47 protein-coding genes (1 of these 47 running past the window's edge) are annotated in these 57,671 nt (G+C 70.7%); 29 read left to right on the top strand and 18 right to left on the bottom strand.

Annotated features, from left to right (window positions below):
* Positions 1–525 carry the 3' portion of an agmatinase gene (gene speB / locus AB0L65_RS27560; RefSeq protein WP_364250592.1) on the top strand. 408 nt of this gene lie to the left of the window's left edge, so the window shows 525 of its 933 coding nt (coding positions 409–933); its start codon lies off the left edge, out of view; it ends in the stop codon at positions 523–525.
* The gene (locus AB0L65_RS27555; RefSeq protein ID WP_364250589.1) at positions 522–2,018 is read left to right on the top strand and encodes a cytosine permease; all 1,497 of its coding nucleotides are present in this window, start codon (positions 522–524) and stop codon (positions 2,016–2,018) included. Before speB ends, AB0L65_RS27555 begins: the two co-directional genes overlap by 4 nt.
* On the opposite strand, the gene AB0L65_RS27550 is transcribed toward AB0L65_RS27555, so the two are convergent.
* A complete protein-coding gene (locus tag AB0L65_RS27550) occupies positions 2,015–2,506 on the bottom strand; it encodes an Lrp/AsnC family transcriptional regulator (RefSeq protein ID WP_350738965.1) in 492 nt (163 codons plus the stop codon). The two genes, AB0L65_RS27555 and AB0L65_RS27550, sit on opposite strands and share 4 nt — an antisense overlap.
* A 196-nt stretch (positions 2,507–2,702) precedes the next feature.
* Here AB0L65_RS27550 and AB0L65_RS27545 point away from each other — a divergent pair, with 196 nt between their 5' ends.
* From AB0L65_RS27545 to AB0L65_RS27505, 9 genes are all read left to right on the top strand, one after another.
* Positions 2,703–4,133: a gamma-aminobutyraldehyde dehydrogenase gene (locus tag AB0L65_RS27545; protein ID WP_364250586.1), complete on the top strand. Its 1,431-nt coding sequence runs from the start codon at positions 2,703–2,705 to the stop codon at positions 4,131–4,133.
* 13 nt (positions 4,134–4,146) lie between these two features.
* Positions 4,147–5,217: an ABC transporter ATP-binding protein gene (locus tag AB0L65_RS27540; RefSeq protein ID WP_364250583.1), complete on the top strand. Its 1,071-nt coding sequence runs from the start codon at positions 4,147–4,149 to the stop codon at positions 5,215–5,217.
* Positions 5,218–5,235: 18 nt separating this feature from the next.
* Entirely contained in the window at positions 5,236–6,423 is a 1,188-nt protein-coding gene (locus AB0L65_RS27535) for a spermidine/putrescine ABC transporter substrate-binding protein (RefSeq protein ID WP_364250580.1), read from the top strand.
* A 3-nt stretch (positions 6,424–6,426) separates the two neighbouring features.
* Positions 6,427–7,278, top strand: coding sequence for an ABC transporter permease (locus AB0L65_RS27530; protein WP_355209999.1), 852 nt, complete (start codon positions 6,427–6,429; stop codon positions 7,276–7,278).
* A complete protein-coding gene (locus tag AB0L65_RS27525; protein ID WP_364250576.1) occupies positions 7,275–8,048 on the top strand; it encodes an ABC transporter permease in 774 nt (257 codons plus the stop codon). Before AB0L65_RS27530 ends, AB0L65_RS27525 begins: the two co-directional genes overlap by 4 nt.
* 35 nt (positions 8,049–8,083) lie before the next feature.
* Entirely contained in the window at positions 8,084–9,478 is a 1,395-nt protein-coding gene (locus AB0L65_RS27520; RefSeq protein ID WP_364250573.1) for an FAD-dependent oxidoreductase, read from the top strand.
* Complete coding sequence (locus AB0L65_RS27515) at positions 9,475–10,371, top strand: alpha/beta hydrolase (protein WP_364250570.1); 897 nt, start codon at positions 9,475–9,477, stop codon at positions 10,369–10,371. Before AB0L65_RS27520 ends, AB0L65_RS27515 begins: the two co-directional genes overlap by 4 nt.
* A 130-nt stretch (positions 10,372–10,501) precedes the next feature.
* Positions 10,502–11,425 (top strand): serine hydrolase, encoded by a 924-nt coding sequence (locus AB0L65_RS27510; RefSeq protein WP_364250567.1) that lies wholly within the window; start codon positions 10,502–10,504, stop codon positions 11,423–11,425.
* Positions 11,426–12,365: 940 nt separating this feature from the next.
* Complete coding sequence (locus AB0L65_RS27505) at positions 12,366–12,776, top strand: VOC family protein (protein WP_364250564.1); 411 nt, start codon at positions 12,366–12,368, stop codon at positions 12,774–12,776.
* 354 nt (positions 12,777–13,130) lie between these two features.
* Here AB0L65_RS27505 and AB0L65_RS27500 read toward each other — a convergent pair whose 3' ends face one another.
* The 8 genes from AB0L65_RS27500 to AB0L65_RS27465 all read right to left on the bottom strand — a co-directional run bounded on the left by AB0L65_RS27500 (position 13,131) and on the right by AB0L65_RS27465 (position 22,568).
* Positions 13,131–14,639 (bottom strand): DHA2 family efflux MFS transporter permease subunit, encoded by a 1,509-nt coding sequence (locus AB0L65_RS27500; protein ID WP_364250561.1) that lies wholly within the window; start codon positions 14,637–14,639, stop codon positions 13,131–13,133.
* A gap of 125 nt (positions 14,640–14,764) precedes the next feature.
* Positions 14,765–17,620, bottom strand: a complete 2,856-nt coding sequence (locus AB0L65_RS27495) for a BTAD domain-containing putative transcriptional regulator (protein WP_364250558.1) — start codon at positions 17,618–17,620, stop codon at positions 14,765–14,767.
* A 7-nt stretch (positions 17,621–17,627) separates the two neighbouring features.
* A complete protein-coding gene (locus tag AB0L65_RS27490) occupies positions 17,628–18,374 on the bottom strand; it encodes an isocitrate lyase/phosphoenolpyruvate mutase family protein (protein WP_364250555.1) in 747 nt (248 codons plus the stop codon).
* Positions 18,371–19,126 (bottom strand): cytochrome P450, encoded by a 756-nt coding sequence (locus tag AB0L65_RS27485; RefSeq protein ID WP_364250552.1) that lies wholly within the window; start codon positions 19,124–19,126, stop codon positions 18,371–18,373. Before AB0L65_RS27485 ends, AB0L65_RS27490 begins: the two co-directional genes overlap by 4 nt.
* 51 nt (positions 19,127–19,177) lie before the next feature.
* Positions 19,178–19,849, bottom strand: coding sequence for a DUF998 domain-containing protein (locus tag AB0L65_RS27480; RefSeq protein WP_350738927.1), 672 nt, complete (start codon positions 19,847–19,849; stop codon positions 19,178–19,180).
* Positions 19,846–21,063 carry a glycosyltransferase gene (locus AB0L65_RS27475; protein WP_364250549.1) on the bottom strand — a complete coding sequence of 406 codons (1,218 nt, stop codon included), beginning with the start codon at positions 21,061–21,063 and terminating at the stop codon, positions 19,846–19,848. The genes AB0L65_RS27480 and AB0L65_RS27475 overlap by 4 nt, the downstream gene beginning before the upstream one ends.
* Positions 21,064–21,079: 16 nt before the next feature.
* Positions 21,080–21,913 carry a DMT family transporter gene (locus AB0L65_RS27470; protein ID WP_355210037.1) on the bottom strand — a complete coding sequence of 278 codons (834 nt, stop codon included), beginning with the start codon at positions 21,911–21,913 and terminating at the stop codon, positions 21,080–21,082.
* Between the two features lie 37 nt (positions 21,914–21,950).
* A complete protein-coding gene (locus AB0L65_RS27465) occupies positions 21,951–22,568 on the bottom strand; it encodes a DedA family protein (RefSeq protein WP_350738918.1) in 618 nt (205 codons plus the stop codon).
* 390 nt (positions 22,569–22,958) lie between these two features.
* Here AB0L65_RS27465 and AB0L65_RS27460 point away from each other — a divergent pair, with 390 nt between their 5' ends.
* Together AB0L65_RS27460 and AB0L65_RS27455 are read left to right on the top strand one after the other, a co-directional pair.
* Positions 22,959–24,158: a histidine kinase gene (locus AB0L65_RS27460; RefSeq protein ID WP_364250546.1), complete on the top strand. Its 1,200-nt coding sequence runs from the start codon at positions 22,959–22,961 to the stop codon at positions 24,156–24,158.
* Positions 24,151–25,092, top strand: coding sequence for a hypothetical protein (locus tag AB0L65_RS27455; RefSeq protein ID WP_364250543.1), 942 nt, complete (start codon positions 24,151–24,153; stop codon positions 25,090–25,092). The genes AB0L65_RS27460 and AB0L65_RS27455 overlap by 8 nt, the downstream gene beginning before the upstream one ends.
* Here the strand turns inward: AB0L65_RS27455 and AB0L65_RS27450 are convergent.
* The 3 genes from AB0L65_RS27450 to AB0L65_RS27440 all read right to left on the bottom strand — a co-directional run bounded on the left by AB0L65_RS27450 (position 25,000) and on the right by AB0L65_RS27440 (position 27,745).
* Positions 25,000–25,641 carry a VC0807 family protein gene (locus AB0L65_RS27450; RefSeq protein WP_350738909.1) on the bottom strand — a complete coding sequence of 214 codons (642 nt, stop codon included), beginning with the start codon at positions 25,639–25,641 and terminating at the stop codon, positions 25,000–25,002. The two genes, AB0L65_RS27455 and AB0L65_RS27450, sit on opposite strands and share 93 nt — an antisense overlap.
* Positions 25,642–25,854: 213 nt before the next feature.
* Complete coding sequence (gene leuE, locus AB0L65_RS27445) at positions 25,855–26,502, bottom strand: leucine efflux protein LeuE (protein ID WP_364250540.1); 648 nt, start codon at positions 26,500–26,502, stop codon at positions 25,855–25,857.
* 34 nt (positions 26,503–26,536) lie between these two features.
* Positions 26,537–27,745, bottom strand: a complete 1,209-nt coding sequence (locus AB0L65_RS27440) for a serine hydrolase domain-containing protein (protein ID WP_364250537.1) — start codon at positions 27,743–27,745, stop codon at positions 26,537–26,539.
* 153 nt (positions 27,746–27,898) lie between these two features.
* Between AB0L65_RS27440 and AB0L65_RS27435 the strand changes: the two genes are divergently transcribed.
* The 3 genes from AB0L65_RS27435 to AB0L65_RS27425 all read left to right on the top strand — a co-directional run bounded on the left by AB0L65_RS27435 (position 27,899) and on the right by AB0L65_RS27425 (position 34,268).
* A complete protein-coding gene (locus AB0L65_RS27435; RefSeq protein ID WP_364250534.1) occupies positions 27,899–29,149 on the top strand; it encodes an RNA-guided endonuclease TnpB family protein in 1,251 nt (416 codons plus the stop codon).
* Positions 29,150–29,678: 529 nt separating this feature from the next.
* Entirely contained in the window at positions 29,679–31,070 is a 1,392-nt protein-coding gene (locus AB0L65_RS27430) for a cellulase family glycosylhydrolase (protein ID WP_364250531.1), read from the top strand.
* Positions 31,071–31,172: 102 nt separating this feature from the next.
* Positions 31,173–34,268 carry a BTAD domain-containing putative transcriptional regulator gene (locus AB0L65_RS27425; RefSeq protein WP_364250528.1) on the top strand — a complete coding sequence of 1,032 codons (3,096 nt, stop codon included), beginning with the start codon at positions 31,173–31,175 and terminating at the stop codon, positions 34,266–34,268.
* On the opposite strand, the gene AB0L65_RS27420 is transcribed toward AB0L65_RS27425, so the two are convergent.
* The 3 genes from AB0L65_RS27420 to AB0L65_RS27410 are packed head-to-tail and all read right to left on the bottom strand — an operon-like array spanning position 34,241 to position 37,493.
* On the bottom strand, positions 34,241–35,827 hold the full coding sequence (locus tag AB0L65_RS27420) for a CocE/NonD family hydrolase (protein WP_364250525.1): 1,587 nt from the start codon (positions 35,825–35,827) through the stop codon (positions 34,241–34,243). The two genes, AB0L65_RS27425 and AB0L65_RS27420, sit on opposite strands and share 28 nt — an antisense overlap.
* Complete coding sequence (locus AB0L65_RS27415; RefSeq protein ID WP_364250522.1) at positions 35,824–36,585, bottom strand: ABC transporter permease; 762 nt, start codon at positions 36,583–36,585, stop codon at positions 35,824–35,826. Before AB0L65_RS27415 ends, AB0L65_RS27420 begins: the two co-directional genes overlap by 4 nt.
* Positions 36,582–37,493, bottom strand: coding sequence for an ATP-binding cassette domain-containing protein (locus AB0L65_RS27410; RefSeq protein ID WP_364250519.1), 912 nt, complete (start codon positions 37,491–37,493; stop codon positions 36,582–36,584). The genes AB0L65_RS27415 and AB0L65_RS27410 overlap by 4 nt, the downstream gene beginning before the upstream one ends.
* A 161-nt stretch (positions 37,494–37,654) precedes the next feature.
* Between AB0L65_RS27410 and AB0L65_RS27405 the strand changes: the two genes are divergently transcribed.
* The 4 genes from AB0L65_RS27405 (at position 37,655) to AB0L65_RS27390 (ending at position 44,571) form a co-directional block, all read left to right on the top strand.
* Positions 37,655–39,484: a M14 family metallopeptidase gene (locus tag AB0L65_RS27405; protein WP_364250516.1), complete on the top strand. Its 1,830-nt coding sequence runs from the start codon at positions 37,655–37,657 to the stop codon at positions 39,482–39,484.
* A gap of 258 nt (positions 39,485–39,742) precedes the next feature.
* Complete coding sequence (locus AB0L65_RS27400; protein ID WP_364250513.1) at positions 39,743–41,308, top strand: cellulose binding domain-containing protein; 1,566 nt, start codon at positions 39,743–39,745, stop codon at positions 41,306–41,308.
* Entirely contained in the window at positions 41,305–42,717 is a 1,413-nt protein-coding gene (locus tag AB0L65_RS27395; RefSeq protein ID WP_364250510.1) for a carbohydrate-binding protein, read from the top strand. Before AB0L65_RS27400 ends, AB0L65_RS27395 begins: the two co-directional genes overlap by 4 nt.
* Before the next feature lie 54 nt (positions 42,718–42,771).
* Positions 42,772–44,571: a glycoside hydrolase family 18 protein gene (locus AB0L65_RS27390; protein WP_364250507.1), complete on the top strand. Its 1,800-nt coding sequence runs from the start codon at positions 42,772–42,774 to the stop codon at positions 44,569–44,571.
* Here the strand turns inward: AB0L65_RS27390 and AB0L65_RS27385 are convergent.
* Positions 44,564–46,135 (bottom strand): molybdopterin-dependent oxidoreductase, encoded by a 1,572-nt coding sequence (locus AB0L65_RS27385; protein ID WP_350738876.1) that lies wholly within the window; start codon positions 46,133–46,135, stop codon positions 44,564–44,566. The genes AB0L65_RS27390 and AB0L65_RS27385 overlap by 8 nt on opposite strands.
* Before the next feature lie 118 nt (positions 46,136–46,253).
* Between AB0L65_RS27385 and AB0L65_RS27380 the strand changes: the two genes are divergently transcribed.
* Positions 46,254–47,648, top strand: a complete 1,395-nt coding sequence (locus tag AB0L65_RS27380) for a hypothetical protein (RefSeq protein WP_364250504.1) — start codon at positions 46,254–46,256, stop codon at positions 47,646–47,648.
* Here the strand turns inward: AB0L65_RS27380 and AB0L65_RS27375 are convergent.
* A complete protein-coding gene (locus AB0L65_RS27375) occupies positions 47,637–48,434 on the bottom strand; it encodes an rRNA adenine N(6)-methyltransferase family protein (protein WP_364250501.1) in 798 nt (265 codons plus the stop codon). The genes AB0L65_RS27380 and AB0L65_RS27375 overlap by 12 nt on opposite strands.
* Before the next feature lie 484 nt (positions 48,435–48,918).
* Here AB0L65_RS27375 and AB0L65_RS27370 point away from each other — a divergent pair, with 484 nt between their 5' ends.
* Genes AB0L65_RS27370 through AB0L65_RS27335 form a run of 8 tightly spaced genes read left to right on the top strand, consistent with a single transcriptional unit; the run spans position 48,919 to position 56,385 of the window.
* Positions 48,919–49,596, top strand: a complete 678-nt coding sequence (locus AB0L65_RS27370; RefSeq protein ID WP_364250498.1) for a response regulator transcription factor — start codon at positions 48,919–48,921, stop codon at positions 49,594–49,596.
* Positions 49,593–51,026, top strand: a complete 1,434-nt coding sequence (locus AB0L65_RS27365) for a HAMP domain-containing sensor histidine kinase (RefSeq protein ID WP_364250495.1) — start codon at positions 49,593–49,595, stop codon at positions 51,024–51,026. The genes AB0L65_RS27370 and AB0L65_RS27365 overlap by 4 nt, the downstream gene beginning before the upstream one ends.
* A 24-nt stretch (positions 51,027–51,050) precedes the next feature.
* On the top strand, positions 51,051–51,587 hold the full coding sequence (locus AB0L65_RS27360) for a hypothetical protein (protein ID WP_364250492.1): 537 nt from the start codon (positions 51,051–51,053) through the stop codon (positions 51,585–51,587).
* On the top strand, positions 51,584–52,672 hold the full coding sequence (locus AB0L65_RS27355) for a peptidoglycan-binding protein (protein WP_364250489.1): 1,089 nt from the start codon (positions 51,584–51,586) through the stop codon (positions 52,670–52,672). The genes AB0L65_RS27360 and AB0L65_RS27355 overlap by 4 nt, the downstream gene beginning before the upstream one ends.
* Complete coding sequence (locus AB0L65_RS27350; RefSeq protein ID WP_364251055.1) at positions 52,672–53,334, top strand: ABC transporter ATP-binding protein; 663 nt, start codon at positions 52,672–52,674, stop codon at positions 53,332–53,334. Before AB0L65_RS27355 ends, AB0L65_RS27350 begins: the two co-directional genes overlap by 1 nt.
* Positions 53,331–54,527 (top strand): ABC transporter permease, encoded by a 1,197-nt coding sequence (locus tag AB0L65_RS27345; protein WP_364250486.1) that lies wholly within the window; start codon positions 53,331–53,333, stop codon positions 54,525–54,527. Before AB0L65_RS27350 ends, AB0L65_RS27345 begins: the two co-directional genes overlap by 4 nt.
* 54 nt (positions 54,528–54,581) lie before the next feature.
* A complete protein-coding gene (locus AB0L65_RS27340) occupies positions 54,582–55,445 on the top strand; it encodes a hypothetical protein (protein ID WP_364250483.1) in 864 nt (287 codons plus the stop codon).
* A gap of 19 nt (positions 55,446–55,464) precedes the next feature.
* The gene (locus AB0L65_RS27335) at positions 55,465–56,385 is read left to right on the top strand and encodes a DUF6597 domain-containing transcriptional factor (protein ID WP_364250480.1); all 921 of its coding nucleotides are present in this window, start codon (positions 55,465–55,467) and stop codon (positions 56,383–56,385) included.
* Here AB0L65_RS27335 and AB0L65_RS27330 read toward each other — a convergent pair.
* Positions 56,371–57,474 (bottom strand): AI-2E family transporter, encoded by a 1,104-nt coding sequence (locus AB0L65_RS27330; RefSeq protein WP_364250477.1) that lies wholly within the window; start codon positions 57,472–57,474, stop codon positions 56,371–56,373. The two genes, AB0L65_RS27335 and AB0L65_RS27330, sit on opposite strands and share 15 nt — an antisense overlap.
* Positions 57,475–57,671 lie beyond the last annotated feature (197 nt).

The following is a 57,671-nucleotide window of genomic DNA, read 5'->3' as shown; positions in this document are numbered from 1 at the left end:
GTGGCGCTGCTGCACTTCGACGCCCATCTCGACACCTGGGACACCTATTTCGGCGCCGAGTACACGCACGGCACCCCGTTCCGGCGGGCGGTGGAGGAGGGCCTGCTGGACACCGAGGCCGTCAGCCACGTCGGGATCAGGGGCCCGCTGTACGGCAAGAAGGACCTCGAGGACGACCGGCGGCTCGGGTTCGGCATCCTGACGGCGGCCGACGTGCTGCGGCGCGGTCTCGACGAGGTGATCGACGTGCTGCGGCAGCGCATCGGCGACCGGCCCCTGTACGTGTCCGTCGACATCGACGTGCTGGACCCGGCCCACGCCCCGGGCACGGGGACGCCGGAGGCGGGCGGGCTCACCAGCCGGGAGCTGCTGGAGATCCTGCGCGGCCTGGCCGGTCGCAACCTGGTCGGGGCCGACGTCGTCGAGGTGGCCCCGGCGTACGACCATGCGGAGATCACCTCGGTCGCCGCCTCACACGTGGCCTACGACCTCGTCAGCCTGCTGGCGTTGCAGGAGCAAGCATGAGCCTCACCGAGATCGAGACGTACGGGGTCGAGCGCATCCCCGACGCGGACCGCAACGCGCGCCCGATCGACCTGTTCCGGCTGGCGTTCGGAGGCGCGAACACCTTCGCCACCTGCGTGCTCGGCGCCTTCCCCATCCTGTTCGGCCTGTCGTTCTGGCAGGGGCTGGCCGCGACCGTGCTCGGGCTCGTGGTCGGCGCGCTGATCCTGGCGCCGCTGTCGCTGTTCGGGCCGCTCAACGGCACCAACAACGCCGTCTCCTCCTCCGCCCACCTGGGCGTGCACGGCCGGGTCGTGGGCTCGTTCCTGTCGCTGCTGACCGCGATCGCGTTCTTCTCGATCTCGGTGTGGTCGTCGGGGGACGCGCTGGTCGGCGGCGCGCACCTGCTGGCCGGGCTGCCCGACACCGACCTGTCGTACGGCGTCGCGTACGCGCTCTTCGCCGTCCTCGTGCTGATCGTCTGCGTGTACGGCTTCCGCTTCATGCTGTTCGTCAACAAGATCGCGGTCGCGGCGGCGTCGCTGCTGTTCGTCCTGGGGGCGTTCGCCTTCGCCGGGGACTTCGACCCGTCCTATCCCGGTACGCTCCCGGCCGGCGACCCGCTGTTCTGGCCGTCGTTCATCGGCGCGGCGCTGATCGTGCTGTCGAACCCCGTGTCGTTCGGCGCCTTCCTGGGCGACTGGTCCAGGTACATCCCGGCCACGACGCCGAAGTCCCGGGTGATGGCCGCCGCCTTCCTGGCGCAGCTCGCCACCATCCTGCCGTTCCTGTTCGGCCTGACCACCGCCTCGATCATCGCGACCAAGGCCGCCGACTACATGGACCCGGCCGCCCCCAACTACGTCGGCGGGCTGCTGGCCGTCTCGCCCGGCTGGTACTTCGTACCGGTCTGCCTGATCGCCCTGATCGGCGGCATGTCCACCGGCACGACCTCCCTCTACGGCACCGGGCTCGACTTCTCCAGCGTCTTCACCCGCTTCTCCCGGGTGCAGGCGACGGTGTTCATCGGCACGCTGTCGATCGTGTTCATCTTCGTCGGCCGCTTCGCCGCGAACCTCACCCAGAGCATCTCCACGTTCGCCACGCTGATCATCACGTGCACGGCGCCGTGGATGGTGATCATGATGCTCGGCTATGTGACCCGCAGGGGCTGGTACGACCCCGAGGCGCTCCAGGTCTTCAACCGGCGCCAGCGCGGCGGCCGCTACTGGTTCGCGCACGGCTGGAACTGGCGCGGGCTGTCCGCCTGGCTCGTCTCCGCGGGCCTCGCGCTGCTGTTCGTGAACCTGCCGGGCCAGTTCGTCGGCCCGCTGGGTAACCTGGCCGGGGGAGTGGACATCTCGCTGCCGGTGGGCCTGGCCGTCGCGGGCGTGCTCTATCTGGCGCTGCTGACGGCGTTCCCGGAGCCCCGCGAGGTGTACGGTCCCGAGGGCCCGCGCCTGGTGCGCACGGCCGACACGCCGATCCTGCCCATCGTGGAGACGGTGGGCTAGCGAGTGCCCCAGGAGTAGGTCTGCTTACGCAGCTTGAGATAGACGAACGACTCCGTGGCCCGCACGGCGGGGATGGCGCGGATCTTGCTGAGGATCTCCAGCAGGTGCCCGTCGCCCTCGCAGACCACCTCGACGATCACGTCGAAGGAGCCTGCCGTGAGGACCACGTAGTCGATCTCGTCGATGGCCGCGAGCTCGTCGGCCACGGCCTCCAGGTCGCCCTCGCAGTTGATGCCGATCATGGCCTGCCGCGGGAATCCGAGCGTCAGCGGGTCGGTGACCGCGACGATCTGCATGACGCCCGCGTCCTGCAGCCGCTGGACGCGCTGACGCACGGCGGCCTCCGACAGGCCCACCGCCTTCCCGATCGCCGCGTACGGCATGCGCCCGTCGGACTGGAGCTGCTCGATGATCTGCTTGGACAGATCGTCGAGCACCACCGGCCCGGCATTGGCGTTGTTGCGGCGTACGCGGGGCGGCGTCGTCATCGACGGAATCCTCCTACTGGTCCGGCGTTACGGGTGCGTTCCCGCTGAGTTGCCGTCCTGGTGCGACATGTTGTCAGTTCCTGGCGGCCTGTCAAGCGAATTCGTAGCAATTTGGTATCTTCACCACGAAATCCCTTGTCGAGATGCACCTGCTCTGTAAGAGTCGCGGCATCTCAGCCACCCACTTGGAGGGCGCATGATCCGTCTGCAGAACTTCATCAATGGTGAGTTCGTGGACGCCAAGAGCGGCAAGTTCTCCGACATCATCGACCCGTGCACAGGCGAGGCCTACCTTCAGGCCCCTGTCTCCGGCCCGGAGGACGTCGATGCCGCCTTCGCCGCCGCTGCCGCCGCGTTCGAGTCGTGGGGCAGGAGCACGCCGGGTGAGCGGGCCAACCTCCTGCTCAAGGTCGCCGACGCGATCGACGCGCGGGCCGACGAGATCAACGAGGCGGAGTGCCTCAACACCGGCAAGCCGCGGGCCCGGATGGCCGAGGACGAGACCCCGGTGGCCGCCGACCACTTCCGCTTCTTCGCAGGCGCGGCGCGCACCCTGGAGGGCCCCACGGCCGGCGAGTTCCTCGCCGAGCACACCAGCGTCATCCGGCACGAGCCGATCGGCGTGATCGGCCAGGTCACGCCGTGGAACTACCCGATGATGATGGCGGTCTGGAAGATCGCCCCGGCCCTGGCGGCCGGCAACACGGTCGTGCTCAAGCCGTCCGACACCACCCCGGCCTCCACGCTCAAGCTGGCCGAGATCCTCGGCTCGGTGCTGCCCGCGGGCGTCTTCAACGTCGTCACCGGCGACCGCGAGACCGGCGCCCTCGTGGTGAGCCACCCCACCGCCTCCATGGTCGCCATCACCGGCTCGGTCGGCGCGGGCATGTCGGTGGCCAAGAGCGCCGCCGAAGACCTCAAGCGCGTGCACCTGGAGCTCGGCGGCAAGGCCCCGGTCGTGGTGTTCGAGGACGTCAAGGACCTGCGCAAGGCCGCCTCCGACATCGCCGTCGCCGGCCTCTACAACGCCGGCCAGGACTGCACCGCCGCCTGCCGGGTGCTCGTGCACGAGAGCGTGCACGACGAGTTCGTGGCCGCGCTCGCCGAGGCCGCCGCCGGCACCGTGACCGGCGACCTGGGCAACGAGGACGCGCTCTACGGGCCGCTCAACAACGAGAACCAGCTCTCCAGGGTCCAGGGCTTCATCGACCGGGTCCCGGCGCACGCCAAGGTCCTCACCGGCGGTCACCGGGTCGGCGAGAAGGGCTACTTCTTCGCGCCGACGATCGTCGACGGTCTCAAGCAGGACGACGAGATGGTGCAGAACGAGGTCTTCGGCCCCGTGATCACCGTCCAGACGTTCGCCGACGAGGCCGACGCGCTGGCCAAGGCCAACGACGTGAAGTACGGCCTGAGCGGCTCGGTCTGGACCTCCGACCACGGCCGGGCCATGCGGATGTCCAACCGGCTCGACTTCGGCGTGGTCTGGGTCAACACGCACATCCCGTTCGTCTCGGAGATGCCGCACGGCGGCTTCAAGCACTCCGGGTACGGCAAGGACCTGTCGGTGTTCGGCCTGCACGACTACACCCGGGTCAAGCACGTCATGCACTACATCGGCGAATAGGACAGCGGCTGGGATGACTGAGCTGAATGCGATAGAGCTTGAGGACGTCGTCAAGGAGTACCTCTCGCATGGCGAGGTCGTCCAGGCGGTCAAAGGCATCACCCTGGGCATCGCCGAGGGGGAGTTCTTCTCCCTCCTCGGCCCGTCCGGGTGCGGCAAGACCACGACCATGAGGATGATCGCGGGGTTCGAACCGCCCTCGAAGGGGCTGGTGCGGCTGCACGGCAAGGACGTCACGGACGTCCCGCCCAACAAACGCGACGTCAACATGGTCTTCCAGTCCTATGCCCTCTTCCCGCACATGAGCGTCTGGGACAACGTGGCCTTCGGGCTGAAGCAGCGCAAGACGCCGCAGGAGGAGATCAAGCGGCGGGTCGGCGAGATGCTGGAGATCGTCGATCTCACCGGCAGGGAGAAGCGCCGCCCGCGCGAGATGTCCGGCGGCCAGCAGCAGCGCGTGGCGCTGGCCCGCGCGCTGGTCAACCGGCCGCGGGCGCTCCTGCTCGACGAGCCGCTCGGCGCGCTCGACCTCAAGCTGCGCCAGGCCATGCAGATCGAGCTCAAGCGCATCCAGCGCGAGGTCGGCATCACGTTCGTGTACGTGACCCATGACCAGAACGAGGCGCTGACCATGAGCGACCGGATCGCCGTCATGAACGACGGCCTGGTCGAGCAGCTCGCCGGGCCGCGGGAGATCTACGAGCGGCCCGCGACCGCGTTCGTGGCCGGCTTCATCGGCACCTCCAACCTGCTCACGGGCGCCGCGAGCGGCGGCGAGCTGAAGATCGGCGGCGGCCGGGTGCTGGTGCCCGGGCACGACGGTGACGTGACGGTGACCGTGCGGCCCGAGAAGATCACCATCGACACGGTGGAGCCCGGCCAGGGCCTGAGCGCCGTGCGCGGCACCGTCGCCGAGGTGGTCTACCTGGGGACCTACAACAGCTACGCCGTGAGCCTCGCTGACGGGGCCGAGATCACGGTGTTCCAGCAGAACGCGCTTGACGCTTCGGCCACGGCGGAGCGGGGGGACTCCGTGTGGCTGTCGTGGCAGGCGCAGCACTCATATGTGATTGGAAGTCGATAGCAGCTCATGAACCACCCCATGCTCCGTTCCCGTCGCGATTTCTTCCGGGTCGCCGGGTTCTCCGCCGCAGGGCTCGCGCTGGCCGCGTGCGGCGTCCAAGGACAGAAGGCCGCTCCGCCGAAGGCCGACGCGGTCAAGGATTTCTGGGCCAAGCAGACCAAGCACGGCAAGGTCGTCTTCGCCAACTGGCCCGAGTACATGCCCGCGGACAAGGCCCCGCTGGAGAAGTTCAAGCAGGCCACCGGCATCTCGTACGAGTACAAAGAGGTCATCCAGGAGAACGCCGAGTTCTTCGGCAAGGCCGACCCCGTGCTGCGCGCGGGGCAGTCGCTGGGCTACGACATCGTCGTCATGACCAACGGCGTCCAGCTCCAGCACATGATCGAGCTGGGCTACGTGACGCCGCTCGACCACTCCCAGCTCCCGAACTTCGAGGCCAACGCCGGCCAGAAGTACAAGGAGCGGGCCTACGACCCCGGCAACAAGTACACGGTGCCGTACACGTCGGGGGTGACCGGGATCGCGTACAACACCAAGTTCGTCAACGAGGACATCACCAGCATCGAGTCGCTGTTCGACCCCAAGTACAAGGGTCATGTCGGCATGATGGCCGACGCCCAGGAGATCGCGAACTTCGGCATGTTCGCGCTGGGCATCGCGCCGGAGAAGTCGACCGAGGCGGACTGGAAGAAGGCCGGGGAGAAGCTCAAGGCGCAGCGCGACGCCGGAATTGTCCGGAAATATTACGATCAAAACTACATCGACGCTGTGTCCAAGGGCGACGTCTGGCTCACCATGGCCTGGTCGGGCGACGTCTTCCAGCGCCAGCTCGCCGGCGAGCCCGTCAAGTTCGTGGTGCCCGAGGAGGGCGGCACGATCTGGACCGACAACATGCTGATCCCCAAGAACGCGGCCAACCCGGTGGACGCGCTCATGCTCATGGACTACCTCTACCAGCCGGCCGTGGCCGCCGAACTGGACGAGTTCATCCAGTACGTCACGCCGGTCCCGGCCGTGCAGGACCTGCTGAGGGAGAAGGCCAAGGCGGCCAAGGGCAAGGACAAGAAGGCCCTCGAAGAGATGATCGACAGCCCGCTCATGTTCCCCACCGAGGCCGACTACGCCAAGCTGCACAACTACACCCAGCTGACCACCCAGCAGGAGCAGGTCTTCAACCCGATCTTCCAGTCCATCACCCAGGCGTAGCGCATGAGGCGGCTCACCCCCTACCTGCTGGCGCTGCCGAGCTGGATGTGGCTGGCGATCTTCCTGGTCGTCCCCATGGCCGCGATGGCCTCGGTCTCCCTGCAGACCGGCAACGCCATCGACGGCTTCGCCATGACGTTCAGCTTCTCCAACTACAGCGACGCGCTCGGCCGGTACAGCACCCAGCTGGTGCGCTCGCTGCTCTACGGCGGCCTGGCCACCGTGGCCATGCTGGTGATCGGGTACCCGGTGGCGTACTGGATCGCGTTCAAGGGCGGCACGCGCAAGTCCGTGTACCTGTTCCTGCTGCTGCTGCCGTTCTTCGTGTCGTTCGTGCTGCGCACGATCTCGTGGAACTTCCTGCTGTCGGACAACGGCATCCTGTTCGGCACGCTGAAGGGCTGGGGGCTGCTGCCCGAGGACTTCCACGTGCTGGCCACGACGGTCGCGGTGGTGGGCGGGCTGACGTACAACTTCCTGCCGTTCATGATCCTGCCGATCTACGTGTCGCTGGAGCGGGTGGACCCGCGGGTGATCGAGGCGGCCCAGGACCTGTACGCCACGCGGACGGCGGCCTTCCGGCGGGTGGTGCTGCCGCTGTCGCTGCCGGGGGTGTTCGCGGGGGTGCTGATGACCTTCGTGCCCGCCACGGCCGACCCGATCAACGCGCAGATCCTCGGCGGCACGGCCAACACGATGATCGGCAACATCATCCAGACCGAGTACCTGACGAACCTCAACTACCCGACCGCCTCGGCCCTGTCGTTCACGCTGATGGCGGTGCTGCTGGTGGGCATCTTCATCTACGCCAGGGCGCTCGGGACGGAGAACGTGCTCGAGGCGGCGGCCCGATGAGGGGCACCCGGCTCCTCCACATCTACACCTGGATCATCATCCTCTGGCTGTCCTCGCCGATCGCCGTGATGATCCTCTTCGGCTTCAACGACAAGAAGAGCAAGTCGAACACCTCCTGGCAGGGCTTCACGCTCCGCTGGTACGCCGAGCTGTTCGACATCTCCGACCTGACCGTGGCGCTGCGCAACTCGCTGGTGATCGCCGCGGTCAGCACGATCATCACGGTCGTGATCGGCACCATGCTGGGGCTGGCGATCGGACGGCACCGATTCCGCGGCAAGGGAGTCACGAACTTCCTGGTCTTCGCCGCCATCTCCACACCCGAGCTGGTCATGGGCGCGTCGCTGCTGTCGCTGTTCGTCTCGGGGAACGTGCCGCGCGACGCGAACACGATCATCGTCTCCCACGTGCTGTTCTCGCTGTCCTTCGTGGTGGTGACGGTACGCGCGCGGATCGTCACGCTGGACCCGTCGCTGGAGGAAGCGGCCAGGGATCTGGGGGCGACGGCCTGGGGGACGTTCAGGCAGGTCACGCTGCCGTCGATCATGCCGGGCGTGATGGCGGGCGCGATGTTGTCGTTCGCTCTGTCCATCGACGACTACGTGGTCACCAGCTTCGTCAACGGCTCGACCGTCACCTTCCCCCTGTGGATCGTCGGTGCGGTCAAGACCGGGATCCCACCGCAGGTCAACGTCATGGGTACGCTGATCTTCGGCATCGGGGTGCTGATCGCGATCGGAAACGCGGTGGCGGCACGGCGCCGTACCTAAATATCCTCCACGAACTTCGTAGGGAAGTGGGATTTGTGGATCCGCTGAAGGCGCTTGCTGACGCGGAGCGCAAGCCGTACTGGCTGGACAGCCCGGCCAGACCCGAGCCGCGACCGCGGCTCGACCAGACAACGAGCGCCGACCTGGTCGTCGTCGGCGGAGGCTTCTCAGGGCTGTGGACGGCCCTGATGGCCAAGGAACGCGATCCGTCCCTGGACGTCGTCCTGCTCGAAGGACGCAGGATCGGCTGGGCCGCCACCGGCCGCAACGGCGGGTTCTGCATGGCGACGCTCACCCATGGCCTGGCCAACGGCCTGGAACGGTGGCCGGACGAGATCGGGCGCCTGGAGCGCATGGGTGTGGCCAACCTCGACGAGATCGAGCAGACCCTGGAGCGCTACGGCGTCGACTGCTCCTTCGAGCGCACCGGGGAGCTGCACGTGGCCACCGAGCCGTGGCAGCTCGACGGGCTGCGCGAGCATCTGGAGCTGATCTCCGAGCTGGGGCTCGACTACGTGCCGCTCGATCAGGAGCAGGTGCGCGCCGAGGTGAACTCGCCGACCTACCTGGGCGGGCTCTGGGAGCGCAGCGGCTGCGCCATGCTCGACCCGGCCAGGCTGGCATGGGGGCTGCGGGAGGCGTGCCTGCGGCTGGGGGTGCGCGTCCACGAACGCACCCCGGTCCGCTCGCTGGGCGACGACGGCACGACGATCACGCTGCGCACGCCGTACGGCGCGGTCGCGGCGCGGCAGGTGGCGCTGGGGACCGGGGTGTTCCCGCCGCTGCTGCGGCGGCTCAAGCACTTCGTGGTCCCCGTGTACGACTACGCGCTGATGACCGAGCCCCTGACGGACGACCAGCTCGCCGAGGTCGGCTGGCGCAACCGGCAGGGCGTGGGCGATTCGGGCAACCAGTTCCACTACTACCGGCTGACCGACGACAACCGGATCCTGTGGGGCGGCTACGACGCCGTCTACTACAACGGGGGTCTGGTCAAACCCGAGTACGAGCAGCGCGACGAGACGTTCGTCAAGCTCGCCGAGCACTTCTACGACACCTTCCCCCAGCTCGACGGGGTACGGTTCACCCACCAGTGGGGCGGGGTGATCGACACCTGCAGCCGGTTCAGCGCCTTCTACGGCCAGGCGCACGGCGGGCGGCTGGCCTACGCCACCGGCTACACCGGGATGGGCGTGGGCGCCACCCGCTTCGGCGCGAACGTCATGCTCGACCTGCTGTCGGGCGAGTCCACCGAGCGGACCGAGCTGCGGATGGTCAAGGAGAAGCCGATGCCGTTCCCGCCGGAGCCGGTGCGGTCCGGGGTCATCCAGTTCACCCGGTGGTCGATCGCGCAGGCCGACCAGCACCAGGGCAAGCGCAACCTGTGGCTGCGCGCGCTCGACCGGATGGGGCTGGGGTTCGACTCGTGATCCTGACCACGCGAATCGAGTTCGTGGTCGACGGCCTCACGCTCGCCGGGGACCTGCGGGTCCCCGGCGGCGCGGGGCCGTGGCCCGCTCTGGTGTTCACGGGGCCGTTCACCGGGGTGCGCTCCCAGGTCACAGGCCTGTACGCGGAGCGGCTGGCCGAGCGGGGGTACGTGACGCTGTCCTTCGACCACCGGAACTGGGGGGAGTCCGAAGGGCTTCCGCGCCTGGACGAGGATCCGCAGGGCAAGCTGCGCGACCTGCGGGGGGCGGTGTCGTTCCTGCGGTCGCGGGCCGAGGTGGACCGGGATCGGATCGGGGCGGTGGGGGTGTGCCTGGGTGGTGGTTACGCGCTCAAGTTCGCCGCCTTCGACCCCCGAGTCCGGACATTTGTCGGTATCGCGGGCGCGTACAACAACCCGTACAGCATGCGCTCCGGCATGGACTACCAGGCGGCGCTGGCAGGCTTCACGGACGTCCTCGAACGCCAGGACCAGGGCGGCGCCGTGGAGTACATGCCGGTCGTCTCCTCCTCGCCCCCGGAGGAGGGGGAGGCCGCCATGCCGGGCGACGAGCCGTACGCGTACTACGGCACCTCACGGGGCGCCTCGCCGCACTGGTCCAACTCGGTGACCAGGGCGAGCGTTCGGGAGCTGGTCACGATGGACAACATGATGGGAGCGGACTTCCTGTCGCCCAAGCCGGCGCTGATCGTGCACGGGGTCGTCGACCGGTTCTGCTCCCCGGAGGGGGCCGAGGAGGCGTTCCGGCGCCTCGACCAGCCGAAACAGCTCGTCTGGGTGGACGCCAAGCAGCACATCGACCTGTACGACCGCGAACCGTACGTCACGCAGGCCGTGGACGCCACCGCCGCCTTCCTCACCGACCACCTCTGACCGCCACCCGGCACTCGGATCGGCAAGATCATGTGAAGACTTGACCAGAGAGCCACCGAGCACAACAGCCTGATCCGCACCGCATGACATCCTCGCTTGCGACCCCCGACGATCTTTCGGAGGTGGGCGCGTGCGTACGAGGTGGATGCTTGCCTGGCCGATGCTGCTCCTGACCGCGGGATGCGGCGCCGACCAGGCAGCCGTCATCCCCGCAGCGGCCAAGCCGCCGCCGAAGGTGGCCCGCTGCATGCTGAGGATCGCGGCCCCGCGCGCCGGGGTCGCGGCCCGCATCCAGCTCGTACGCGACATCTCCGCCTACATCGGCACACGCCCGGGCCGCATCGTCTACGGCGCCCTGGACCTGGTCACCGGGATCCATTTCGGGCAGGGAGAGCACGAGAACGACATCATCACCGCCAGCGGCGCCAAGGTGGACATCCTGACCGCACTCCTGCACCAGCGCACCCGCGACCTGGACGAGGAGGAACGCGACCTCGCCGTCCTCATGATCACGGAGAGCGACAACCTCGCCGCGGACGCCCTGTGGTCCCGCGTCGGCGCCTCCTCCGCGATGAGCGCCTTCTACCAGAGCGTGGGCCTGACGGAGACCACACCGGGACCCGCCATCTTCTGGGGCGGCACCCTCACCAGCCCCGCCGACCGCATCCGCCTCCTGAAACTCCTGGTCAAAGGCAGGAAGGGTCGAGAGGGCGACCTGACCGCGGCCGACCGCCGGCTGGTGCTCGGCCTGATGTCCCGCGTCCAGAAGGACCAGTCATGGGGCGTCAGCGCCGCCGCCCGCCCGGGAGACCGGGTGGCCCTGAAGAACGGCTGGACACCACGCCCGTTCATCTCCGGCACGTGGGCCGTGACGAGCTACGGCCGCATCTCGGGCCCGGGCCGCGACCTGCTGCTGTCGATCCAGACCGACTACCAGCCGGGCCCGGACGCGGGCATCCAGACCATCGAGGGCGTGGCCCGCCTCATCCGCAACCGCTTCGACTCCCTCGCCCCGACCATCACCCGCCCCTGCCCCGTCAACGCCGGCGCCTGACCATCCACGCCCTACCGCCGCCACCCTCCCCGAGCAAAAAGGTCTTCTCGGGGAGGCGCTTCGCGCCGAGGGGCTCAGGCGTTTCTCATCCGGGCGCCTGGCGGCGCAACCCCCCGCGCCTTCGGCGCCATCGCCCACCCGTGACCCGGTTACCGGTCTGGCCTGCTGGAGCCCACCCCGACCCCCGCTCGCTCCGCTCGCCAGACGCCCCCACCCGTTGACCGGCTATGCGGTGGGCCGACTGATGCCCACCCCGGACCGGCGTGCCGCAGGGCTGTCGTTGCCCGACGGGACAACGCCGAACTTGCGCCCGATCACCAGGTGGGCCTGCTGGATCGGGCCCCGTTGACACCGTGGTCGGGACGCGCAATGGGGCAACTTTCGGGTGCGGTGGAAGAGCGGCTGTGGGATGCGATGGACCACAGGGTGCGGCACGGCGATGGGACGGTTGATATCCGGAGCGATCCCATCCGCCGTGCCCGTCTACCGGGCTCGGCCTGACAGCAGTGCCGCCCAGGTCGCGCGAGCTTCAACGATCGAGCACTGGTGGGTCTCGTGAACCACGTCCCCAGCTTCGGCCTGCAGAGTGCGGCGGATGAGGGTCTGGCCGCCGCCCTCGCACAGCTCGTAGAACACGGCCCTGCATGTACACGTCCACGCCACGGTGCGGACGCGATCCAAGGCACCGCATGGTTCCAGCCATGCGAGCCGGACATGCCCACGTTGGGTCATGGGTACGTGCGGACTCAGGCAGCCTTTGCCGGGCGTCACGACACACCTGCGGCCATGATGCTCGGCGCTTCACGGAGTTCGGCGTATCGAGCAGCGATCCTGCGCCAGCGACCTGGGAGGCCTGTTCGAGGCTAACTGAGTCCGAAGGAACGGCGGTCGAATAGGCGCAGGTTTGGCTGGAGGGGCCGGGAACTGCCAGAGTGACGGGATGTCTCGACTTGTTCCTGAATTGATCTGCTCCGACATTCAGGCCAGCTTGGCCTTCTATCGGCTGCTGGGCTTCGAGATTCGCTACGAGCGGCCCCAGGAGCGATTTGCCTACCTGGAACGTGACGGGGCGGACCTGATGTTGGAGCAGCCGTTGAGCCGGGACCGTCTCTACCCGCGCGCGGAGCTGGACCACCCCTACGGGCGCGGGATCAACCTCACTGTTGAAGTGGACGACGTAGATCGGATTCACGACACGCTGCTCGCCGCTGGCTATGAGATGTGGCTGCCGTTGGAGGAGCGCTGGTACGAGCGCAGCGTCGACGCCGTGGGCGTGCGCCAGTTCGCGGTGCAGGACCCGGACGGCTACCTGCTGCGGGTCTCTCAGCAAGTGGGAACCCGCTCTCGATAGCCGCTCACGTCATGTCGCGGCTTTGGACCTTCCGGTACTAGTCCGCCTGGCGAGCCCTACCGCGTCCAGCCGGATCCCGAGCGAGCCGAAATCGTCGCTGATCGTTTCTGCCGGAGCGCCAGCAGGTCAACGACGAAGAAGCGGTAACCAGGATCGCGTCCGAGGGGTGTGGGGACCGGCAGGGCCCCGCCTGGGGGTGTGGGGGCCTGCCCCCACAGGGCGCTGCCCGAGCGCTCCATCGCGCGTAGCGCGCCCCCATCGCGAGGACCGAGCAGTTGGGGGGTCGAAGGGAGGCGCTGCCCGAGCCAATATCGGGCGTAGCGCCCCCCGTTGTGAGGACCATGCTGGTTTCCATTAGGAGTGGGTCAGGACTTCTTCCGGGATGACCTTCGGTACGCCGCGCAGCCCGATCAGGGCCAACAAGGCCACAACGGCCAGGAGGGCGGCAGTGACCAGGGCGGTCACGTGCAGGCCCTCGATGAAGGCCGTCTGTGCTGCTCGCATGAGCTGATCCGCCTGCTCCGGCGGCAAGGTCGTGGCCGTGCTTACCGCGCCTGCGATCGACTCTCGTGCGGCCTCGGCGGAGGGGAGGCCGGTGGGGAGGTGCAGGTTGGTTTGGTAGGCGGTGTTCAGGACTGTGCCGAGGATGGCGATGCCCAGTGCGCCGCCCAGTTCGAAGGCCGTCTCCGAGACGGCGGCGGCCGCTCCCGCTCGCTCCCTGGGGGCCGTGGCGAGGACGTTGTCGTTGTTGACGGTGAAGGTGAAGCCGACTCCGAGGCCACCGATGATCATGACGGGGAGCAGGGCGAGGTAGTTCAGGGAGGGGCCGAGCGTGCTGTAGTAGAGGAACGCGCCGGCGTTCATGGCCAGGCCCAGGGCGACCACGCCGTTCCTGCCGATGCGGTGGATCAGCTTGGCGGCCATGATGCCGCCCACCGCGCCGCTCAGGCCGCCCGGCAGTTGTGCGAGGCCCGCCTGGAGCGGTGACCAGCCCAGGACGAGCTGGAGGTACCAGCCGAACATCAGCATCATGGCCGACATCGTGAAGATCGCCAGCAGGTTCGTGACGATGGACGCGCTGAACGCCCGCCGCCTGAAGAGCCGGACGTCGATCAGCGGCTCGGGCAGCCGCGTCTGGCGCCACACGAACAGGCCCAGCAGCAGGACCCCGGCCGCGCCCGCCACCAGCACGTCGGCGTGCTCCAGGCCCTTGTGCGCCGCCTCCTTGACCGCGTAGACGGCCGTCACCACGCCGGCGAACGAGAGGACGACGCTGATCAGGTCGGGCCGGCCCGCGTGCGGGTTGCGCGACTCGGGCAGCACCAGGATCCCGCCGGCCAGCACCAGCAGCATGATCGGTACGTTGATCAGGAAGACCGAGCCCCACCAGAAGTGGTCGAGCAGCAGACCGCCCACGACCGGGCCGATGGCGAACCCGGCGGCGCTCATCCCGCTCCAGATGCCGATGGCCGTGGTGCGCTCGCCCGGGTCGGTGAACACGTTCCGGACGATCGACAGGGTGGACGGCATGATCGTCGCTCCGGCCACGCCGAGCAGGGCCCTGGCCGCGATCAACAGCTCGGGGTTGGGCGCGTACGCCGTCACCACCGAGGCGGCGCCGAACGCGGCCGCGCCGATCAGCAGCAGGCGCTTGCGTCCGATGCGGTCGCCGAGGTTGCCCATGGTGACGAGGAGGCCGGCCAGCGCGAAGCCGTACATGTCGCCGATCCAGAGCAACTGGGTGGAGTTCGCGCCGAGGTCGGTCACCAGCCTGGGCAGGGCCAGGTGCAGGACCGTGAGGTCGAGCGAGAGCAGCAGGGTGGCCAGGCAGGCGATGGCCAGGCAGGACCATTTGTTCTTCATGCCGCCTACTGTCGGGAGCGCGGCTGACGGCCTGCCTACCGCTCGCTGACCGCCCCGCTGGCAGGCCCGGCCGGTGGCTCGCCGGCCGCTCAGCTGGGAGGCCCGGTCGGCGGATCGCCGGCCGCTCAGACGGGAGGCTCGGCCGGCTGATCGCCGGCAGGCCCGGTTGAGCGGGCGTTCACCTCGTCGAGGGCGGCGGTGATGCGGGCGCGGGTCTCCTCCGTGGTGTACCAGTCGCCCGGCACCTCGTCACGAGCCTGGACGAGCAGCGCGCGGGCCTCGTCCAGGTCACCCTGGAACAGCGCGACCTGGCCCAGCCCGAGGCGCGCCCACGCCATCGTCTCCGTCGAGCCGTTCCTGCGCGACATCTCGGCGGCCCGCAGGTAGTCGGCCCGCGCGCCCGTCGCGTCGGCCAGGTTGAGCCGGGCGTCGCCCCGCCGGCACAGGGCCTCGGCGATCTCCGTCTCGGCGCCCAGCTCGGTGGCCACCGCCAGCGCCTCGTCGGCCAGCGCGATCGCGGTCGTGAAGTCGCCCTTCTCCTGGTAGAGAGCGCCGAGGCCGGACAGCGTCATCACCATGCCCCACCGCTCCCCGATGGCCTTGAACGCGGCCAGGCTCCGCTCGAAGTTGACCAGGGCCTCGGCGGCCCGGCCGACCGACTGCAGCAGGAACGCCACACCGCCGTAGGACAGCGCCTCCTGCCAGGGCTGGAGCTCGTCGGCGCGGCTGGTGAGCGCGGTGTAGACCTCGTCGTACTCGCCGGGCGGCCCTGTGTAGGCCGAGAGCAGCATCGAGAGGAACTCCACCCGCATCGGCAGGTTGTACACCGGCAGCAGCTGCCGCGCCTCCGCGAGCCGCGCGCGCAGCTCCTCGTCGATGCCGCCGGTCCAGGCACTGATGAGCACGCACATGACGTACTCCTCCTCCATGCCCGGCGGATGCCGGAAGCCGAGCGCGGCCATGAGGTCGGCGGCCAGGTGGGCGCTGGTGACGCGGTTGCCGCGCATCCACCAGTAGCAGCCACAGTGGGCCAGCAGCCGCAATCCCAGCTCCGGCCGCCCGGACGCGGTCGCCCAGCGGATCGCCGCGTCGACCTCGTCGCTCTCCTCGTCGAGCCGGACCAGCCACTCCAGCTGCTCTCCGGTGCGCAGCAACGGGTCGGCCGTGATGACCAGGTCGAGGCAGTAGCGGGCGTGCGCCTCGGAGATCGACTCGGCCTCGCCCGACTCCGCCAGCCGTTCCGCGCAGAACGCCCTGATCGTCTCCAGCATCCGGAAACGGCCGCCCACGAACTCCACCAGCGACTTCTCCGCCAGCGAGAAGAGCACGTCCTCGGGCAGCCCGCACACCTGCTCGGCCGCCTCCGGCCGGGCGCCGCCGACGAACACGCTCAGCCGCCTGGCCAGCCGCTGCTCGCTCTCGTCCAGCAGGTCCCAGCTCCACGCGACGACCGCGTGCAGCGTCTGGTGCCGGGGCAGCGCCGTACGGCTGCCCCTGGTCAGCAGCCTGAACCGGTCGTCGAGCCGGGCCGCCACGTCGGCCACCGACAGGGTGCGCAGCCGCGCCGCGGCCAGCTCGATGGCCAGCGGCAGCCCGTCGAGCGCCCGGCAGATGCGTACGACCGCCGCGGCGTTGCCCGCGTCCACGGCGAAACCAGGCCGTACGGCGGCGGCGCGGTCGGCGAACAGCCGGACCGCCGGATAGTCCAGGGGGCTGCCGGCCTCGGGCGGCGGCAGCCGCAGCGGCGCCACGGGCAGGATCGACTCGCCGGTGATGCCGAGCGCCTCGCGCCCGGTCACCAGCACGCGCAGCTCGGGGCAGGAGGCCAGTAGCAGGTCGGCCAGGTCGGCGGTGGCCGCGACGACGTGTTCGCAGTTGTCCAGGACCAGGAGCAGCCTGCGGCCGGCCAGCGCGGTGACGAGCCTGGTGGCCGGGTCGACGGTGAGCCGGTCGGGGGTGGGCGGGGCGTCGCGGATGTCCAGGGCGGACAGGACGGCCCCCGGCACGCCGGCGTCCTCGGAAACCGGCGCGAGCTCCACGAAGCACACGTCGCCGGGCTCCTGGTCGGCCGCCTCGGTCGCCAGCCGCGTCTTGCCCGCGCCGCCGGGCCCGATCAGCGTGACGAGCCGGTTGGCTCGCAGCCTGGCGGCCACCTGCTCGATCTCCTCGGCCCTGCCGACGAAGCTGGTGAGCTGGGCGCGCAGGCCCTGCCGCAGCCGGGCCGCGGGGGCGGCGTCGGGAGCGGGGGCGCCGAGCGCCGGGTCGGCCCTGAGCACGGCCAGGTGGGCGGCGGCCAGCTCGGCCCCCGGCTCGACGCCGAGCTCCTCGTCCAGGATCTTCCTGGCCTCGTCGTAGACGGTCAGCGCCTCGGCCTGCCGGCCGCTGCCGTAGAGGGCACGCATGAGCAGGGCGCGCAGCCGCTCGCGCAGCGGGTGGGCGGCGGCGAGCTGGCTCAGCTCGGCGACCAGCTCGCGATGCCGGCCCAGGTCGAGGTCGGCCTGCACGCGGTCCTCGGTGGCGGCCAGCCGCAGCTCGGCCAGTGCCGCCGCGGCGGCCTCGGCGTGCGGGGCGTCGGAGAGCGGCGCGCCCCGCCACAGCTCGAGCGCCTCGCGCAGGAGCGTGGCCGCCCGGCCGGGATCACCGCCGGCGAGGGCCTGCCTGCCCTGCTGCGTCAGCAGCTCGAACCTGCGCGCGTCCACGTCCTGAGGGTCGGCCACCAGCCGGTATCCCGCCGGATGGAACTCCACCAGATCCCTGCCCAGCGCCCGGCGCAGCCTGGAGACCTGCGACTGCAGCGCGTTGGCCACGCCCTCGGGCGGTCTCGGGCCGTACATGCCGTCCACGAGCTGTTCGCCGCCGACGATGCGGCCCGCGTGCAGGGCGAGCAGCGTCAGCAGCGCGCGCACCCGGGGACCGCCGAGCGCGACCGGCTCGCCGTCCTCGTCCAGCGCGCTGGTGGGCCCGAGGATCTGGAAGCGCATGCGTCGATTATCGCGGTTGCGGCAGCAGCGCGGCGATCTCCGCGTAGGTCGGCAGCGGAGGGGCCTGCCTGCCCTGGGCGGCGGACACCGCCGCGAGCGCCCCGTGGAGCGCGGCCCGGTACAGCAGCGACCCGGTGCTCACCCTGGCCACGCCGGCCTCGGCGAGCTGGGGGAGCGTGGGGCCGTCCGGCTGGTACAGGACGTTGAGGGGGAGCGGCGTGCTCGCGGCCACCTCGGCGATCTCGCGCAGGTCGCTCATGCCGGGCACGAAGATCCCGTCGGCGTGGCCGTAGGCGGCCACCCGTTCGCGTGTGTCGCCGGTCTTCAGCCAGTACGTGTCCGTACGGGCGTTGACGAACACGCCGTGGCCCTTGGCCGCCTCGATGATCCGCTGGTGCAGCTCGATCGGGCGCAGCGTGCCATCAGGGCGGCCGTCCTCCAGGTTGATCCCCGCGACTCCGAGCGCGGCGAGGCCCGCGACCAGGTCGGACACCTCGGCGGGGTCGTCGCTGAAGCCGCCCTCGATGTCGACGGTGACCATGACGGCCAGGTCCTTGATCGATTCGGCCAGCTCGATGGTCTCCGCCCTGGTTGCGCCGGCCGCGTCCGGTCTGCCGTACGCGGCGGCCACGCCGAGGCTGGTCGTGCCGATCGCCGGGAAGCCCTCCCGGGCCAGGAGGGCGGCCGAGCCGTAGTCCCAGGCGTTCGGCAGCAGCAGGGGGTCGCCGGGGCGGTGCAGGTCGTGGAAGTTCATGAGCGGCTCACGTCGAGAAGGGCTTCGAGCACGCCCGCGGCCAGCGCGCGCGCGTGGGCGGGCCCGGGGCAGGGGCGCACGCCGTGGCCGAAGGTCAGATGGGGGGTACGGCCGCGCGAGAGGTCGAACCGGTCGGGATCGGCGAACACGTCAGGGTCGCGGTTGGCCGACACCAGGTCGATGGTCACCTCGTCGCCGGTCCGCGTGTCGAGCCTGCGGGTGGCCTTGAGCGGCGGGTCCTGCCTGAGCGTCTCGTGCAGCAGCGCCTCGGGGTCGGCGCCGGGTCCGGCGTGCCCGACGGCGTTCTCGATGAGCGCCTCCGTGGCGGCGTGCCCCTGCAGCAGCAGGGTGATCTCGGGGATGGTGGCCTGTTCGAGCAGTTCGGCGACGGCGGCGTCGGCCTCCGGGCTCTCCTCGCCGGACAGGTAGCCGGTCGCGGCGGCGGCCACGGCGCTCGTGTCCTTCACGCCCAGCGCGGCGCCGAGCGTGGCCGTGGGGACGCCTCGCCAGTCGCCGCCCCGCTCCAGCGTCATGGCTCTGGCGGCCGTTCTCAGCTCGGCGGGGTCAAGGGCGGCCAGCCGCTCCTCCAGCAGGCGGCGCCGCCCGGCGTGCGTCTCTCCGGTGCTGAACCTCGACACCTGGGCGCGGAGCCAGGCCAGCGTGCCCTCCTCGGCGTCCTGTCGTACGGGAGGCGGCACGTACCTCGGGTCGGCGAGCACCGCCTCAGCGGCTGAGTGGCGTGTGATGAGCATGGTTGTACGCTAGAACGGCGTCATTTCGTCGCGGGTCGAAGGATGGGGGCATCAGGCCGCCAGGCGGTCTGTCCGCTCGGGGCGTTCGGGTTCGGCCGGGACGGCCTGGGTGCGCACGGCGGGCCGCTTCGCGACCGACACCAGCGCCATGGCGACGAGCAGCGCCATCTCGGCCAGCACCACGCCCCGCTCCAGTGGGCCGTAGTAGCCTGCGCCGCCGATCAGCGGCGAGGTGATCGAGGCCGGGTGGGCCGCCAGGTAGAAGGCCAGCATGGCCGCCGAGGTCACGCTCAGGGCCCGGACCGCGTTCCACAGGGGCGCCGCCTCCCGGCCCCTGGCCAGGGTCCAGCCGGCGACCGGCAGCGAGGTGAACACGACGGCCGCCGCCCACCGGTGGATCTCGCCGGTCAGGGAGCCGACCTGCGAGTTGCCGGGGTCCGTGGGGAAGATCGCGCTCATCATCAGCCCCGCCGCCCCCGCCAGCAGCAGCACCCTGGTGGCCGCGGTGCGCGCCGGGTCGCTCGCCGCCAGCCCGTACGCGAGACACAGGCACGCCCCCGCCAGTGCCAGCATCCCCACGAGGACGGGCACGAGCCCGCCGGAGACCAGCGCGTAGTCGCTGAGCAGCGGCTGCGTCGGCAGGGCGACCTGCGCGTACGCCAGAGCGCACACGGACACCACCGTGCCGGAGACAGCGCCCCAGGCGCTTTGGACTGGGGTCATCGGGCCACCTCATCGTAGATCTGCTCGAACCGGGCCAGCGACGACCGGTCATCGTGGGTGAGCGCCAGCTCCCTGCTGGTCTTGCCGAGCCGGGCCCGCAGGTCGTCGTCGGTGAGAATGCTCGTCAGGTGCCTGGCCAGGGAGATCACGTCGCCCGGCTGGAACAGGTATCCGTTCTCGTCCACCAGGTGCGGCAGCGCCATCGCGTCGGCGGCCACCACGGGCAGCCCCATGGCCATGGCCTCCAGCGTGGCGATGCTCTGCAGCTCGGCGATGCCCGGCATGGCGAACACGTCGGCGGCGGCGAACGTCTGGGGCATGAGCTCGTCGGGCACGAAGCCCAGGAAGGAGACCCGCTCGCCGACGCCGATGCGGGCGGCCAGCCGCTCCAGCTCCGCCCGCTGGTTGCCGCGGCCGACGAACACCGCCTGGGCGTCGGTCCGGTTCAGCACGAGCGGCAGCGCGCGGACGATCTCGTCCAGGCGCTTCTCCTCGTCCAGGCGGCCGACGAACAGGATGGTCGGCCTGTCGGGCAGGTCGAACAGCTTGCGCGCCCACGCCTTGGGTTCGGCGCGCGGGTGGAACCTGGTCAGGTCGATCCCGCAGGAGACCGCCTCAACCTCGCGGCCGAAGCCCTGGTCGGCCAGCAGCTTGGCGGCCAGCGGGGTCGGGGTGGTGATGCGGTCGGCGCGGTTGAAGATCCGGCTGAAGTCGCGCCACGCGAGCCGGCCGGCCTTGATCCGCAGCCGCTCGGGGATGTGGCAGAACTGGAAGAGGTTGTCGGGCATGAAGTGGTTGGTGGCCACGATGGGGACGTTCGCGCGCCGGGCGGCGGCGATGGCGGCCCTGCCGACCACGAAGTGACCCTGGGCGTGCAGCACGTCGGGACGGATGCCGGCGATCAGCCGGTCGAGCCTGGCCGGCACCGTGAACCGCATTGTGGGGTGGACCGGTATCGGCGCGGAGCGCAGGCGGTGCACGATCACGTCGTCCACGACGTCGGCGGTGGGCGGGCCCACGTCCGACTGGCAGACCACGTGCACCTCGTTGCCGCGCGCGGCCAGGCCGGTGGCCAGGCGGTGGGTGAAGTAGGCGGCGCCGTTGACGTCCGGCGGGTAGGTGTCGGTCGAGATCAGGATCCGGCGCGGCCGCTCGGGGGCCGGGGTGGGGGCGGTCTCGGCGATCTGGGGGAGAGAACGCAGGGGCATGGCCATGGAAGTGACTCCGGTTTCACAAAGGGGTGGGGGAATGAGTCGGGGGATTGTTGCGGGACTCCAGCGGGCTGGTGCGGGCCAGCGCGACGGTCCCGGCCGCGGTCAGGAGCGCCGCCGCGACCGGCACGATGCCGGTCGGCACCGGCTCGCCGAGCAGCAGCGCGCCGAACGCCACCGCGGTGAGCGGGTCGGCGATCTGGAGCGAGGCGAACGAGACGCCGAAGTGCCCGACCGCGTAGGCCCGCTGGAGCATCACCAGCGCCAGCAGCAGGGGCACCGGCAGCGCCAGCACGTACCACCAGTTCCAGGTGCCGTCCAGCAGCACGCGCATGAGCGTGGCCGTCGCGCCGTAGAGCACGCCCGAGCTGGTCGCGAGCAGGGCGGCCCGGCCCGCCGGCGAGGCCGCCCGCGAGGCGGCCCACAGCAGGACCGCCGCGACTCCGGCCACGCCGAGCAGGGTGAGCACTCCGTCCGGGCCGAGGTAGGTGGGACCTTCCGAGTTGGGGACCAGCAGGACGAGCCCGACCAGCCCGGCCGCCACCACACCCGCGGCCGCCAGCTCCTTGGGGGAGGGCTTGCGGCCGTGCAGCGCGGCGGCGAGGGGCAGGGCGAACAGCAGGCTCGCCACGCCCATCGGCTGGACGACGGTCAGCGGCCCGAGCCCGAGTGCCACGATGTGCAGGCCACCACCCGTCAGAATGGACGCGCCGCCGATCAGCCAGCGCGGTTTCCGCAGTAGGGCGAGCAGCCCCGGTTTGGCCGACCCGGCTGCTTCGAACTGCTGCAGAGCGGCTCCGAGCGCGAAGAACAGCGAACCGACCAGGGCGATCGCCGCGGCCAGCACAGTCATTTCGCACTCCTTTCAGACGGATGGTTGCCAGACAGGGTCAAACGGACGTGTCCGCGGGAAGACGTTCTGGGGAAGCCTGGATGGCGCGTCGCTTCCTGAGCCATCTCACGAGCTCGACGAGCGCGGTGATGGACACCGCGATGCCCAGGCCGAGGAGCAGGCCCTTGATCGGGTCGTTCTCGAAGGCCATGCCGCCGAAGAAGCCGATCAGCCCCGAGTACACCGCCCACGAGCTCGCCGCGATCGCGTCGAAGAACGTGAACGAGCGCAGCGGATGCCGTACGGCGCCCATGGTCAGCGTGGTCGCGGTGCGCCCGCCGGGGATGTACCTGGCCACCACGAGGACGAGGCCGCCCCGCTCGGCCAGCGTGTCGCGGGCCCAGACGAACGCCTTCTTGTTCCGCAGCCTGCCTGCCGACTTGTTGCCGATCAGGTAGGAGATGTGGTCACCGGCGAAGGCGCCCAGAGCCGCCGCCACGATGACCAGGGCCAGGTTCGTCTCGCCGGAGGCGGCGAACACCGCGGCGGTGATCACTGACGTCTCGGCCGGCACGATCGGGAAGAACCCGTCGAGCAGCGCGAGCCCGAACAGCGCCGCGTATAACCAAGGTGATGACATCACCTGCTGGACCAGGTCGAGAATGGCATGCGACATGAGTGTTCACTCCGATCGTTAGGGCACCCACACAGCGTGTCTGCGTGGCACGGCCGGGGACATCGGGGATGCCCCGGGTCGAACGCGGACCCATCCCTTACGCGGATCAGGGCCGGTACCCCATGAAGGTAGAAACTCCGCAGGTCACGGCACATCGGACGATCGGCACGCACCGCCCCCTACTTTCGTCGGGGGCCCGGTTCCGACCTCCGGGTGACACCATCGATCAAACCGGTTTCCGCAGGCCGAAACAGGAGTGGAGGTAGGCGCTTTCGGGGTGGGGCTAGCTCTACCGCGGCAGTGGGCGCCGCCCTACCCTGACTTTCGTCAGGGTCGCCGGCTGACTTCCGGCGGCATCCGCGGGCTCGGGAGGCGGCTACCGTCGGTCCGGTGAGACGTCTTCGCCGGGAGAGCCGCCGCCAGGTGGTCTACGACCTGCTGCTCTGGGCCGTGCTCGGCATCTTCGTGGCGGCCATGGGCCCTGACCCGTTCGTGGATCCGGCCGCCTTCGCCATGGTGAGCCTGCCCAGGATCGGGCTGGCCACGGTCGCGGTGCTGGTGGGCCGCCGCTGGCCGCTGGCCGCGCTGGTGCTGCTGTTGCCGCTGGGGCCGTGGCAGTTCAGCGAGGGGTTCGCGACCGTGGACCTGAGCTGGCTGCTGCCCAGGCGCAACGTGAAGATCCTGCCGCTGCTGGCCAGCTCGCCGTTCATCATGTGGTACGCCTACCTCACCGGGCGGCGCCTGGCCGTGCTCTGGCCCGCGCCGCTGGCGTTCTGCCTGATCTCGGCCGTCGGCGTGGGCGTCGTGCTGGCCAAGGGCGGCGACCTCGCCCTGTGGGTGTCCATGGTGACCGCGCTGCTCGGCACGTACGTGGTGCCGTACCTGCTGGGGCTGCTCAGGCGCAGGCTGCTGCAGGGGCGCACGCAGGCGGGGCTGGCCGCCGAGGCGCAGGCGCGGCTGCGCGAGCGGGCCAGGATCGCGCGGCAGATGCACGACTCCCTCGGCCACGACCTGGCTCTGATCGCGGTGCGGGCGGCCGGGCTGGAGATGGCCCAGGGGCTGGCCGAGACGCAGGTCAGGGCGGCGGGGGAGCTGCGGCTGGCGGCGGCCGACGCCACGGACCGGCTGCGCCAGATCATCGGGCTGCTGCGCGAGGACTCCGACGCGGCGCCGCTGTCACCCGTGAACGAGGACGTGACCGAGCTGGTGCGGCGGGCCAGGGACTCCGGCATGCCGATCACCCTGGACCTGGCGCCGGGGCCGGTGCCCGACCTGGCGCACGCGGTGGTCCAGGAAGGGCTCACGAACGCCGCCAAGCACGCCCCCGGAGCCCCGGTCGGGGTACGGGTCTCGCCGGAGCGCGTCACCGTGCGCAGCGGCCGGCCGCGCGCCCGGCCCCTCGCGCTGCCCGGCGGGCTGGGGTTGGCGGGCCTGCGCGAGCGCGTCCGGCTGGCCGGGGGCACCTTGACCGCCGGCCCGGTCGGCGACGGCTTCGAGCTGGACGTGAGCATCCCCCGCGCGGGGGAGCAGGATCCCCGCGGCTCGGGAGGGAATCACCGGCCCGCCGGGCGACGCTCGGAGCATGACTGAACGCAGACCGGAGATAGGCCGCGTCACCGCCGCGATCGTCGCGATCGCCGCGATGCTGCCGTACCTCACGCTGAAGACGCTCTGGCTGACGGGACACCCGGTGGGGGTCGCCGATCCGGCCTTCATGACCGACCCGGCGATGATCGGGCTCAACACGATGACGTTCGGCATGGAGGCGGTCGGGCTGGTGCTGGCGCTGGCGTTCACCATGCGGTGGGGACTGCGGCTGCCGGCCTGGCTCGTGCTGCTCCCGCTCTGGGTCGGCACGGGCCTGCTGGCCGTGGTGATCGTCACGGCGCCGATCATGGTGCTGACCGGGGGGCTGGCGGTCTTCGAGACCGGCGGGGCCATCGAGCCGTGGATCTACATGATGGTCTACGGCGGGTTCGTCGCGCAGGGTGTCGGCCTCATGACGGCCTTCGTGCTCTACTCGCGCGACCGGTGGCCGGGCGTCTTCACCACCCGGATCGATCACGCGTTCGCCAGTCCGACCCGGTCGTTCCAGACGGTCGTGGCCTGGGGCGCTCTGCTGGTGGCCGGGCCGATCGGCGCGGTCAAGCTCGCCGGGGGCCTCCAGGACCGCGTCGAGGGCCTGCTGGCCGTCGCCGGGGCCGTCGCGCTCGTGCTGATGGTCCGGCGGCGCGGGCGCGGCCCGTTCTGGGCGCCGCTGGTGGCGACCTGGCTCGGCTCGGGCTCGCTGTTCGCCGGCGGGCTCTACGTGATGATCATCAGCTCCGTACGGGCGCCGCTCGGCGCGCCGGGCGCGGAGCTGACCGAGCTGTTCGGCATGCTGACGGGGCTGGTCATGGGGATGTGCGGGGCGTTCCTGCTGGCCGAACGGTCAGGTGTGGGCGACGTTCAGCCGGCGGAGCACCCGCTTGAAGGCGAAGATGGAGAACGCGATCGCCAGTCCGCTGATCACGGCCACCGCTGACGTCCTCAGCACCATGAACCCGCCGAGCGACCCGGCCAGGTATTCGTGGACGGCCAGGGCGATGCTGAGCGTCGAGTTCATGAGCAGCACGAACGCCCACAGCAGCGTGATCCTGGCGAAGAACCTGCGGACCCGCTCGTGCTTGAGCACCGCCGACGGCAGATGGATGTAGTCGAGCGTGAGCTTCTGCACGAGCGGCCGGTTGAGCCGGACGGAGGCGAGGAACGCGATGCTGATGCAGATCGTGCCCATCTCCGGCTGGATGAAGAACCACATCCACGTGCCGGTCCAGAACGCCACGAGAGCGCGGACCGTGATCGCGAACGCGGCCAGGAACATGGTGGCGGGCACCTTGACCCGCCTGATCAGCCGCCACCCCACCCCGATGTAGACCCAGGCGACGGTGGCGATGAGCGCCCCCTTGAATCCCAGGACCATCATGGCCAGGTAGAACACCGCCAGCGGCGCCACGACGCCTTCGAGCAGCCTGGGGGCCGCCTGCCGGGCGAGTGCCGTCAGGCGTGGAAGGTGGACCGGGGGATGGTTCAAGGCTGCTCCGCAGATAGGCCGATGATCAGCGTCTACCCGGGCTTCGGGGGACATGGCTTGCCAGATGGACCGCTCGCCGTAACCAGCGCGGCATCACCCGCGTCCCGGGAAGCACGCCGGTGGCTTACCGTACCCGAGGAGAGGTGATGCGACTGCCTCTTTTGACGCGTTCCATCTGTTTCCACGAAAACAGCGAGGTCTTACGGCAGGCTTTCAACTGAGTGACGAAGTGGCGAGCTTCGCGCCGAATCCGAGGAACAGAGCGCCGACTCCGGTGGTCAGACCGGCGCTGAGCTTCCTGCGCCGGCTGAACTGGTTGGCCAGGAAGGTCCCGCCGAAGATCAGCGCCGTCAGGTAGAGGAAGCTGAACACCTGGATGATCGCGCCCAGGATGAGGAACGACAGCGCGGGGGCCGCGTAGCCCGGGTCGACGAACTGGACGAAGAACGAGACGAAGAAGAGGATGGCCTTCGGGTTCAGCAGGCTGATCACCAGGGCCTTGCGGAACGGGCGCGGCTGGCGCTCGATCTTGACCTGCGGCTTCTCCTCCTCGGTCGCCTTCCTCGATCGCCAGGCGCCCCTGATCATCTGGAAGCCGATCCAGGCCAGGTAGCCGGCGCCGGCGTACTTGACGATCGTGAAGAGCAGCGGGTTGGAGCGGAGCAGGGACGCGGCGCCGGCGGCGGTCAGGAACATCAGCACGGTGTCGCCGATGAAGACGCCGGCCGCGGCCCGGTAGCCCTGGCGGACGCCGTTCTGGGCGGCGAAGCTGAGCACGTACAGCGAGTTCGGGCCGGGCAGCAGAATGATCAGCAAGGCGCCGATGACATAGGTCCAGAAATTGGTGATGCCGAAGAACATGCCTCTTACTCCAGGGGGAGGATCAAACCGCACATCACGATATCTCGCCTGGCGCGTACCATATCCCGCCGTATACCTGCCTGTAGCCGAGCGCCTGGTATGTGGCGTCCACCAGCGCCTGGCCGCGCTCGTTGATCCCGAGGCCGATGCCCTGCTTGTTCATCGAGTAGCCGAACGCCAGGCGCGCCGCCGGGTCGCAGAAGCCGACCGAGCCGCCCATGCCCACGTGCCCGAACGCGGTCGCCGACAGGAGCGCGCCCTCCTGGTCGGCGGGCGGCAGGTGCCGGTTGTCCGCCGCCTTCACGAAGCCGAGCGAGAACCGCGACGGCACCGCCAGCACCGCGTCGGTGCCCGCCGAGGCGGTGAGCGACATGTGGACCAGGTGCTCCCCGGTGACCAGGCCGCCGCCGCCCAGCGACAGCGGCCGGTACATCCCGGCCAGGCCCCGGGCGTTCGTGATCGCCCCGATGGCCCCGAACTCGGCCGCGTGCGCCGCCCGGCTGTCCGACTCGCCGGGCGTCATGTAGCCGCCCTCGTTCGCCAGCAGCAGCGCGGGCATCGAGGCCGGGTCCGTGAACGCCTTGACGTAGAAGGAGGGCGGCGTCGCGGGCGGGTCGGCGGGGATCGTCGGCGCGACCCGGTGCTCGTACTCCTCCGGGAGGCCCAGCCAGAACTCCAGGCCCAGCGGCTCGGCGACCTCCTCGCGGAAGAACGTCCCGAGCGAGCGTCCGCTCACCCGCCGGACGACCTCCCCGACCAGGTAGCCGAACGTCAGCGCGTGGTATCCGTGCCTGCTGCCCGGCTCCCAGAACGGCTCCTCGCCCGCGAGCCTGTCGGCCATCAGCTTCCAGTCGTAGAACGCGCCGGGCGGCAGCTGCTCGCGCAGTACGGGCAGCCCGGCCTGGTGGGCGAGCAGGTGCCGGACGAGCGTCCCGCCCTTGCCGCCGGCGCCGTACTCGGGCCAGTAGCGGGTGACCGGCGCGTCGAGGTCGAGCTCGCCCCGCGAGGCCAGGATGTGGGCGCAGAGCGCCGTCGCGCCCTTGGTGCACGACCAGACGTGCCCGATCGTGCCGCTCTGCCACGGGACGCCCGGCGCGGCCTCGCCGCCCCACAGGTCGACGACCACCTCGCCGCCGACGATCACGCACACCGACGCGCCCACCTCGCCGCGGCGGGCGAGGTTGCCCTCGAACTCCTCCGCGACCTGGGAGAACCGGGAGTCGCAAGTGCCCTGCACGCTCATCTGGTTCCTTTCGCTGGAGACCCCGGGCTTTAGCCCTGGGCAGGAATGTGAGTTCCCCGCGGAGCGGGGCAGGCATAGACAGCCCGCCGTCAGGCGGAATGTCGTTGAGCAGATCGCGTGCAGCCTGCTAAGCCCTCCGCTAAGATGATCTCTGTGAGGACGGCGTACAAGTGCCGGGCCTACCCCACGCCCGAGCAGGCCAGCGTGCTGAACCGCACGTTCGGCTGTGTGCGCCTGGTGTGGAACCGCGTGCTGGCCTGGCGTCACGCCCGCTGGTACGGCGAGAGGCTGTCCACCAACGTCCCCCAGGCCAACACCTATCTGACCCAGCTCAAGCAGGTCGAGGAGTTCGCCTTCCTGGGCAAGGTCTCCTCCGTCCCGCTCCAGCAGGTCCTGCGCACTCAACAGAAAGCGTTCGCGAACTTCTTCGCCAAGCGGGCCCGCTATCCGCGCTACAAGTCCCGGACGGGACGGCAGGCCGCCGAGTACACGCGCTCGGGCTTCCGCTACCGCGACGGGCGCCTGTTCCTGGCGAAGATGGACGCCCCGCTGAAGTTCGCGTGGTCCTGGCCCGACGTGGACCCTGCGACGATCGACCCGACCACGGTGACCGTCTCGCGTGACCCGTGCGGGCGCTGGTACATCTCCTTCGCGGTGGATATCGTCGACCCCGAGCAGCCCCCGGTAACAGGTGCCATGGCCGGCGTGGACCTCGGGGTGAAGGACTTCGCGGTCACCAGTGACGGCGAGAAGATCCCCAACCCGCGCTTGCTGGCCAAACGGGAACGCAACCTGGCCCGCTACCAGCGGCGCATGGCCCGCAAGCGGCGCGGGTCGAACAACCGCAAGAAGGCCAAGGCAAAGGTCGCCCGTGCCCACCGCAAGGTCGCCACGTCTCGGGCTGACTTCCTGCACAAGACCAGCACCCGCCTGGTCCGCGACCACGACGTGATCGTGATCGAAGATCTCGCCGTTAAGAACATGGTCCGCAACCGCCGCTTGGCCAAAGCGATCTCCGACTGCGGGTGGGGTGCCTTCCGTCGCATGCTGGAGTACAAGACCGCCAAGTACGGCCGTCGCCTGATCGTGATCGACCGGTGGCATCCCAGCTCGAAAACGTGCAGCAAGTGCGGGCATCTGCTCGCCGGGCTGAGCCTTTCCACCCGGCGCTGGACGTGCCCGGGCTGCGGCACCCTGCATGACAGGGACATCAACGCCGCGAAGAACATCTTGGCGGCAGGTCGTGCCGTGTCTGCCTGTGGAGGTGACGTCAGACACTCCGAGTCCTCTCGGGTGCGGTCGCCGACGAAGCAGGAACCCCAACCTGTGAAGGTTGGAATCCCCCGGCTTAGCCGTGGGGAGGAAGTCAATTCCCGAATCCATCACGATGAGCAGACCTTGTAAACCGCCAACTTCCTCACCCGTTCGGCCCCCACGGCTCTGCGGCGCGCATTTGCACCCGTCGGCTCTGTGGCGCACGCGTCGAACGGCGCTGCCTGGTCGTCCCCGGCCGGCGCTCCTCGTCAATCCACATCTACGACACGAAGGACCGGATCGGCGCGGGGCCGGTCAAGGTCATCGAGCCGGGTGCTCGTGAGCCGCACCGGGTACTCGCGCCCGCACACGGCCCACTACGGCCCCGAGGGGCCTGTCCGTGTCCGCGCTCTCCTGCAAATTTGAGCTTTACCCTCAATACCTATTTGTTTACTATGGAATGCAGGTGGGCTCGCTGATGCGCTGGGGCTGGCGGCGCTGCTGTCCGTGGGTTCGCCGTTCGAGATGGGCGCGGTTCGCGTGGCTAGGGGTGGCCACGTGGACCGCGCCCTTTGACTGCTCGCGTCAATTTGGGTCTTGTCCTCCGGTGGAGGTCCGATCTACGCTCCCCATACTCGTTAGTAAGGTTTCCTAATGAACGAGTGAGGAGCTCACCCCCATGCATCGATCCGTGCGGCTCGCCGCCATCGCCGCGATCGTCGCCGCCTCCTTGCAAGCAGCCCCAGCGCAGGCCGCGACCACGTACGAGGCCGAGAACGCCACCGTCTCCCAGGGCGTGGTCGAGTCGAACCACGCCGGCTACAGCGGCACCGGGTTCGTCAACTACGACAACATCACCGGCTCGTACGTCGAGTTCGCCGTCGACGCCGCCACCGCCGGCCCCGCCACCCTCACCCTGAGGTACGCCAACGGCACGACCGTGAATCGTCCGATGGCCATCGCCGTGAACGGCACCGCCACCACCAGGGACTTCCCCGGCACCGGCGCCTGGACCACCTGGCAGGAGGCCACGGTCACCACCACGCTCAACGCCGGGACCAACACCGTCCGCGCCACCGCCACCACCGCCAACGGCGGCCCGAACCTCGACCGCCTGGTCCTCGGCACCTCCTCCGGCACCGGCACGCCCGTCCAGGCCAACGGGCAGCTGCAGGTGTGCGGGGTCAAGCTGTGCAACGAGCACGGCAAGCAGATCCAGCTGCGCGGCATGAGCAGCCACGGCCTGCAGTGGTACTCCCAGTGCCTCAACACCGCCTCCCTGGACGCGCTGGCCAACGACTGGAAGGCCGACGTCCTGCGGATCTCCATGTACATCCAGGAGGACGGTTACGAGACCAACCCCCGGCTGTTCACCGACCGGGTGCACAACCTGATCGAGCAGGCCACCGCCCGCGGCATGTACGCCATCGTCGACTGGCACATGCTCGACCCGGGCGACCCCAACTACAACCTGTCGCGGGCCAAGACGTTCTTCACCGAGATCGCCCAGCGGCACAACGGCAAGAACAACCTGCTCTACGAGATCGCCAACGAGCCCAACGGCGTCTCCTGGTCCACCATCAGGAACTACGCCAACCAGCTCATCCCGGTGATCAGGCAGTACGACCCGGAGACCCCGATCCTGGTGGGCACCCGCGCCTGGTCGTCGCTGGGCGTCTCGGACGGGGCGACCGAGTCGGAGATCATCAGCAACCCGGTCAACGCCGCCAACATCATGTACACGTTCCACTTCTACGCGGCCTCTCACGGCAGCGAATACCTCAACACGCTGTCCAGGGCCGCCGACCGGATCCCGATCTTCGTCACGGAGTTCGGCACCCAGACGGCCTCCGGGGACGGGTCGAACAACTTCACGCGGTCGCAGCAGTACCTCGATCTGCTGGCCCAGAAGAAGATCAGCTGGGTGAACTGGAACTACTCGGACGACTTCCGCTCGGGCGCCGTCTTCACCGAGGGCACCTGCCCGAACGGCACCTTCGCCGGCACCTCCCGTCTCAAGCCCGCCGGGGTCTGGGTCCGGGACCGCATCCGCACCCCTGACGACTTCTGACCCCTTCCGGTCCGGCCAGGGTCCTCCCCGGACCCTGGCCGGTTCTTTTCACCCCACCCGCGCGTTGCCGGAGGAGCGGAGGGGCAGGGCAGGATGTGACATGTGCGGATTTGCATTCTCGGGCCGCTGGAGGTCGAGGGCGACGGGGGACCGATCGCGGTCGGTGGGTTCCGGCTGCGGGCGCTCCTGGCCGTGCTGGCGCTCGAAGCCGGCCGTACCGTCACGACCGAGCGGCTGATCGACGCCCTCTGGCCGGACGACCCGCCCGCCAACGCGGCCAACGCCCTCCAGACGCTGGTCAGGCGGCTGCGGGTGGCGCTTCGCCCGTACGAGGTGGTGGAGAGCAGGCCGGGCGGTTACGCGCTGGCCGTGGCCCCCGACGACGTGGACGCCCTGCGGTTCAGGCGGACGGCCGCGAAAGGGGCCGGAAAAGGGGCCGGAAAGGGGGACGGCCTGGAGCTCTGGCGGGGACCGGCGCTGGCCGATCTGACCTCCGTGCCGCTCCTGGCGAACGCGGCCGCCGCCCTGGAGCAGGACCGGCTCTCCGCCGTCGAGGCCCGCGCCGAGGCCGGGCTGGCGGCGGGCACGCCGGTCGATCTGACGTCGGAGGTCGCCGCGCACCCGCTGCGTGAGCGGCTGGGCGCGCTGGCCATGCGGGCGCTGGCCGCGGAGGGGCGGCAGGCGGAGGCGCTGGAGCTGTTCGAGCGCACCCGCCGCACGCTCGCCGACGAGCTCGGCGTCGATCCCGGGCCCGAGCTGCGCGCCGCCCATCTGGCGGTCCTGTCGGGAGAGGTCCCGGCTCGCCCGGCGCCTCCGATGGCCCAGGTCAGGCAGCGGGGCAACGTACGGACCCCGCGGACCAGCTTCATCGGCCGCGAGGCCGAGCTGGACCAGCTGGGCACCCTGCTCGGCCGGGCCAGGATCGTCACGCTCGTAGGCCCCGGCGGCGCGGGCAAGACCAGGCTGGCCACGGAGGTGGCGCTCCGGTCGGCGGAGGCGGTCTGGATGGTCGAGCTGGCCCCGGTCAGCGACCCGGCCGATGTCGCGGGCGCCGTGCTCGACGCGCTCGGCCTGCGTGACGACCGCCCGCCGTACCGGCTGCCCGCCGGAGGGAGCGGCCCGGTGGAGCAGGTGGCCGAGGCCCTCGCGGGCCGCTCCGCGTTGCTCGTCCTGGACAACTGCGAGCACCTCGTCGACGCCGCCGCCGAGCTGGCCGAGCGGCTGCTGACGGACTGCCAGGACCTGAGGGTGCTGGCCACCAGCCGGGAGCCGCTCAACCTGCCCGGCGAGCACCTCGCTCCCGTCCCACCGCTGGAGCCGCCGCCCGTGGGGGCGAGCGCCGAGCAGGCGGGGGCGTACCCGTCGGTCCGGCTGCTGCTCGACCGGGCCGGGGCCGCGCGGCCGGGGTTCGCCGTCGACGGCGGGAACGTGGCCTCGGTGGTGGCGCTCTGCCGCAGGCTGGACGGCATGCCGCTGGCCATCGAGCTGGCCGCGGCCCGGCTGCGCACCATGACGCCGAGGCAGCTCGCCGACCGCATCGACGACCGGTTCAAGCTGCTCACCGGCGGCAGCAGGACCGCGCTGCCGCGCCAGCAGACGCTCAGAGCGGTCGTGGAGTGGAGCTGGGAGCTCCTGGGCGAGCAGGAGCGGGTGCTGGCCAGGCGGCTGGGCGTGTTCGCGGGCGGCGCGACGCTGGAGACCGTCGAGGCGGTCTGCGGGGGAGCGGCGGACGTGCTGGGCGCGCTGGCCGACAAGTCGCTGGTCCAGGTCTCGGCCGAGGGCCGCTACTCGATGCTGGAGACCATCCGCGCCTACGCGCTCGAACGGCTGGCGGAGGCGGACGAGGTCGGCGAGTACCGGCGGCGGCACGCGGCGTACCTGGTGGACCTGGCCGAACGGGCGGTGCCCGAGCTGCGGACGGCCGCGCAGATCGCCTGGATCGAGCGGCTGTCCCCCGAGCGCGACGACTTCGCCGCGGCGCTGCGGTACGTCATCGACGAGCGGGACGCCCGGTCGGCGCTGCGGCTGTGCGCGGCGCTGAACTGGTACTGGTGGATGACCGGCTACCGGAAGGAGAGCGCGACCTGGGCCATGCAGGTGATGGAGCTGGTGGGCGACGATCCGCCTCCCGGGCTGGCCGAGGCGTACACGGCGTGCATGTTCGCGTACGGCGTGGACAAGTTCGGCACGATCGTCAACGACCGGCCCGCCATGCAGGCGCTGTCGGGGCTGATGGACCGGCTGATCGAGCGGGCCGAGCGGGAGGGGCCGCTGCATCCGATGATCAGGCTCAGCAGGGCCGTCATGGCCGCCGCCGCGGGGGAGGACGACCGCGCCGCCGAGCTGATCGAGGCGTACATCGAAAGCGACGACCTCTGGTTGTCCAGCTCCGCCCTCATGGTCGGCGGCCGGATGCGCAGCGAGGAGCGGCTGGAGCGGTCGGTGGCCGGGTTCAGGCAGCTCGGGGACCGGTGGGGGCTGACCGAGGCGCTGCTGGGCCTGGCCGAGGTGCGGGCCGCCCGGGGCGCGCCGACTGGCGACCTGATCGCCGAGACCTGGTCGCTGACCAGCCGTTGGGTCGGCTCGGACGAGGCGATCTCGACGCTGCTCAGGCTGGCGGAGCTGCGGCTGCGGACCGGCGACCTGGACGGCGCGCGCGAGGACCTGGACAGGGCCAGGGCCAGCATCGACGGGGAGACGACAGCGTACACGCGGCTGCTGCTCGGCCTGGCCGAGGCCGCGCACGTCTGCCACCTCGGCGACCTGGACCGGGGCCTGGAGATCTACCGCGGGCTGTTCGCCGTGCTCGCCGAGGCCCCGCCGATGGTGCAGCTGGTCGCCGCGCTCAGGACCGCGTACGGCCGGGCGCTGGCCCGCGCCGGCGACCTGGCCGCCGCGCTTGACCAGCACCGCCAGGCCCTCGACGTGCTGGGCACGTCCAGCCCGGACCGGCCGCTGCAGTCGCAGGTGCTGGCCGGGTTCGCGCTGGCGGCGCAGGCCGAGGGCGACCAGGAGCGGGCGGCCGTGCTGTTCGGGGCGTCGGCGGCGATCGAGCCGTGCGACGTCTCGCCCGACACCGTGGAGGGCGCGCGGACGGCCAGGGCCGCGCTCGGTGACGAGCACTACGACGAGTGCTTCGCCAAGGGCGCGGCCATGTCCAGGCAGGAGGTCTACGGGATGGTCGGCAGCACGACGTAGGAGGGGCCGTGCAGGGTGGTGGTGCCCTTGTCCAGGTTCCGCCCGAATCGGGGGAAGTTCGAGCCCGACACGTCGATCCTGATCCGGTGCCCGGGCAGGAAGGCGTTCGAGATCGCGCCCAGCGGCACCGTCACCTCGCGCACCTCGCCGGGCACCAGGCCCGTCACCCTGGCGATGCCGTCGGTCAGCAGCTCGGCCCGCCCGTCGGGGTGGACGTCGATCAGCTTGGCCGTCACGTCGGCGCTCGTGGCGGTCGAGGAGACCCGCGCGACCAGCTCGACCGGGCCGCTCACCTCCACCCGCTCGGTGAGGGGCGCCGTCCGGTGGCGCAGGACGTCACCGCGCCCGTCGAGCGGCCGCTGGTCGAGCGGGCCGAACGCGTCGAACGTCATGACCGCCCCGCCGACCGTCGGCACCGGGTCGCCCGGATCGCTGACGAACTCCGCCGACCCGCCCTCCCCGGGCGTCGTGCCGAGCCCGCCGTCGAAGCCCAGGTGATACGGCACGGGCCTGGCCCGCCGGACGGGCCAGCCGTCCTCCTCGCGCCACGTGTCGTCGCCCATCACGAAGATCTTCACCTTCGCCCGGTCGCGCAGGGGCGCCCCGCGCAGCCAGTGGTCGAACCAGTCGAGGTGCACCCCGGTCCAGTCGATCGCCTCCTGGCTCGCCTGGTCGCCGTAGTCGCGCCCGCAGATGTCCCGCTCGTGCGTGAAGTGCGTCCACGGGCCCACGATCAGCCGGGACTCGCCGCCCAGCCGCTCGAAGTGCTCGATGGAGCCGTCGCGGAAGTAGTCGTACCAGCCGGTGCTGACCAGCGCGGGCACCTCGATGTCGCCGTGCCGGACGACGCCGCCGCTCCAGAGCGGGTCGAGGGGGTCGGGGGTGTCCATCCACGTCGAGTAGAAGGGCACCAGGTCGGCCAGCAGCGGCTGGTCGCTGAGCGGCAGCCGCTCCGACAGCTCCCTCAGGCGCTCGTCGAGCCCGTGGGGCAGGCCGATGGCCGCCAGGTATCGGCCCTTGTCCTCCTCCGTGGCCGTGCCGAGCGCGATCCGGCGGTCCAGCTCGTCCACGGCCAGCACCATCGCGCTGACGGTGAGGATGATGTTGAGGTTGGGGATGCCGCCCGGCTGGTAGACGCACTCGTACAGGCCGGCGGGGGAGACGTGCGGCGCGACGGCCTTCAGGCCCTCGGGGCGCTCCTGGGCCGCGAGGAGCTGGGTGATGGCCAGGTACGAGTCCCCATACATGCCGACATTTCCGTCGGACCAGGGTGCGGTCGCCGCCCACCGGACCGCGTCGTACCCGTCGGCCGCCTCGCCGCCGATGAACCGGAACTCGCCCTGCGAGGCGCCGGTGCCGCGGACGTCCTGGATGGCGACCGCGTACCCGGCGGCCACCAGGCGGGGCACGTCGAGGTGGTACCCGGGGCCCGTGGCGCCCCGGCCGTACGGGGTGCGCGACAGCAGCACGGGGAAGCGCCCGCTCTCGGCCGGCCGCCACAGCGTCGCCACCAGCTCGGCGCCGTCACGGGTGGTCATGGTCTCGGTGGTCTCGATCATCGGACTCTCCTGTTGTAAGCACGAAGGGCAAGGGGCGCGAAGAGGACGAGCAGGGCGGCGGTCCAGCCGAGCGTGATCCACACGTCGGAGGGGTGCAGGCCGCCGGTCAGCAGCCCGCGCAGGGCGCCGGCCAGGTGGGAGACGGGGTTGACGCCCATCCACCAGCTCAGCCAGCCGGGCATGTCGGTGGCGGGGACGAAGGCGCTGCTGCCGAACGTGAGCGGCAGCAGCACGGCCGTCGCCATCCCCTGCATGGACGTGACGGACTTGGCGACCAGCCCGATCCAGGCCGAGCCCCAGCTCAGCGCCATGGCCAGCAGCAGCACCAGCCCGAGCCCGGCCAGCGCGCTCAGCGGGCCGGTCGTGACGCGGAAGCCGACGGCGTACCCGACGACCATGGACATCACGATGGTGATCAGCAGCGTGAGCAGGTCCGCCAGGATGCGGCCCGCCAGCGGCGCGGACCTGGCGATCGGCATGGTCCTGAACCGGTCGAACACGCCGTTGCCGATGTCGGTGGCCAGGTTCATGCCGGTGGTGATCGTCGACATGAGCGCCACCTGGACGAGCACGCCGGGCAGCATGTACGCCACCGCGCCCGCCCGGTCGCCGCCGGCCGCCCCGCCGAACAGGTACACGAAGATGACGATCATGAAAACCGGCTGGAAGAGCAGGCCGAAGAGCTGGCCGGGATGGTTCTTCAGGGGGATCAGGCTGCGCCAGGCGAGCGTGAGGCCCTGGGAAAGCGCGGTGGTCATCGGTGGTCTCCGGTCAGGGTGAGGAAGACGTCGTCGAGGGAGGGCAGGCGCAGGGCGTGCTCGGCGAGCACGATGCCCGCGTCGTCCAGATCCCTCAGCAGGGCGGGCGGCGCCGAGAGGTCGTGCACCGGGACGCTGACCACGCCGTCGGCGGCCTTCGCGCCGAGGATGGTCTCGGCCTTCTCCAGGTCGGCGGCGCGCAGCGGCCGTACGTCGAGCCGGTGCCCGCCCGCCAGCGCCTTGAGCTCCGCGGGCGTGCCGGACGCCGCGACCCGGCCCCGGTCGATGACCAGCAGGTCGTCGGCGAGCTGGTCGGCCTCCTCCAGGTACTGGGTGGTCAGCAGCACGGTCACGCCGTCGGCGGTCAGCTCCCTGACCACGTCCCACAGCTCGCCCCGGGCATGGGGGTCCAGGCCGGTGGTCGGCTCGTCGAGGAACAGGATCCGGGGGCGGCTCACCAGGCTGACGGCCAGGTCGAGGCGGCGGCGCATGCCGCCCGAGTAGCCGCTCGCCGCGCGGTCGGCCGCCTCCTCCAGGCCGAATCGGGCCAGCAGCTCCTTGGCCCTGGCCCTGGCCGCCGGCCGCGACAGGCCGAGCAGGCGGCCTATCAGCAGCAGGTTCTGGGTGCCGGTGAGCTTCTCGTCCACCGAGGCGTACTGGCCGGTCAGGCCGATCAGCTCGCGGACCTTGGCGGCCTGGCGGGTGACGTCGTACCCGCCGACCAGGGCGCGGCCCGCGTCAGGGCGGGCCAGGGTGGCCAGGACGCGCACCGCCGTGGTCTTGCCCGCGCCGTTCGGGCCCAGGACGCCGAGCACGGAGCCGCTCCGCGCCGCCAGGTCGACGCCGTCGAGCGCGCTCTTGTCGCCGTATCTCTTGACGAGCCCTTCGGCTTCGATCGCGTACTTCATGTCTTCGAGGGTGTCCGGGCCCGCTGGCATCCACCTGGCATCGACCTGTCAGGGGGATGGTGCATGTCCGTAACTTTGGGCCTTTCCTCCGTGCGGCAACGTCTTCAATCTCGGGTCAGGCGCCGGACACCATCCGATCCCGAGCGCCCGAGGAGGACGAGGTGCGACACCGATTAGTCATCCTGCTGGCAGCCCTCAGCCTGATCAGCCTGACCGGCATGTCAGGGGCGGGCGCCGCCGCGGAGCCCCCGGCCAACAAGCAGTACCGCGTGCAGGGCCCGGCGGACGCGCGGCAGCGCAGCGCCGTCGCGGCCACCGGAGCGGCCATCGAGGAGGTGGCCAAGGATTCGGTCCTGGTCACGGCCACGGCAGCCGAGGTCTCCGCCATCAGGCGGCTCGGCTACCGGGTGGCGGAGGTGCCGCGCCCGACATCCCCGTCCGGCGTCGGGACGCTTGACTTCCCGCCGGCGGACTCCGGCTACCACAACTACGCGGAGATGAACGCGGACATCAACGCCCTGGTCGCGGCGCATCCGAACATCGTCAGCCAGTCCACGTTCGGCACCTCGTACGAGGGCCGGGCGCTGCCCCTGATCAAGATCAGCGACAACGTGGGCACGGACGAGAACGAGCCCGAGGTGCTCTTCACCGCGCATCAGCACGCCCGCGAGCACCTGACGGTCGAGATGGCGCTGTACATCATGCACCTGCTGGCCGACAACTACGGCACCGACGCCCGGATCACCAACCTGGTCAACACCAGAGAGATCTGGATCATGCCGGACCTCAACCCGGACGGCGGCGAGTACGACATCGCCACCGGCTCCTACCGCTCCTGGCGCAAGAACCGGCAGCCGAACTCCGGCTCGTCGGCCGTCGGCACCGACCTGAACCGCAACTGGGCCTACAACTGGGGCTGCTGCGGCGGCTCGTCGGGCTCGACGTCCAGCGAGACGTACCGGGGCGCGAGCGCCGAATCGGCCCCCGAGATCAAGGCGGCGGCCAACTGGGTGCGCAGCCGGGTCGTCGGCGGCGTGCAGCAGATCAAGACCAACCTCGACTGGCACACCTACAGCGAACTGGTCCTGTGGCCCTACGGCTACACCCTCAGCGACACCGCGCCCGGCCTGACCCAGGACGACCGGGACGCGCACGCCACGCTCGGCCAGAACCTGGCCTCCACCAACAACTACACGCCCGAGCAGGCCAGCGACCTCTACATCACGGACGGGACCATCGACGACTGGATGTGGGGCGCCTACAAGATCTTCAGCTTCACCTTCGAGATGTACCCGACCGGCTCGAACCCCGGCTTCTACCCGCCGGACGAGCAGATCGTCCCGCAGACCACCCGCAACAGGGAGGCCGTGCTCCGCTTCCTCGAATACTCGGACTGCGTCTACCGGATCATCGGCAAGGAGTCCCAGTACTGCGGCACCGGCAACCCGCCGCTGACCGTCTACTCCGACACCTTCGAGACGGCCACGGGCTGGACGGCCAACCCGTCGAGCACCGACACCGCCACCCTCGGCCAGTGGGAGCGCGGCGACCCCGAGGCCACCACCTCCAGCGGCGCCAAGCAGCTCGGCACCACGGTCAGCGGCACGAACGACCTGGTCACGGGCCGCCTGGCAGGCTCGGCCGCCGGTGACTTCGACATCGACGGCGGCATCACCTCGATCCAGTCGCCGCCCATCACGCTCCCGTCCACGGGCGCGCTGAACCTGTCGTTCTCGTGGTACCTGGCACACGGCTCGAACGCCTCCAGCGCCGACTACTTCCGCGTCCGCGTGGTCGGCACCACCACCACGACGGTCCTGAACCAGGCGGGCGCCGCGGCCAACCGCAACGGCGCCTGGGCCACCGCGACGGCCAGTCTGAACGCGTTCGCGGGCCAGACGGTCCGCATCCTCATCGACGCCGCCGACGCCTCGGGGGCCTCCCTGGTGGAGGCCGGCGTGGACGACGTCAAGATCACCCAGCAGTCGTAATCCGCTCCGCCACTCCGCCGCACAGGATCCCGGTCCTGTGCGGCGGACTCATGTTTGGGTCTTGTAAGGACGGGCTGTCAAGGCTACGATCGCGACAACTCTTAGGAAACTTTCCTAAAAGTAAGCCTCCGACATCACCGGTCTGCGCACACACCCCCCCAAGGGCCCGTGCCCACCTCCACGGGCCCGTGCCGTACGGCTTGCGCTCTCACCCCCCGGTGCAAGCCGTACGGCACGCCACCCCTGAAGGAAGAACTCGTGAGACCTCGCGCGATCCTCCTGGTGCTCTCCACTCTCGTCCTCACCCTGTACGCCCTCCCGGCCCAGGCCGCTTCCGCCACCGCGACCTTCGTCAAGGTCTCCGACTGGGGCTCCGGATTCGAGGGCAAGGTCACCGTCACCAACGGCACCACCACGGCCATGAACGGCTGGAACGTCCAGTTCGACGTCCCGGCGGGCTACTCGATCCCCTCCGCGTGGGACGCGGTCATGTCCCGCAGCGGGCAGCACTACACGTTCACCAACCCGAGCTGGGCCTCCCCCCTCGCACCCGGGGCCAGCGCGAGCTTCGGCTTCAACGGCAGCCCCGGCAACTTCCCCGGCATCACCGGCTGCACGCTGAACGGGGCCTCGTGCGGCGGCTCGACGGCCGGGGCCCCGGGCAAGCCGGGCGCCGCCTCGGCCACCGTGACCGGCAGCGCCATCTCCCTCACGTGGGGAGCGTCCTCGGGCACGGTGACCGGCTACCGCGTCTACGAGGGCGCCGTTGTCAAGGCCACGGTCACGGGCGCCTCGGCCACGATCGGCGGGCTCGGCTCGTGCGAGACCCACACCTACACCGTCAAGGCGTACAACTCCGTCGGGGAGTCGGACGCCGGCGACCCGGTCACCGCCACCACCACCGGCTGCACCGGGGGCGGCGGGACGCTGCCCAAGCACTTCCTCACCGGCTACTGGCACAACTTCGCCAACGCCGCGGCCGAGCTCAAGCTGTCGGCCGTCCCCAACGAGTACGACCTGATCGCCATCGCGTTCGGCGAGGCCACCGCCACCGCGGGCGAGGTCGCCTTCGCGCTCGACCCCGGGCTCTCCTCGGCGGTCGGCGGCTACACCGACGCCCAGTTCAAGGCCGACGTGCAGGCCCTGCACCAGCGGGGCAAGAAGGTCATCCTGTCCGTGGGCGGCGAGGCCGGGCGCGTGCAGGTCGCGAGCGCCGCCGCCGCGACGAAGTTCGCCGACTCGGTGTACGCGCTGATGCAGTCCTACGGCTTCGACGGCGTGGACATCGACCTGGAGAACGGCCTCAACGCCACCTACATGGCCCAGGGACTGCGGGCGCTGCGCGCGAAGGCCGGCTCCGGGCTGATCATCACGATGGCCCCGCAGACCATCGACATGCAGTCGACCGGGGCGGAGTACTTCAAGCTCGCCCTGAGCATCAAGGACATCCTCACGGTCGTCCACACGCAGTACTACAACTCCGGGTCCATGCTCGGCTGCGACCAGGCGCAGGCGTACGGGCAGGGCTCGGTGAACTTCATGACCGCCCTCGCCTGCATCCAGCTCGAGAACGGCCTGCGTCCCGACCAGGTGGCGCTGGGCCTGCCGGCCGGGCCGGGCGCGGCGGGCGGCGGCGTCGTCTCACCCTCCCTCGTCAACCAGGCGCTCGACTGCCTGGCCAAGCGCACCAGCTGCGGGACCTTCGTGCCACCGCGCGCCTATCCGGACATCAGGGGCGCGATGACCTGGTCCATCAACTGGGACGCGAGCAACAACTGGTCCTTCTCCAAGACCGTCAAGCCCCACCTCCAGGGAATGCCATGAAATTTCGCAGCAAACTCATCGCATTACTCGCCGGGATCGCCCTCGCGCTGACCGGCGCCGGATTCTCGACCGCCACGCCCGCCGCGTTCGGGGCCGTGCAGCAGCTGGCCGCCGCCTGGGCCCCGTGGACCTCGTACGCGATCGGCGCGGTCGTCACCTACAACGGCGTCGACTACGTGTGCATCCAGGCCCACACCTCGCAGCCCGGCTGGGAGCCGCCCAACGTGCCGGCCCTCTGGAAGGTCGGCTCGGGCGGCGGCAACCCCGGCGCGCCCGGGCAGCCCGGATCGGTCAACACCTCCGTGACGAACTCCAGCATCTCGCTGAGCTGGGGCGCCTCGTCCGGCACCGTGACCGGCTACCGCGTGTACGAGGGCTCGACGCAGCGGGCCCAGGTCACCGGCACCAGCGCGACCGTCTCCGGGCTCGGCACGTGCACGACGCACACCTACACGGTGAAGGCGTACAACTCGGCGGGCGAGTCGGTCGGCCGTGACGCGACCGCCACCACCAGCGGCTGCACCGGCGGCGGCGGGACCAAGATGCCCGGCGCCCCCTACCTCTACATGGGCTGGGGCGACCCGCCGAACCCCGGCACCGTGATGGACGCGACCGGCGTCAAGTCGTTCACGATGGCGTTCATCCTGTCCGGCGGCGGCTGCAGCCCGGCGTGGGACGGCAACCGCCCGCTGACCGGCGGCGCCGACCAGCAGGCCATCAACACGATCAAGTCGAAGGGCGGCAGCGTCCAGGTCTCCTTCGGCGGCTGGCAGGGCAACAAGCTCGGCCCCAACTGCTCCACGCCGCAGGCGTTCGCCAACGCGGTGCAGCAGGTCATCAACGGCGTCGGCCCCGCCGTCGTGGACTTCGACATCGAGAACACCGACGAGTTCGAGAACTACACCGTCCAGGACCGCATCCTGAACGGCCTCAAGATCGTCAAGCAGAACAACCCGAACGTCAAGGTCGTCGTCACCTTCGGCACCTCCAAGACCGGCCCCACCGCGCCCGGCGTGCGGCTCATCAACCAGGCCAAGGCGCTCGGCGTGCCGATCGACAACTACACGATCATGCCGTTCGACTTCGGCGGCTCGAACATGTACCAGGACACGGTCAACGCCTCCGAGGGCCTGAAGAACGCGTTGAAGAGCGCGTTCGGGTGGAGCGACGCCCAGGCGTACGCGCACATGGGCATCTCGGGCATGAACGGCCTGTCCGACCAGCAGGAGACGACCTCCCCGTCCACGTGGACGCAGATCCGCGACTGGGCCAACTCGCACGGCCTGACCAGGCTCGCCTACTGGGCCGTCAACCGTGACCGCCCCTGCCCGGGCGGCGGCGTGGTCTCCAACTGCAGCGGCATCTCCCAGTCCAACTGGGAGTTCACCCGCATCACCGCCGGATTCTGACCCGCTGAGCGGCCCGCCCCCCGCGCCGGGGCGGGCCGCGCGTGGAGGTACCGCATGAATCTCCGAGGACCGCTCGCGCTCGCCCTGGCGCTCGTCGCGCTGCACGCAACCCCGGCAGCCGCCGCCAACATCCTGGCCAACCCCGGCTTCGAGTCCGGCCTGAGCGGCTGGACGTGCGGCACCACGTCCGGCGCGCAGGCCGTGTCGTCACCCGTGCACGGCGGCACTCGCGCGCTCCAGGCCACTCCGCAGGGCAGCGACTACGCCCGCTGCCAGCAGACCGTCACCGTCAAGCCGAACACCGCCTACCAGCTCTCGGCCTGGGTCCAGGGCAACTACGTCTTCCTCGGCGCCACCGGCACCGGCGGCACCGACCCGCAGACGTGGGGCGCGCCGGGCGCGGCGTGGAGCCAGCTCAAGACCTCCTTCACCACCGGCGCCTCGACCACGTCCGTGACGGTGTACGTCAACGGCTGGTACGGCCAGGGCGCCTACCTGGCCGACGACGTGGTGCTCGACGGCCCCGGCGGCACCCCGGACACCCAGGCGCCGACGGTCCCCGGCAACGTGTCCGTCAGTGGCGCCACGAGCTCCAGCCTCACCGTGAGCTGGGCGGCGGCCACGGACGACGTCGGGGTGGCCCGCTACGAGGTCTCCCGCGACGGCGGGGCGCCGGTCGCCGTCACCGGGACGAGCCACCAGGCCACCGGGCTCGCCGCGGCCACCACGTACCGCTTCAAGGTCCGCGCCTGCGACGCCGCGGGCAACTGCTCGGCCTACACCCCCGAGGCGAGCGGCACCACGACGAGCGGCGGCGGGGGCGGCGGCGGCCTGCCGAAGCGGGTGATGGTGGGCTACCTGCACGCCTCATTCGCCAACGGATCCGGATATATCCGGATGAGTGAGGTGCCGAACGAGTGGGACATCATCAACCTCGCCTTCGGCGAACCCACCTCGGTCACCTCGGGCGACATCAGGTTCCGGCAGTGCCCGGCGGCCGAGTGCCCCAACGTCGAGCCCGAGGCCGACTTCGTCGCCGCCATCAGGGCCAAGCAGGCACAGGGCAAGAAGGTGCTGATCTCGATCGGCGGCCAGAACGGCCAGGTCCAGCTCACGACCGCGGCGGCCCGCGACAAGTTCGTGGAGTCGGTGTCCGCGATCATCGACAGGTACGGCCTGGACGGCCTGGACATCGACTTCGAGGGCCACTCGCTCTACCTCAACCCCGGCGACACGAACCTCGCGAACCCGACCACCCCGGTCGTCGTCAACCTGATCTCGGCGCTGAAGTCGCTCAAGAGCCGGTACGGAGCCAAATTCGTGCTGACCATGGCGCCGGAGACGTTCTTCGTCCAGCTCGGCTACCAGTTCTACGGCCCGGGGCCGAACAGCACGGCTGACAGCAGGAGCGCCTCGTACCTGCCCGTCATCCACGCCCTGCGGAACGACCTGACCCTGCTCCACGTGCAGGACTACAACTCGGGGCCGATCATGGGCCTCGACGGCCAGTACCACACGATGGGCGGGCACGACTTCCACGTGGCCATGACGGACATGCTGCTGGCCGGCTTCCCGATCATGGGCAACGCGGGCAACGTGTTCCCGCCGCTGCGCCAGGACCAGGTGGCCATCGGGCTGCCCGCCTCGCCGAACGCGGGCAACGGGTTCACCACGGTGGCGGAGGTGCAGAAGGCGTTCGACTGCCTCGCCAAGGGGACCAACTGCGGCACCTACCGGCCGCGTGGCGTCTACCCGAACCTGCGCGGCCTGATGACCTGGTCGATCAACTGGGACAGGTTCAACGGCTTCGAGTTCTCCCGGAGCCACCGGGCGTACCTGAACGGTCTCACCTGACGAGCTGCGTGGGCTTGAGCGGGATGCCGAGGCCGGGCGGCCGGTAGGTGGGCAGCGCCTCGCCGTACTCGTGCATCCAGGCGTGGTCCACCAGCAGCCGCATCCGCCCGCCGCCGGGCGGGCCGCCCTCCTGCACCGGGGCGGCCCGCCCGGCCAGGCGCGCGACCGCCTCCGCGACCAGCCCGGCGTCGGGCGGCGACAGGTCGCAGTGGTCGTCCGGTCCGATGATCAGGTCCACGTCGGGCGGCAGCGGGTAGATCGGCCGCGGCAGGGCCAGCACGCGCGGCGGCGGCGCCATCGGCCAGCCGTCGCGCACCGCCTCCAGCAGCACCGAGCGCGCGGTCCGGCGCGCGAACAGCCCCTCGGCCAGCGCCCAGCTCAGCGCGCCCACGTCCGCGCGGTCCTCGCCGCAGGCGTGCAGGCACAGGTACGGCACCAGCGGGATCCCGGCCCCGCTCGCCTGCGCCCACCCGCTGCCGCAGCCGGTCAGCACCAGCAGCGCCAGCATCGCCCGGTAGGCGGTGTCGGCGTGCGGCGTCTCGAGCCGCCCCGGCACGAGCAGGCAGCGCCCGCCGGTCTTCTCCGCCGTCACGCCCAGCTCCCGCGCGATCTTCAACGTCCGCGACGCGGCCACCCCCGTGCACGCCTCCTGCCAGGCAGGCGTGTACGGCTCACCCGGGTCCGCGTACCCGGACGGCCACACGCCGGGCAACCCCGGCCGGCCCACCCCGTAAACGGCCAGCAGCAGGTCGAACACCGTCGTCACCAGCTCGTCGCCGTCCCGCAGCACCGGCACGCCCCGCCGCAGCACGCCCGGCCCGTCGTCGAAGCGCGGTAGCAGGACCTCCACCGCCTCGCCGCCGTACACGCTCAGCCGGTCACACCCGCGCCCCAGCAGCCCGCCCGGCACGTACGCGTCCTCGCGCGCCCGCAGCCGCACCAGCGACGGCAGGTCCGTGCGCTCCATGGCGTGCTCGGCGAACGGCGTCCTGTCCAGGAAGAACTCCTTGAGCAGCACATGCCCCATGGCCATCGCGAGCGCCCCGTCCGTGCCGGGGCGCACGACCAGCGTCTCGTCGGACAACCGCGTCGGATGCGTGCCGATCGCCACCACCTTCTGGCCCTTGTACCGTCCGGCGATCACCCAGGGGGTGTCCGGCGTGCGTACCAGCCGGTTGTTCTCCCCCCACAGCAGCACGTACGCCGCCCGCGCCCAGTCGTCGGCCGCCGGGCCCGCGAACCGCGGCCCCAGCACCTGCTCCGGCGCGCACGGGTGCTCGGTCAGCACCGCGCCGCCGAGGCCGGCGATCAGTCCCGCCAGCGGCGAGGTGGACAGCGCCGCCACCCGATCGGCCCCGTGGGACGCGGCGGTGTGCACCATCGCCGCCGCCGCCAGTTCGGCCGCGGAGGCGTCGTCGAGCGGCACCCGCCGCTCTCCTCTGAACGGCCGATATTGCTGAGAATTCGCTGTGAGTTTCGCCCAGGCGGCAACCGGGTCACGGACCCCGTCCCGCACCTCGAAATAGAGCCTGACCAGTGCCTGGTTGACCTGCGATCCCCCCATGGAAAAAGTTCAACACAGACAGTGATGCTCTATCGCCATACGTATCGGCATGTCGGGGATAAGAATTGGAAGCCCTGGTGGAAACCACTGCCGGAGTTACGGCAGGCTAGAGGCCGCCATGGATTACGCAGTTCTCACGGGGATAGTCCTCGTCGCCGGTGTCGTACTCGCTCTAGTCGCCCAATGGCGTGATTGGCGTCCACCGCTCGTCGTCGCCATCGTCGTCGGCGTGGCCGTACGCCTGCTCATCATGTACACGTCGGCCATCGATTCGTGGCAACCCGTCGACTTCATGGAGAGCTTCAAGCCCGCGGGCGAGGCCGTGCTGCGCGGCCAGGACCCGGTGCTCGCCAGCGAGGGCGGCTGGCACTTCCTGCCGACCATCCCGTACGTGTACGGGATCCTGCTGTGGCTCGGCATCCCGTGGGAGTACGCCGGGCGCCTGGTCACCGTGGTCGCCGACATCGCGCTCATCCCGCTGGTGGCCAAGCTGGCCGGCGGCCCCAAGGCGTCGCTGCGGGCGCTCCAGTACGCGCTCAACCCTCTCGCCCTGATGATCGCCGCCATCCATGGCCAGGTCGAGCCGGTCGCGCTCGTGTTCGGCGTGGCGGCGTTCGTGGTCGCCCGCGGCCCCGGCGCGCTGGAGCGTCCCGGCATCGCGACGGACGTGGTCGCCCGGGTGCGCGCCGGCGTGGCCGCGTACGGCGTGCGCTCCTCGATCCCGCGCGTGCTCGGCCGGGGCGGCATGCTGCACCGCGCGCTGCTGCCGGCCCCCGGCGACAGGGCCGACCTCAAGCGGGGCGCGCTGGCCGGGGTGTTGATGGGCCTGGCGCTGTGCGCCAAGAGCTGGCCGATCTGGTTGATCCCCGGCATGCTGCTGCTCCTGCCCAACCTGCGCTCCCGGGTCGCCGCGATGTTCACCACCGGGATCGTGCCGCTGTTCTTCCTGGTCACGCTGCCGGTCTTCGCCGGCACGTCCCTCAACCAGATCCCCGCCGTCATCAACACCATCCGCGACATCCGCCCCATCGTCGGCGAGTGGGGCTGGACCCCCTGGTACACCGGCGGCGACTGGGCGCTGCGGCCCGACCTGGCCTCGTTCGGCACGAACCTGATCTACCTGTGCGTCGTCGCGGCCGTGCTCTACTGGCGGCGCGCCGACCCGATCGACATGACGACGGCCATCCTGCTCGTCTTCATGGTCGTGACGCCCCGGCTCGGGGCCCAGTACCTGATGTGGTTCATGCCGTTCCTGGTCGCCAGGCCCACCAGGTTCGCCTGGCCGGCCATCGTGGGCGTGTCGATCTGGTCCGGATACGGCTACCTGTACATGACGCAGTTCGACGTCAACAGCTGGTGGTACCTGCACCAGGACTGGTCGCGGGCGTCGATCGTGCTGCTGCCCATCCTGGCGCTGGCCATGCCCTGGGGCCGCCGCGTCGCGGCCACGGCCCCAGGACTGGCTCCCCTCGTCGGCCCGTCGAAGCAGGCCAAGGTCAGCTCACCGGCATAGGCCCTCCCACAGGATGATCCACTGGTCGGGGTGGACGTGGGCCACGACGGTGTCGCGGGCGACGCCCGCCGCCTTCAGCGCGGCGTCCACCCCCTGGTAGCGGGTCTTCAGCGAGGCGCGCACCGAGCCGCCGACGCCGCCGAAGCCCAGCTCGACCAGCTCCTGGTAAGAACGCGAGCTCATGGCTCCGCTCCGCTCCGCTGTTCGGGGCTCTCCAAGCCCCGCTCTTCCCTCGTCACTCCGGTCGCTCCGCTCCCTGCGTTCCTCAGTCCAGAGCGGGGCGAGCCCCTCACTGGGCAGGAGGGGCTCGGGCCTGCGCTGGACGCGCAGGATCGCCGAGTCGACGGACGGGACGGGGCGGAAGCTCTCCCGGCCGATCGTGTCGCCGAGCCGCCAGCGGAACCACGGCCACGACTCCACCGTGACCAGGCTCCAGCGGCCGTAGTCGCCCGACCGCTTGCGGGCGTACTCCCGCTGGGTGAGCAGCGTCGCCGAGGTCAGGGCCGGCGCCCGCAGGCACCAGTCCACGATCTTCGACGTGATCGAGTACGGGATGTTGCCCACGACCGCGAACGGCTCGCGCGGCGCCCGCGCGGCCGTGAAGTCGCCCCTGACCACGTCGATCCTGGGATCGCTGCGCGTACGGGCGGCCAGCCGCCCGGCGAGCAGCGGGTCGATCTCGTAGCCGACGACCCGCGCGCCCGCCTCGGCGAGCGCCAGGGTGAGCACCCCCTCCCCGGCGCCGGGCTCCAGCACGAGCCCTTCGGGAGCGGCGGCCTTCACCATCAGATCGACGGCATGCCGGTCGGCCAGGAAATTCTGCGAGAGAGTGCGCCTCGCCCGGTCTCTGGGCGTGCGACCGCCGCCGCCATTCCTGGCTTTACGCTGAGTATGCGAATAGTTTCCGTGCGCGAAATTCTGCGCCACCGCACTTGCCCTTTCGGGTCCTCGAGATTGACAGGTCTCGAAGGGCCCTGGGCGCGCGTGCGGACGCTACAGCCTCAGGTGTTCGCGTCCGCTAGCGGGCCAGAGCCCGGCCGTGGCGGATGCGAATGAAAACCGGGCAGGAGAACATGCATGTCATGCCGGTCACAGTAGGCAGCGGTCCGTCGTCCGGGCAACGGAATTAAATGTGACGCGCGGCCGGCGCCGGGTGGGGCGCGCCCGGCATCGACAACGCGCTCGCCCGCCCCATGGCCTCCGCGCCGATCTTCTACGTGAGATGAACGCTTTGAGCCCGCTTTGAAGTGGTTCGGGTAGACCTTTACCCATGGACCGACCGGCCAGGGTGCTCGTCGTGGACGACGAGCCGAACATCCGCGTCCTGCTCTCCCAGACGTTGCGACTGGTGTCGTTCGAGGTCAGGACCGCGGAGACGGGTGCGGAGGCGGTGACGGCCGCCAGGGAGTTCGACCCCGACATCGTGGTGCTCGACGTGATGCTGGAGGACTTCGACGGGTTCGAGGTCGCCAGGCGGCTGGGCGAGCGCGTCCCCGTGCTGTTCCTGACCGCCCGCGACCGGGTCGAGGACCGCGTCCAGGGCCTCACGCTGGGTGCCGACGACTACGTGGCCAAGCCGTTCAGCCTGGAGGAGGTGGTGCTGCGCATCCGCGCCATCCTGCGCCGCAGCCGCTCGACGCCCCGCAACGACGTGCTCCGCTACGCCGACCTGGAGCTGGACCCCGCGGCCCACCAGGTCTCCCGGGCCGGAGTGCCGGTGGACCTGTCGCCCACCGAGTTCAACCTGCTCGAATACCTCCTCACCAACGCCGGCAGGGTGGTGAGCAAGGCGCAGATCCTCGACAGCGTCTGGCACTACGACTTCGACGGCGACTCCAGCATCGTCGAGTCGTACGTCTACTACCTGCGCAAGAAGATCGACAAATGGGAGCCGCCGCTCATCCACACCGTGCGCGGCGTCGGCTACACGCTGAGGACCCCGCGGTGAGGCCCGCGGTGAGGCCCGCCGCCTGGACCCTGCGCACCCGCCTGGTCATGGCCGTGCTCGGGGTCGCCACGCTCGGGCTGGTGCTCTCCACCGTGGCGGGCGTCGTACTGCTGCGCGGCAGCCTGACGGACCGGGTGGACAAGCAGCTCGAACAGCTCACCAAGATGGCCACGATCAAGAACGGCCAGCTCTTCGGGTCGATACGGACCCTCACGGCGTCCCCGATGAACGACGTCGTCTCCGAGGTGCTCACGAAGCGGGTCGCCGCCATCCAGCAGATCATGGTGTTCGGCTCCGACGGCACGCTGCAGTACAGGTTCGGCACCTCAGGCCAACCCGGCCCCGTCGTCGACGAGGGCAGGACCGGCGAGAACTACACCGCGCCGGGCACCTCGGGGCCCTCCTGGCGCGTGCGCGCCGTGAAGGCGTCCGACGGCAGCACCCTGGTCTTCGCCCAGTCGCTCGCCGAGGTCGAGCAGACCCAGGCCTCCGCCATCGCCATCTTCGTCGCGGTGGGCGCGTTCGTGCTGCTCCTGATCGGCCTGGCCGCCGGCGCCCTGGTACGCCTCGGCCTGCGCCCGCTGACCAGGATGGAGGCCACGGCCGGCCACATCGCCCGCGGGGACTTCGACCGCCGGGTGCCCGCCGACGACCCGCACACCGAGCCCGGCCGCCTGGCCCGCGCCATGAACGTCATGCTCGACCGCCTCCAGTCCGAGATCGCCGCCAGGACCGACTCCGAGGCCCGCATGCGCCGCTTCCTCGCCGACGCCTCCCACGAGCTGCGCACCCCGCTCACCTCCGTGCGAGGCTTCGCCGAGCTGCACCGCAGGGGCGGCGACGCCGGCGAGGCGATGCACCGGATCGAGGACGAGGCCGCCAGGATGGGCGTGCTGGTCAACGACCTGCTCACGCTGGCCCAGCTCGACGAGGAACGCCCGATCGAGCGGCGGCCCGTGGACCTGCTGGAGGTGGCCGCCGACACGATCCGCGACGCCCGCGTACGCGCGCCGGACCGGCAGGTCAGGCTCGCCGGGCTGGACGGCCTCCTCGCACCCGTGACGATCACGGGCGACGACGCCCGCCTGCGCCAGGTGGCCGCCAACCTCGTCGGCAACGCGCTCTCCCACACGCCCCCCGACGCGTCCGTCACCGTCAAGGTCGGCAGATCGGACGGCCTGGCCGTGCTGGAGGTGTCCGACACCGGGCCCGGTGTGCCGCCCGAGCACGTGCCGCACCTGTTCGACCGCCTCTACCGCGTCGGCCGGGGCAGATCCAGGGCCGACGGCGGCGCCGGGCTCGGCCTGGCCATCGTCTCCGCCATCGTCAGCGCCCACGGGGGCCGCGTCGAGGTGGACACCGCGCCGGGCGAGGGCGCGACGTTCCGCGTCCTCCTACCTGGCTCCGAGGCGGCTCCCAGCTCGCTTTGAACGGCGCTCGGCACATTCGGAGGCATGACGAAGACACTCATAGCGACCCCGCTGCTGATCGGGTTGCTGGCCGCGTTCGCCGTCGGCTGCGGCAGCCAACAGGGTGACACGGGAGTCGCCTCTGTGGCCGTGGGCTCCTCCGCCAAACCCGCCGCGAGCGCGAGCCCGACCGGCACGACGGACCCGCAGGAGCAGGGCAGGAAGTTCGCGCAGTGCATGCGCGACCACGGGATCCCCATGGAGGACCCCGACCCGGACGGGGGCGGCGGCCTCCAGGCGATCGGCGAGAACGCCGACAAGAAGAAGGTCATGGACGCCGTCGCGGCCTGCCAGGCCTACGCCCCCTTCAAGGACCGCAAGAACCTCGACCCGGAGCAGGTCGACCAGCTCCGCGAGCTGGCCGGGTGCATGCGCGAGAACGGCGTGGACTGGCCCGACCCCAACCCCGACGGCAGCTTCTCCAGCGGCACCGCGCTGAAGCTGGACCGGAACGACCCCACGTTCAAGAAGGCCTTCGAGATCTGCGGCAAGAAGTTCCCGAAGCTGGGGGAGCGGAAGTGACGCAGCTCAAGGAGCCCTTGACGGCCGCCCGCGCCTTACCGCCCCGCCGTCGCCGCCCCCTGCGGGCACTGGCCTGGACGGGCGGCGCCGCGCTGCTCGCCGCCGCCGTCGCTGCCGCCGTGGGCTTCGGCGGAGACGGCACCGGTACGGCCGCCGCCACCCGTACACCCCCGGCCACCGCCAAGGTGACCCGCACGACCCTCACCGAGACGAAGACCGTGGACGGCACCCTCGGCTACGGCGACCCCCTGACCGTCACCGCCAAGTCCCAGGGCACGATCACCTGGCTCCCCGGCGAAGGCGCCACGATCACCCGGGGCCACGCCGTCTACAGCGTGGACGCCGACCGCCGCCCCCTCCTGTACGGCACCATGCCCCTCTACCGCACCCTGGAGGACGGCATCGAGGGCAAGGACGTCGAACTGCTCGAACGCAACCTCGAGAAGCTCGGCTACACCGGCTTCGACGTGGACGGCGAGTTCACCTGGGCCACCAGGGAGGCGGTCGAGGACTGGCAGGACGACCTCGGGCTCGACGTCACCGGCAAGATCCAGCCGGGGGACGTCGTGGTCGCCGACGGCCCCATCCGGGTCGCCGACCTGAAGAAGGCGCTCGGCGACAGCGCGGGCGGCCCCGTGCTGACCGCCACCGGCACCACCCGCCAGGTCCTCGTCAACCTGGACGTGGCCGACGAGCACCTGGTCAGGAAGGACATGAAGGCCACCGTCGAGCTGCCCGACGGCACCGAGGTGAACGGCAGGATCACCCGCGTGGGCAAGGTCGCCACCGAGACCGGCAGCGGCAACGACACGACCACCACCGTGGAGGTCAGGGTGTCGGTGAGCGGGCTGAAGAAGTCGTACGACGCCGCCCCCGTGGACGTCACGATCGTCTCCGACCAGCGGAAAGACGTCCTGGCCGTGCCCGTCGGCGCGCTGTTCGCCCTGGCCGAGGGCGGCTACGGCGTACAGGTCGTCGAGGGCCCGGCCACCCGCTACGCCGCGGTCGAGACCGGCATGTTCGCCGACGGCCGGGTCGAGGTCACCGGCGTCCAGGAGGGCACGACCGTGGCGGTGCCTAAGTGATCGTCGAACTGCACGACGTGAGCAAGGACTACGGCGACGTGGCCGCGCTCCGTGGCGTCTCCCTGGGCATCGAGCACGGCGAGCTCGTCGGCATCGTCGGCCCCTCAGGCTCGGGCAAGTCGACCATGCTCAACATGATCGGCACCCTCGACCGCCCGTCCGGCGGCCTGGTCCGCATCGCGGGGCACGACGTGGGCTCGCTCACCGACAAGCAGCTCTCCGCGCTGCGCGCGAACGTCATCGGCTTCGTCTTCCAGCAGTTCCACCTGGCCGCCGGCGTCAGCGCGCTGGACAACGTGGCCGACGGCCTCCTGTACGCGGGCCCGTCCCTGCGGGAGCGGCGGCTGCGCGCGTACGAGGCGCTCGAACGCGTCGGCCTCGGGCACCGGCTCGGCCACCGCCCGCACGAGCTGTCCGGCGGCGAGCGCCAGCGCGTGGCCATCGCCCGCGCCGTGGTCGGCGAGCCGCGGCTGCTGCTGGCCGACGAGCCCACCGGCAACCTCGACTCCCGCTCGGGAGCGGGCGTGATGGAGCTGCTGCGCGAGTTGAACGCGGGCGGCACCACCGTGGTCGTCATCACCCACGACCGCGACATCGCGTCCTCGCTGCCCCGGCAGGTCGAGATGCTGGACGGCCTGGTGGTGGACGGGGTCCGGACATGACTCTTCTGGTTGCGGCCCGGATGCGGCCGCGTGACGTGATCAGGGTCGGCGGGGCCGGCCTGCGGGCCAGGCCGCTGCGGGTGTTCCTGTCGGCGCTCGGCATCGCCATCGGCATCGCGGCCATGCTCGGCGTCGTCGGCATCTCCGCCTCCAGCCAGGAGGACCTCAACCGGCAGCTCGAAGCGCTCGGCACGAACCTGCTCACCGTCTCGCCCGGCCAGACCCTCTTCGGCGAGGCGTCCCACCTGCCCGCCGAGTCGGAGGGCATGATCGGCCAGATCGACCCCGTCACCGCGGTCACCGCCACCGGCACCACACCGGCCAAGGTCTACCGCAACGACCACATCCCCGAGGCCCAGACCGGCAGCGTCTCCGTCACCGCCGCCCGCCTCGACCTCATCGAGGACGTCGGCGCCACCGTCGCCAGCGGCGCCTGGCTCAACGAGGCCACCCACCGCTACCCGGCCACCGTGCTCGGGGCCAAGGCGGCCGACCGGCTCGGCATCGTCCAGGCCGGTCCCGACCAGCGGGCGTGGCTGGGCGGGCAGTGGTTCACCGTCGTGGGCGTGCTCGCGCCCGCGCCCCTGGCCCCCGAGCTCGACACGGCCGCCCTGGTCGGCTGGCCGGTCGCGGAGGAGCGCCTCGGCTTCGACGGGTACGCGACCACGATCTACACCAGGGCCCAGGAGCAGCACGTCGCCGCCGTCCGCGACGTCCTGGCCGCCACCGCGAACCCGGAGACGCCCAACGAGGTCGAGGTGTCGAGGCCGTCCGACGTGCTGGCCGCCAAACAGGCCACCGACGCCACGCTGAACGCGCTCCTGCTCGGCCTCGGCGGCGTCGCCCTGCTGGTCGGCGGCGTGGGCGTGGCCAACACGATGGTCATCTCGGTGCTGGAGCGGCGCGCCGAGATCGGCCTGCGCCGCTCCCTCGGGGCCACGCGCGGCCAGGTCCGGGTGCAGTTCCTCGCCGAGTCGCTGCTGCTGTCGGCCATCGGCGGCGTGGGCGGCGTGCTGCTCGGCATCGGCGTCACGGCGGCGTACGCGAGCCTGCAGAGCTGGCCCGCGATCGTCCCGGTCTGGGCCATGCTCGGCGGCGTCTTCGCCACGCTGGTCATCGGCGGCATCGCCGGCTTCTACCCGGCCGTACGGGCCGCGCGGATGTCGCCGACGGAGGCCCTGGCCACTCCGTGAGCGTGTCCGATTTCGACAAGAGAACGGCCCAGAGGAAGGAGTAGCTTCGCCGTCATGGACGTGATCGACCGTGCTGAGACATATCTGCAGCTCCACGGCCGCCTGATCGACAGGTTGCGGTTCGCGGCGCTGTTCCGGGACGGGCCCCGTGAACGGGTGCTCGACGTGCTGCGCTGCTACCAGAACACCGACGGCGGCTTCGGCAACGCGCTCGAGCCCGACCTGCGCGGCGCGGGCAGCCAGCCGGAGCCGGTCGAGGTGGCCTTCTGGATCCTCGACGAGCTGGACGCGTTCGACTCGCCGATGGTGGCCGCCGCGTGCGACTACCTGGCCGGGGTCGGCACGCCGGACGGCGGCGTGCCGTTCGTGCTGCCGTCCGTCCGGGACACGCCCCGCGCGCCGTGGTGGGAGACCCCCGACGACCCGCCGGGGAACCTCGTCCCCACCGCGTCGATCGCGGGGCTGCTGCACAAGCACGGCAGCACGCATCCCTGGCTCGCCGCCGCGACCGGCTTCTGCTGGTCGCGGATCGCCGCCCTCACCGAGATCAGCTCGTACGAGGCCCGGGCCGTCGTGACGTTCCTGGACCTGGTGCCGGACCGCCCTCGTGCGGAGGCGGAGTTCGCGCGGCTGCGTGACGCGCTGCTCGCGAACGTCTCCTTCGATCCCGACGCGCCCGGGGACGCTCACTTCCCCCTGGATTTCGCGCCGTCGCCGCTGCGGCTCCCGATGTTCAGGGAGGACGTCCTGGACGCCCACCTCGACGCCCTGCTCCGCGCGCAGTCCGACGACGGGGGCTGGAGCGGGAACTGGCTGATGTGGACGCCGCTGGTGGAGCACGAGTGGGGCGGCTACCTCACCGTGCACCGGCTCAGGACGCTGCAGGCGTACGGGAGGCTGCCGGGGTTCTGTCAGTGAGGCGGAGTACGTTGGAGGCATGTATGTGGAACGGCCTCCGACCGCAGACCTCGCGGGCCGTCTCGCCTGCGTGTGGCATCAGGTCAGCGAGGCCGACGCCACGCAGCTCGTGGTGCCCGACGCCTGCCTCGACCTGATCTGGGGGCCTGAGGGGCTGTTCGTGGCCGGTCCGGACACCGGGCCCATGCCGACCCCGATGGCCTCCGGCGACACCTTCGTCGGCATCCGCTTCAGGCCGGGGGCGGTGGGCGACTTCTTCGGCGTCCCGCTCCAGGAGCTGCGCGACCAGCGCGTCCGGGTCTCCGACCTCCCATCCCTCCGCGACCAGCCCGTCCGGGTGTCCGCCCTTCCATCTCTCCGTGATCAGCCTGCCCGGCCCGCCGAGCTCACCTCCCTGCACGATCAGCCCGTCGGGGTGTTCGCTCCCTCCTCTCTCCGTGATCAGCCCGTCGGGGTGTCCGCCCTCTCCTCTCTCCGCGACCAGCGGGTCTCGGTGGCTGACCCCCCGTTCCTCCGGGATCGGCCCATTCGGCTCGCCGACCTCCCGTCTCTGCACTCCGCGGATGTCGCGCCTCCCGGGCGGCTCGACGCGATGCTCGCGGCGGTCAGGGAGCGCCTGCCCCGCGAGGTCCCCGCCGATCCCGCGGCCGCCGCCATCGCCGGCGCGCTCAGGATGGGCCGCACGGTCGGCGAGGTGGCGTGGGACCTGGGGTTCAGCGAGCGCCAGCTGCACCGCCGCAGCCTGGTCACGTTCGGCTACGCGCCCAAGATCCTCCAGCGCATCGTCCGCTTCCAGCGCGCGCTGACCCTGGCCCGCGCGGGCGTCCCGCTGGCGGAGGTGGCGGTCACGGCGGGCTACGCCGACCAGGCGCACCTGTCACACGACGTCAAGCGGCTGAGCGGGGTGTCCATGCGCCACCTGGTCTCACCCGCGGGGTAGCTTGCCCGACACCAGCGCCTGCGCCCATCCAGCGGCCGGGTCGCTGTCGATGAACAGCGCCCGCGCCAGCAGGCTGAGCGGAATGGCGAGAATGGCGCCCAGCGGGCCCAACACGAAAGTCCACACGATCAGCGAAAGAAATGTCATCGTCGTCGACAGCCCCACGGCGTCCCCCAGGAACTTGGGGAGAACGAACGACTGCGTGACGACATTGGTCACGGTGTACGCGGCGACGACGAGCAACATTTTCTGCACGCCGCCGTCCAGCAGCGCGAGCATGGCGGGCGGCAGCAGGCCGATGATGAAACCGATGTTGGGGATGTAGTTGGTGATGAGCGCCAGCACACCCCAGAGCAGCGGGAGCGGTACGTCCAGCAGCGTCAGGGCGATCACGTCGAGCACCGCGTAAATGATCCCGAAGACGGTCGAGACGATCAGGTACCGCCGAGTTTTGTGCGCGAACGTGGCCAGCGCGGGGACGAGCCGCGCGCCGTTGCCCGTGCCGGAGGTGAGTATTCTCGCCGTCACCGGAGCGTCGAGACACATTGCCAGCAACAACACGACAATGAGAAACATCGACGACAGAATGGCGATCACACTGCCCAGCAGAGCCTGCGCGAATTCCACGATCTTGCCGGGGTCGAACGCCGCCAGCCCTTTGTTGAGCACGTCGTTGCTGACGCCGTGCGTGGCGGCCCAGTGCTGGGCGTCGGAGAGCAGTTGCTGGAACTGGGCGGCGTACGAGGGCAGCAGCGCGGCGAGCTGGGTGGCCGAGATGACCAGGATGCCGACCATGCCGAGAAGCACGAGCACGACGATGAGGAACGGCACCGCGACCTGGAGCCAGGTGGGCGTGTGCCAGGCGGCGAGCCTGCGCCGCACGGGGGAGACGGCGATGACGAGCACCAGCGCCAGCACGATGGGGCCGGCAATCGACGCGACCTCACGGATTCCGTAGAGGACGATGACGGCGGCCGCTATGCCCACCAGGATGATGAGCGCCCTTGGCGCCGCTTGCTCTCGCACGCCCGGTACGTACCCCTGGTAGGCGTGCGTACCGTCGATTTGACGGTTCCCGGAGGCGTACATAGAGTTCACCAGTCCCGAGAGGGCGGCGCTTGATCGTCGATCTCACTCGGGGGCAACCTCCCTTCCACTTCGGTGCGAGACGTGCGCGTCTGGTTCTGAGGGCTGGTAAGTTAGAGGGGTTGTCCCGGAAACGGGGCGGGTCTTAATTCCAGCAGGTCGAGCAAGTCGGGTCAATTTGACAGGGACTTGAACGGCTG

Source organism: Nonomuraea sp. NPDC052116, from assembly GCF_040680035.1.
Lineage (GTDB): Bacteria > Actinomycetota > Actinomycetes > Streptosporangiales > Streptosporangiaceae > Nonomuraea > Nonomuraea angiospora_A.
This window is presented reverse-complemented; position numbering and strand designations above follow the sequence as displayed.

Coding starts and splice junctions, on each gene's coding strand:
- AB0L65_RS27530 (WP_355209999.1), top strand. CDS start 6,427: ATGAGGCGGCTCACCCCCTACCTGCTGGCGCTGCCGAGCTGGATGTGG.
- AB0L65_RS27390 (WP_364250507.1), top strand. CDS start 42,772: ATGAATCTCCGAGGACCGCTCGCGCTCGCCCTGGCGCTCGTCGCGCTG.
- AB0L65_RS27415 (WP_364250522.1), bottom strand. CDS start 36,585: ATGACCACCGCGCTTTCCCAGGGCCTCACGCTCGCCTGGCGCAGCCTG.
- AB0L65_RS27430 (WP_364250531.1), top strand. CDS start 29,679: ATGCATCGATCCGTGCGGCTCGCCGCCATCGCCGCGATCGTCGCCGCC.
- AB0L65_RS27410 (WP_364250519.1), bottom strand. CDS start 37,493: ATGAAGTACGCGATCGAAGCCGAAGGGCTCGTCAAGAGATACGGCGAC.
- AB0L65_RS27550 (WP_350738965.1), bottom strand. CDS start 2,506: ATGACGACGCCGCCCCGCGTACGCCGCAACAACGCCAATGCCGGGCCG.
- AB0L65_RS27345 (WP_364250486.1), top strand. CDS start 53,331: ATGACTCTTCTGGTTGCGGCCCGGATGCGGCCGCGTGACGTGATCAGG.
- AB0L65_RS27475 (WP_364250549.1), bottom strand. CDS start 21,063: ATGGCCATGCCCCTGCGTTCTCTCCCCCAGATCGCCGAGACCGCCCCC.
- AB0L65_RS27540 (WP_364250583.1), top strand. CDS start 4,147: ATGACTGAGCTGAATGCGATAGAGCTTGAGGACGTCGTCAAGGAGTAC.
- AB0L65_RS27440 (WP_364250537.1), bottom strand. CDS start 27,745: ATGAGCGTGCAGGGCACTTGCGACTCCCGGTTCTCCCAGGTCGCGGAG.
- AB0L65_RS27470 (WP_355210037.1), bottom strand. CDS start 21,913: ATGACTGTGCTGGCCGCGGCGATCGCCCTGGTCGGTTCGCTGTTCTTC.
- AB0L65_RS27335 (WP_364250480.1), top strand. CDS start 55,465: ATGTATGTGGAACGGCCTCCGACCGCAGACCTCGCGGGCCGTCTCGCC.
- AB0L65_RS27375 (WP_364250501.1), bottom strand. CDS start 48,434: ATGGTGAAGGCCGCCGCTCCCGAAGGGCTCGTGCTGGAGCCCGGCGCC.
- AB0L65_RS27395 (WP_364250510.1), top strand. CDS start 41,305: ATGAAATTTCGCAGCAAACTCATCGCATTACTCGCCGGGATCGCCCTC.
- AB0L65_RS27465 (WP_350738918.1), bottom strand. CDS start 22,568: ATGTCGCATGCCATTCTCGACCTGGTCCAGCAGGTGATGTCATCACCT.
- AB0L65_RS27455 (WP_364250543.1), top strand. CDS start 24,151: ATGACTGAACGCAGACCGGAGATAGGCCGCGTCACCGCCGCGATCGTC.
- AB0L65_RS27505 (WP_364250564.1), top strand. CDS start 12,366: ATGTCTCGACTTGTTCCTGAATTGATCTGCTCCGACATTCAGGCCAGC.
- AB0L65_RS27495 (WP_364250558.1), bottom strand. CDS start 17,620: ATGCGCTTCCAGATCCTCGGGCCCACCAGCGCGCTGGACGAGGACGGC.
- AB0L65_RS27545 (WP_364250586.1), top strand. CDS start 2,703: ATGATCCGTCTGCAGAACTTCATCAATGGTGAGTTCGTGGACGCCAAG.
- AB0L65_RS27485 (WP_364250552.1), bottom strand. CDS start 19,126: ATGCTCATCACACGCCACTCAGCCGCTGAGGCGGTGCTCGCCGACCCG.
- AB0L65_RS27535 (WP_364250580.1), top strand. CDS start 5,236: ATGCTCCGTTCCCGTCGCGATTTCTTCCGGGTCGCCGGGTTCTCCGCC.
- AB0L65_RS27555 (WP_364250589.1), top strand. CDS start 522: ATGAGCCTCACCGAGATCGAGACGTACGGGGTCGAGCGCATCCCCGAC.
- AB0L65_RS27525 (WP_364250576.1), top strand. CDS start 7,275: ATGAGGGGCACCCGGCTCCTCCACATCTACACCTGGATCATCATCCTC.
- AB0L65_RS27385 (WP_350738876.1), bottom strand. CDS start 46,135: ATGGGGGGATCGCAGGTCAACCAGGCACTGGTCAGGCTCTATTTCGAG.
- AB0L65_RS27370 (WP_364250498.1), top strand. CDS start 48,919: ATGGACCGACCGGCCAGGGTGCTCGTCGTGGACGACGAGCCGAACATC.
- AB0L65_RS27490 (WP_364250555.1), bottom strand. CDS start 18,374: ATGAACTTCCACGACCTGCACCGCCCCGGCGACCCCCTGCTGCTGCCG.
- AB0L65_RS27480 (WP_350738927.1), bottom strand. CDS start 19,849: ATGACCCCAGTCCAAAGCGCCTGGGGCGCTGTCTCCGGCACGGTGGTG.
- leuE (WP_364250540.1), bottom strand. CDS start 26,502: ATGTTCTTCGGCATCACCAATTTCTGGACCTATGTCATCGGCGCCTTG.
- AB0L65_RS27500 (WP_364250561.1), bottom strand. CDS start 14,639: ATGAAGAACAAATGGTCCTGCCTGGCCATCGCCTGCCTGGCCACCCTG.
- AB0L65_RS27360 (WP_364250492.1), top strand. CDS start 51,051: ATGACGAAGACACTCATAGCGACCCCGCTGCTGATCGGGTTGCTGGCC.
- AB0L65_RS27380 (WP_364250504.1), top strand. CDS start 46,254: ATGGATTACGCAGTTCTCACGGGGATAGTCCTCGTCGCCGGTGTCGTA.
- AB0L65_RS27420 (WP_364250525.1), bottom strand. CDS start 35,827: ATGATCGAGACCACCGAGACCATGACCACCCGTGACGGCGCCGAGCTG.
- AB0L65_RS27330 (WP_364250477.1), bottom strand. CDS start 57,474: ATGTACGCCTCCGGGAACCGTCAAATCGACGGTACGCACGCCTACCAG.
- AB0L65_RS27340 (WP_364250483.1), top strand. CDS start 54,582: ATGGACGTGATCGACCGTGCTGAGACATATCTGCAGCTCCACGGCCGC.